Annotated in this window: 55 protein-coding genes and 1 tRNA gene (2 of these 56 running past the window's edge); 13 read left to right on the top strand and 43 right to left on the bottom strand. The window is 43.2% G+C overall.

Annotation, left to right across the window (positions count from 1 at the left end; all coding sequences use genetic code 11):
* Positions 1-646 carry the 3' portion of a redox-regulated ATPase YchF gene (gene ychF / locus ABIS22_03805; protein MEO7741014.1) on the top strand. 431 nt of this gene lie to the left of the window's left edge, so the window shows 646 of its 1077 coding nt (coding positions 432-1077); the start codon falls outside the window, past its left edge; its stop codon occupies positions 644-646.
* 118 nt (positions 647-764) lie between these two features.
* On the opposite strand, the gene ABIS22_03800 is transcribed toward ychF, so the two are convergent.
* The 10 genes from ABIS22_03800 to ABIS22_03755 form a co-directional block, all read right to left on the bottom strand.
* Positions 765-1748: a hypothetical protein gene (locus ABIS22_03800; protein MEO7741013.1), complete on the bottom strand. Its 984-nt coding sequence runs from the start codon at positions 1746-1748 to the stop codon at positions 765-767.
* A gap of 253 nt (positions 1749-2001) precedes the next feature.
* On the bottom strand, positions 2002-3987 hold the full coding sequence (locus ABIS22_03795) for a hypothetical protein (protein MEO7741012.1): 1986 nt from the start codon (positions 3985-3987) through the stop codon (positions 2002-2004).
* 216 nt (positions 3988-4203) lie between these two features.
* Entirely contained in the window at positions 4204-4923 is a 720-nt protein-coding gene (locus ABIS22_03790) for a TlyA family RNA methyltransferase (GenBank protein ID MEO7741011.1), read from the bottom strand.
* Entirely contained in the window at positions 4923-5483 is a 561-nt protein-coding gene (efp, locus tag ABIS22_03785) for an elongation factor P (GenBank protein MEO7741010.1), read from the bottom strand. The genes ABIS22_03790 and efp overlap by 1 nt, the downstream gene beginning before the upstream one ends.
* Positions 5484-5550: 67 nt before the next feature.
* A complete protein-coding gene (gene rpsR / locus ABIS22_03780) occupies positions 5551-5754 on the bottom strand; it encodes a 30S ribosomal protein S18 (GenBank protein MEO7741009.1) in 204 nt (67 codons plus the stop codon).
* Between the two features lie 12 nt (positions 5755-5766).
* Positions 5767-6207, bottom strand: coding sequence for a single-stranded DNA-binding protein (locus ABIS22_03775; GenBank protein ID MEO7741008.1), 441 nt, complete (start codon positions 6205-6207; stop codon positions 5767-5769).
* A gap of 5 nt (positions 6208-6212) precedes the next feature.
* Complete coding sequence (rpsF, locus tag ABIS22_03770; GenBank protein MEO7741007.1) at positions 6213-6572, bottom strand: 30S ribosomal protein S6; 360 nt, start codon at positions 6570-6572, stop codon at positions 6213-6215.
* Positions 6573-6737: 165 nt separating this feature from the next.
* Positions 6738-8975, bottom strand: a complete 2238-nt coding sequence (locus ABIS22_03765) for a DNA translocase FtsK 4TM domain-containing protein (protein MEO7741006.1) — start codon at positions 8973-8975, stop codon at positions 6738-6740.
* Between the two features lie 161 nt (positions 8976-9136).
* On the bottom strand, positions 9137-11335 hold the full coding sequence (locus ABIS22_03760) for a ribonuclease J (protein ID MEO7741005.1): 2199 nt from the start codon (positions 11333-11335) through the stop codon (positions 9137-9139).
* Positions 11336-11487: 152 nt separating this feature from the next.
* Positions 11488-12060 (bottom strand): uracil-DNA glycosylase, encoded by a 573-nt coding sequence (locus ABIS22_03755; GenBank protein ID MEO7741004.1) that lies wholly within the window; start codon positions 12058-12060, stop codon positions 11488-11490.
* 156 nt (positions 12061-12216) lie between these two features.
* Between ABIS22_03755 and ABIS22_03750 the strand changes: the two genes are divergently transcribed.
* The 3 genes from ABIS22_03750 (at position 12217) to ABIS22_03740 (ending at position 14259) form a co-directional block, all read left to right on the top strand.
* Complete coding sequence (locus ABIS22_03750; GenBank protein ID MEO7741003.1) at positions 12217-13062, top strand: hypothetical protein; 846 nt, start codon at positions 12217-12219, stop codon at positions 13060-13062.
* A 129-nt stretch (positions 13063-13191) separates the two neighbouring features.
* Positions 13192-13494: a hypothetical protein gene (locus ABIS22_03745; GenBank protein ID MEO7741002.1), complete on the top strand. Its 303-nt coding sequence runs from the start codon at positions 13192-13194 to the stop codon at positions 13492-13494.
* Between the two features lie 12 nt (positions 13495-13506).
* Positions 13507-14259 carry a hypothetical protein gene (locus tag ABIS22_03740; GenBank protein MEO7741001.1) on the top strand — a complete coding sequence of 251 codons (753 nt, stop codon included), beginning with the start codon at positions 13507-13509 and terminating at the stop codon, positions 14257-14259.
* Positions 14260-14261: 2 nt separating this feature from the next.
* On the opposite strand, the gene ABIS22_03735 is transcribed toward ABIS22_03740, so the two are convergent.
* From ABIS22_03735 to ABIS22_03700, 8 genes are all read right to left on the bottom strand, one after another.
* Positions 14262-15656: a ribonuclease J gene (locus ABIS22_03735; protein MEO7741000.1), complete on the bottom strand. Its 1395-nt coding sequence runs from the start codon at positions 15654-15656 to the stop codon at positions 14262-14264.
* A 130-nt stretch (positions 15657-15786) separates the two neighbouring features.
* Positions 15787-15987, bottom strand: coding sequence for a hypothetical protein (locus ABIS22_03730; protein ID MEO7740999.1), 201 nt, complete (start codon positions 15985-15987; stop codon positions 15787-15789).
* 91 nt (positions 15988-16078) lie between these two features.
* Entirely contained in the window at positions 16079-18202 is a 2124-nt protein-coding gene (pnp, locus tag ABIS22_03725; protein ID MEO7740998.1) for a polyribonucleotide nucleotidyltransferase, read from the bottom strand.
* Positions 18203-18359: 157 nt separating this feature from the next.
* Positions 18360-19082: a GGDEF domain-containing protein gene (locus ABIS22_03720; protein MEO7740997.1), complete on the bottom strand. Its 723-nt coding sequence runs from the start codon at positions 19080-19082 to the stop codon at positions 18360-18362.
* A gap of 39 nt (positions 19083-19121) precedes the next feature.
* A complete protein-coding gene (locus tag ABIS22_03715; GenBank protein ID MEO7740996.1) occupies positions 19122-19730 on the bottom strand; it encodes a hypothetical protein in 609 nt (202 codons plus the stop codon).
* 78 nt (positions 19731-19808) lie between these two features.
* Positions 19809-20075 (bottom strand): 30S ribosomal protein S15, encoded by a 267-nt coding sequence (rpsO, locus tag ABIS22_03710; GenBank protein ID MEO7740995.1) that lies wholly within the window; start codon positions 20073-20075, stop codon positions 19809-19811.
* A gap of 23 nt (positions 20076-20098) precedes the next feature.
* On the bottom strand, positions 20099-20782 hold the full coding sequence (gene truB, locus ABIS22_03705; protein MEO7740994.1) for a tRNA pseudouridine(55) synthase TruB: 684 nt from the start codon (positions 20780-20782) through the stop codon (positions 20099-20101).
* A gap of 202 nt (positions 20783-20984) precedes the next feature.
* Positions 20985-21212, bottom strand: coding sequence for a hypothetical protein (locus ABIS22_03700; GenBank protein ID MEO7740993.1), 228 nt, complete (start codon positions 21210-21212; stop codon positions 20985-20987).
* 205 nt (positions 21213-21417) lie between these two features.
* Here ABIS22_03700 and ABIS22_03695 point away from each other — a divergent pair, with 205 nt between their 5' ends.
* Entirely contained in the window at positions 21418-22101 is a 684-nt protein-coding gene (locus ABIS22_03695; GenBank protein ID MEO7740992.1) for a PIG-L deacetylase family protein, read from the top strand.
* Here the strand turns inward: ABIS22_03695 and ABIS22_03690 are convergent.
* Positions 22098-24041, bottom strand: a complete 1944-nt coding sequence (locus tag ABIS22_03690) for a hypothetical protein (protein ID MEO7740991.1) — start codon at positions 24039-24041, stop codon at positions 22098-22100. The genes ABIS22_03695 and ABIS22_03690 overlap by 4 nt on opposite strands.
* A gap of 157 nt (positions 24042-24198) precedes the next feature.
* Here ABIS22_03690 and rpsT point away from each other — a divergent pair, with 157 nt between their 5' ends.
* The gene (rpsT, locus tag ABIS22_03685) at positions 24199-24597 is read left to right on the top strand and encodes a 30S ribosomal protein S20 (GenBank protein MEO7740990.1); all 399 of its coding nucleotides are present in this window, start codon (positions 24199-24201) and stop codon (positions 24595-24597) included.
* Positions 24598-24668: 71 nt separating this feature from the next.
* On the opposite strand, the gene holA is transcribed toward rpsT, so the two are convergent.
* From holA to polA, 7 genes are all read right to left on the bottom strand, one after another.
* Positions 24669-25595: a DNA polymerase III subunit delta gene (holA, locus tag ABIS22_03680; GenBank protein ID MEO7740989.1), complete on the bottom strand. Its 927-nt coding sequence runs from the start codon at positions 25593-25595 to the stop codon at positions 24669-24671.
* Between the two features lie 21 nt (positions 25596-25616).
* Positions 25617-26756, bottom strand: a complete 1140-nt coding sequence (locus ABIS22_03675; protein MEO7740988.1) for a T3SS effector HopA1 family protein — start codon at positions 26754-26756, stop codon at positions 25617-25619.
* Between the two features lie 73 nt (positions 26757-26829).
* Positions 26830-27699 (bottom strand): bifunctional DNA-formamidopyrimidine glycosylase/DNA-(apurinic or apyrimidinic site) lyase, encoded by an 870-nt coding sequence (mutM, locus tag ABIS22_03670; protein MEO7740987.1) that lies wholly within the window; start codon positions 27697-27699, stop codon positions 26830-26832.
* 1 nt (position 27700) lies between these two features.
* Complete coding sequence (locus ABIS22_03665) at positions 27701-28270, bottom strand: HAD-IA family hydrolase (protein ID MEO7740986.1); 570 nt, start codon at positions 28268-28270, stop codon at positions 27701-27703.
* Positions 28271-28309: 39 nt separating this feature from the next.
* A complete protein-coding gene (locus ABIS22_03660; protein MEO7740985.1) occupies positions 28310-28906 on the bottom strand; it encodes a hypothetical protein in 597 nt (198 codons plus the stop codon).
* A 31-nt stretch (positions 28907-28937) separates the two neighbouring features.
* On the bottom strand, positions 28938-29564 hold the full coding sequence (locus ABIS22_03655; protein ID MEO7740984.1) for a hypothetical protein: 627 nt from the start codon (positions 29562-29564) through the stop codon (positions 28938-28940).
* 89 nt (positions 29565-29653) lie between these two features.
* Positions 29654-32206 carry a DNA polymerase I gene (gene polA, locus ABIS22_03650; protein MEO7740983.1) on the bottom strand — a complete coding sequence of 851 codons (2553 nt, stop codon included), beginning with the start codon at positions 32204-32206 and terminating at the stop codon, positions 29654-29656.
* Between the two features lie 86 nt (positions 32207-32292).
* Here polA and ABIS22_03645 point away from each other — a divergent pair, with 86 nt between their 5' ends.
* Entirely contained in the window at positions 32293-33012 is a 720-nt protein-coding gene (locus ABIS22_03645) for an undecaprenyl diphosphate synthase family protein (protein ID MEO7740982.1), read from the top strand.
* Between the two features lies 1 nt (position 33013).
* Here ABIS22_03645 and ABIS22_03640 read toward each other — a convergent pair whose 3' ends face one another.
* Complete coding sequence (locus ABIS22_03640) at positions 33014-34087, bottom strand: polyprenyl synthetase family protein (protein ID MEO7740981.1); 1074 nt, start codon at positions 34085-34087, stop codon at positions 33014-33016.
* 74 nt (positions 34088-34161) lie between these two features.
* On the opposite strand from ABIS22_03640, the gene ABIS22_03635 reads away from it, so the two are divergent.
* Positions 34162-34737, top strand: a complete 576-nt coding sequence (locus ABIS22_03635; protein MEO7740980.1) for a dephospho-CoA kinase — start codon at positions 34162-34164, stop codon at positions 34735-34737.
* 49 nt (positions 34738-34786) lie between these two features.
* On the opposite strand, the gene rpoD is transcribed toward ABIS22_03635, so the two are convergent.
* The gene (gene rpoD, locus ABIS22_03630) at positions 34787-35707 is read right to left on the bottom strand and encodes an RNA polymerase sigma factor RpoD (protein MEO7740979.1); all 921 of its coding nucleotides are present in this window, start codon (positions 35705-35707) and stop codon (positions 34787-34789) included.
* Positions 35708-35765: 58 nt separating this feature from the next.
* Complete coding sequence (gene dnaG, locus ABIS22_03625; GenBank protein MEO7740978.1) at positions 35766-37520, bottom strand: DNA primase; 1755 nt, start codon at positions 37518-37520, stop codon at positions 35766-35768.
* A 112-nt stretch (positions 37521-37632) separates the two neighbouring features.
* Between dnaG and ABIS22_03620 the strand changes: the two genes are divergently transcribed.
* Entirely contained in the window at positions 37633-38241 is a 609-nt protein-coding gene (locus ABIS22_03620) for a hypothetical protein (GenBank protein MEO7740977.1), read from the top strand.
* Here the strand turns inward: ABIS22_03620 and ABIS22_03615 are convergent.
* The 12 genes from ABIS22_03615 to ABIS22_03560 form a co-directional block, all read right to left on the bottom strand.
* The gene (locus ABIS22_03615; protein ID MEO7740976.1) at positions 38234-38572 is read right to left on the bottom strand and encodes an MmcQ/YjbR family DNA-binding protein; all 339 of its coding nucleotides are present in this window, start codon (positions 38570-38572) and stop codon (positions 38234-38236) included. The two genes, ABIS22_03620 and ABIS22_03615, sit on opposite strands and share 8 nt — an antisense overlap.
* Positions 38573-38581: 9 nt before the next feature.
* On the bottom strand, positions 38582-39811 hold the full coding sequence (locus tag ABIS22_03610) for a CapA family protein (GenBank protein MEO7740975.1): 1230 nt from the start codon (positions 39809-39811) through the stop codon (positions 38582-38584).
* An 18-nt stretch (positions 39812-39829) separates the two neighbouring features.
* Complete coding sequence (gene orn, locus ABIS22_03605; GenBank protein ID MEO7740974.1) at positions 39830-40369, bottom strand: oligoribonuclease; 540 nt, start codon at positions 40367-40369, stop codon at positions 39830-39832.
* A gap of 707 nt (positions 40370-41076) precedes the next feature.
* A complete protein-coding gene (gene msrB, locus ABIS22_03600) occupies positions 41077-41469 on the bottom strand; it encodes a peptide-methionine (R)-S-oxide reductase MsrB (GenBank protein ID MEO7740973.1) in 393 nt (130 codons plus the stop codon).
* A gap of 1161 nt (positions 41470-42630) precedes the next feature.
* Complete coding sequence (locus ABIS22_03595; protein ID MEO7740972.1) at positions 42631-43038, bottom strand: MscL family protein; 408 nt, start codon at positions 43036-43038, stop codon at positions 42631-42633.
* A gap of 55 nt (positions 43039-43093) precedes the next feature.
* Positions 43094-44782, bottom strand: coding sequence for an arginine--tRNA ligase (argS, locus tag ABIS22_03590; protein MEO7740971.1), 1689 nt, complete (start codon positions 44780-44782; stop codon positions 43094-43096).
* 47 nt (positions 44783-44829) lie between these two features.
* Positions 44830-45912, bottom strand: a complete 1083-nt coding sequence (locus ABIS22_03585; GenBank protein ID MEO7740970.1) for a hypothetical protein — start codon at positions 45910-45912, stop codon at positions 44830-44832.
* Between the two features lie 71 nt (positions 45913-45983).
* Positions 45984-47573, bottom strand: a complete 1590-nt coding sequence (locus tag ABIS22_03580) for a CTP synthase (GenBank protein MEO7740969.1) — start codon at positions 47571-47573, stop codon at positions 45984-45986.
* Between the two features lie 114 nt (positions 47574-47687).
* Positions 47688-48977, bottom strand: a complete 1290-nt coding sequence (locus tag ABIS22_03575; GenBank protein ID MEO7740968.1) for a hypothetical protein — start codon at positions 48975-48977, stop codon at positions 47688-47690.
* Positions 48978-49051: 74 nt separating this feature from the next.
* A complete protein-coding gene (locus ABIS22_03570) occupies positions 49052-50092 on the bottom strand; it encodes a ribonucleotide-diphosphate reductase subunit beta (GenBank protein MEO7740967.1) in 1041 nt (346 codons plus the stop codon).
* Between the two features lie 19 nt (positions 50093-50111).
* Positions 50112-50285: a hypothetical protein gene (locus ABIS22_03565; GenBank protein ID MEO7740966.1), complete on the bottom strand. Its 174-nt coding sequence runs from the start codon at positions 50283-50285 to the stop codon at positions 50112-50114.
* A 24-nt stretch (positions 50286-50309) separates the two neighbouring features.
* Positions 50310-52715, bottom strand: a complete 2406-nt coding sequence (locus ABIS22_03560; protein ID MEO7740965.1) for a ribonucleoside-diphosphate reductase subunit alpha — start codon at positions 52713-52715, stop codon at positions 50310-50312.
* A gap of 396 nt (positions 52716-53111) precedes the next feature.
* On the opposite strand from ABIS22_03560, the gene ABIS22_03555 reads away from it, so the two are divergent.
* Positions 53112-53774: a maleylpyruvate isomerase family mycothiol-dependent enzyme gene (locus ABIS22_03555; protein MEO7740964.1), complete on the top strand. Its 663-nt coding sequence runs from the start codon at positions 53112-53114 to the stop codon at positions 53772-53774.
* A 95-nt stretch (positions 53775-53869) separates the two neighbouring features.
* On the opposite strand, the gene ABIS22_03550 is transcribed toward ABIS22_03555, so the two are convergent.
* Positions 53870-53959, bottom strand: a tRNA-Ser gene (locus ABIS22_03550).
* Between the two features lie 83 nt (positions 53960-54042).
* Here ABIS22_03550 and ABIS22_03545 point away from each other — a divergent pair.
* The 3 genes from ABIS22_03545 to ABIS22_03535 are packed head-to-tail and all read left to right on the top strand — an operon-like array spanning position 54043 to position 56732.
* Complete coding sequence (locus ABIS22_03545) at positions 54043-54891, top strand: ABC transporter ATP-binding protein (GenBank protein ID MEO7740963.1); 849 nt, start codon at positions 54043-54045, stop codon at positions 54889-54891.
* Positions 54891-56123: an ABC transporter permease gene (locus ABIS22_03540; GenBank protein MEO7740962.1), complete on the top strand. Its 1233-nt coding sequence runs from the start codon at positions 54891-54893 to the stop codon at positions 56121-56123. The genes ABIS22_03545 and ABIS22_03540 overlap by 1 nt, the downstream gene beginning before the upstream one ends.
* 27 nt (positions 56124-56150) lie before the next feature.
* Entirely contained in the window at positions 56151-56732 is a 582-nt protein-coding gene (locus ABIS22_03535; GenBank protein ID MEO7740961.1) for a hypothetical protein, read from the top strand.
* A gap of 10 nt (positions 56733-56742) precedes the next feature.
* Here the strand turns inward: ABIS22_03535 and ABIS22_03530 are convergent, their stop codons facing one another.
* Positions 56743-57671: the 3' portion of a bifunctional phosphoglucose/phosphomannose isomerase gene (locus ABIS22_03530; GenBank protein MEO7740960.1), read on the bottom strand. The gene runs 112 nt beyond the window's last position; only the last 929 of its 1041 coding nucleotides appear in the window; its start codon lies off the right edge, out of view; it ends in the stop codon at positions 56743-56745.

The raw sequence follows: 57671 nt of genomic DNA, 5'->3' as shown, positions 1-57671 counted from the left end.
TCCAAAACTAATCAAGGAGTCAAAAGCCAAGCCTGCTATCAAGACCCAGGTTGAATACCTACAAAGCCTACTCGTGCATCTTCAAGCTGGTACGCCATTATCAGCACTCCCTTCTATTGATCTTGATACAGTAGCCGACCTCCATCTATTGACAGCTAAACCAGTTATTTATGCTTTCAATGTCGATGAGGAGACACTTCTCAATGGCTCCAAGAAAGAGTTGCTTTCAAAACTAGTTGCTCCTTCGCGAACAATTTTTGTATGCGCAAAGTTAGAAGAAGAATTAAAAGGACTCGAAATTGCCGAAGCTACTGAACTGCTCGAAAGCTATGGAGTTGAAGAAACTGGATTACTCCAGATGATCCACGCAGCGTATGACATTCTCGGATTACAAAGTTACTTAACCGCTGGTCCCAAGGAAGTTCGCGCATGGACAATAAAAAAAGGCGCGACTGCGCCCCAAGCCGCTGGAGTTATTCATAGTGATTTTGAGCGTGGATTTATCGCAGCCCAAATTATCGACTTTGATGATCTCGTAGCAGCTGGCTCGGAAGCTGCGGCGAAGCAACAAGGCAAAGTTCGAACTGAAGGCAAAACATATATCATGCAACCCGGTGATATTGTAGATTTTCGCTTCAACGTTTAGCAATTAAAAATACCTCCTTATGGAGGCAGAATCTTCTATGTGTGCTGAGCCCCGCAGGGAGGTGATCAAGTGACATGCTGTTGCACATCTCCGACCACGCTCACCTGCGCGGGGGTTCTCAGTGTGGCACTGCAGTCTTCAATTCCGCGAACAAAATGACAGCGTAGTTGGTATCGACACCCCTCGACAGATCAATGCCGCAGGTGTCGATAATGAGCTGGCAACCAGTTCCCTGGCGAAACTCGTCAGTCCTACCAACGTCAGACTTGAGCACGATATACGCTTTTGAAATAGCGTATGTCAGCGTCCCCTTCCCAGTTGTGACGACGATAGGAGAGCCAAGCAAGCTTGACACTGACCATGTCTCCACATCTGGTAAAGGCTTACCGTTTGGATCAGTTGAGCCCATCGGAGTGATCTTCAGGACAACCGCGCCATTGACAGTCTGACTGTCGTAATGCTTCATCGCGTAATCAGACAATTCGTCGAACACGCGAGGATCCTGCGTCCACGAATGACCCATGATATAGGTCGAGTCGTTTGCACCTGGATTCTCCGAACATGATGAACTCGGAGCAACACCAAGCCGATTCTGGATCCAGTATGCTTTTTGAGGGCACTCTGGATCCGGGCTTGTCGAACAGCTCGGCGCTGCCAGATCATCCCTGTAGTCCATACCATCCACTATTGCGTTGACCTTAAATCCCGGTTTAGCCGAAATGGTCATGTGAGTTGGCGGTGCTGCGAGGACTGACTGGATGGGTGATGGTGATGGTGCTTTTGGCGTCGTGCTTGGCGGTTTTGATACCGTCGATACTGGTGCCGCTGTCGACCGAGTCGTCATGGTCGTCTTCGAACTTTCAACTGGCGATGTAACCGCCTTAGTCGATGGGTACGAGGAAGAACCGACACTCGAGCTAGGATCGATCGCCTGACTGGCTGATGCACTCGGACTCGCCTGAGTCGTTGTGGCCAGTGGAGGCAATTCCGCTTCGACAGTTGCCTGCTTGGCGTTCCGATTTGCATTGCTGATTGCGACCACAACAAGTGTGATACAAACGACAGCCATGCGTATAGCTACTACCACGCGTGAGCGCTTCATACTCCCACCCCCTTCCAAGAGGTTCAAAGAATTGGATTATTGTGCCACATTGGTAAAGAACCCTTGCTGGGCTAATTATTATAATACCACAAAAGTATATTTATTACAAGTATATCTTCTCTGTTAAAGCTTTCGTAAAAACCTCTCACAAAAGACATAGTTTGATGCTCGCCGTGAAGGCGAGGCTTTCTCTGTCACCACGAATGGCAACGAGTCAGCCTCGCCCTCACGGACGGAGTACTACTTCACAGCATCAGTGCTGCTTCGCCGCCTGACGACGACGAAGGAACCAGACGGCTCCGATCATCGCGATCAGTGCTGCGATTCCCAGTGGGAGTCCGACAGGAAGCCTTTCTCCCGGACCGCCGTTGTGGCTGTCCGTCGGGTAAGGCCCCTTGATGGTGGTCGTGGTGACCACCTTGGTCGGAGGAACCACCACGACGACCGAGGTCGTCGTGACCGGCGGCTTCACGACCGTGGTGGTGACCACGGGGGTCGTCACCGGCGGCTTGGTCACCGGAGGCGTCACGACCGGAGTCGTGACCGGCGGTGTGACCACGGGGGTCGTCACCGGGGGCGTCACGACAGGAGTCGTGACGGGCGGAGTGGTAACCGGAGGAGTGGTGACCGGGGGCGTGACACACGTCGCCGGCTTCTCCCAGACGGGGTACTGGACGTAGAACTGTCCACTTTCCCCGACCTTGATCAGGAGCCCGAAGACTCCCGACGGCAACGCGAACGTCACCGTTTCGTCCTTCAACACCCTTGCGCCAGGAGCCGAGTACAGCAACTTGCTGTCATCGGACTGGTATGGTCCGTCATAGCCGTAGATGGCGAAGGGATCCTCCGCCGTCCCCACCACCGTCAACGAGACGGAGGTGTAGCCGTTGCAGCCCGACACTTCGGACGAGCTGTAGATCGGCTTGACCGGGCACAACTTCCCACTGTCCACGGCGGTGCCGTAGTCGTGGGTCGTGGTGCCGTCCTGGAACTGGGTGTTCTTGGCCGTGATGTCGACCACCAAGTGCCCGTTCTCGCCGAGTGTCCAGTTGAGGACGTCGGTGTCAGCGGGCACGACCCAGGTGGCGTTGTTGAGGCCACAGGGATCGGTGACGGCCGGGGTTGCCGGGACGTCGATCTTGGTGATGGTCGGGGGACAGGAGATACCCGAGTCCGGCGCGGTGCCGTAATCGTGGATCTTGGTCCCGTCCTTGAAGGTGGTGTTGATCGCGACGATCGTCGCGATCGCATTGCCACCCTGCGGGGAAAGCGACCAGTGGACCTCGTCGGTGTCAGCCGGCAAGACCCAGGTGGCGTTGTTCGGTCCACAGGGATCGGTGATGTCCGGCGCTGCCGGCACATCGATCTTCTTGATCACCGGGGGACACTCCTGCCCGCTGTCCACGGCGACGCCGTAGTCATGGGTGGTGGTGCCATCGGTGAACTCGGTGTTCTCGGCCGTGATGGTCGCGATGAGGTGTCCCTCGTCGTTGACCATCCAGCTGATCGTGTCGGTGTCAGCCGGCACGACCCAGGTCGCGTTGTCTGGACCACATGGGTCCTTGACGCTGGCCTGCGAGGGGATCTCGATCTTCTTGATCACCGGCGGACACGCCTCGTTCGAATCCGGCGCGATGCCGTAGTTCTCGGAGGTGAGACCGTCGGAGAAGACCGTGTTCGCGGCCGTGATGGTCGCGATCGCGTTCCCCTTGCTGTCGATGGACCAGTGGACCTTGTCGGTGTCGGCCGGCAGGATCCAGGTTGCGTTGTGCTCACCACACGGATCGGTGACGTCCGGCTGAGCCGGAACATCGATCTTCGTGGTCTTGACACACGGGCCAACTGTCCCGGAGCGGTGAACCTCTCCGACGTTGTCCCACGAGGTGACGTCCACGGCCCAGGTGTGGGTCGAGGTGTCCTGTGGGATTGACACGGTCTTGGAGTAGCTCGTCCCGAAGTTCGGGTTGCTCTCGACGACCGCACCGTCAACGCTGATGCTGACCGTGTTCTTGTGGCTCCTCGTGTTGTCCTGGACGTAGTCCGTGAGATTCACGACCACGCCGTCGCAGGACGCCGAGACATTCGGAGTGTGCGCCGAGGCGCTTCCGGTGAACCAGCCCGTGAGCATCAGACCGGCGATCAGTGCGATCACCGACATCAAACTCAGGCCGATCTTGGTCTTACGCTTACGCGCTCGACCGTTGCCCCCGGTGGGAGGCAGGTCTTCGTGCAGAGCCATGGTGGCTCCTCTCCGTTCAGTTGCCTGAACGTCGTAGGGATATCCCGCTACCCTCCAGGGTAGGGGGCACTGCAAAGATGCATTGTAATGTAGTACTCAAATTGTTAAAGGCGCCTCCAGAGGCGTCTCTCAATATTTGAGCAACACCACGAAGCAGCTTTACCACACCCCACACTCTGGTGAGCGGGGATATTGGGGCTATTGTAGCACTTTAGTCTATTTTTGTAAAGACCTTAAGAGATAGAACCGCTCGTGGTTCCCTTTCGCACCCGCAATGTCGCTATCACGCTTGTCACTAATAACAAATAAGTTTTTTGCCCAGACCTCAAAGTCACGGAGAATCTCCCGTCGGACAGCATCATTCTTAATGACACCTTTATTAATTTGATGACGACCCGCTTCAAACTGTGGTTTTACCATTGCAACGATCTGTGTTTCTTTGCCGCTCACTGATGCAATGTGCGGGAGAATCTCACGTAGACTAATAAAACTAACATCCATGACAATAATATCGGGAGTATCACTTGGGACGAAATCACGAATATCTGTCTTTTCGTGCAGTGATATTTTTGGATGACCGTGAAGACTTGGGTGTAATTGATCCGTTCCAACATCAACCGCGAAAACTTTTTTTGCACCATGCTGTAGTGCATAATCCGTAAAACCACCAGTACTACTACCGACATCGAGTACTACTTTTTCGCGGAAATCGAGATGTAATAATGTTGCGACACTCGCGAGCTTGAGACCAGCTCTACTAACAAATTGCTCGGATGTCTCAAGGCTAATTATTGATTGATCTGAAACGAAGTGACCTGGTTTTTTAATAACCTTACCGTCAACAATAACTTTCCCTAGCTTAATCCAGCTTTCTGCTTGAGAACGACTTGCCGTTACGCCCCTCTTTGCTAGTTCAATATCGAGGCGTTGTTTCATTATTTCTTGCGTTCGCGGTATTCACCGGTAGTTGTATCGACGGAGATAACATCACCTTGTTTAATAAATGAGGGTACCTTTACGACAAGACCTGTTTCAACAGTAGCGTCTTTTAGAACGTTACTCGTCGTATCGCCCTTAACGACGTCTTCAGTGTATGTCACTTCAAGATATAAGTTTTTTGGCAACTCAACATTGATAATAGCTTCACCAAAAGACTGAAGCGTCAGACTATCGCCTTCTTTTAAATAGCTACTGGCGCTATCAACAACATCAGCCGGTAGTTGAAACTGCTCAAAAGTTTCTGGATCCATAAAATAAAAATCTTGAGCGTCCTTATAGAGATACTGAACATTACGATTAATAACCTCAGCAGATTCAATTTTTTCCTGTCCTTTAAAAGTTTTTGGTATGACACTACCGTCAATTAAATTTTTTAGCTTCACATTTACGATGCTGCCGCCCCGACCCATAACCTTTTGGTTATACTCGGTAACTCTGAAGGGTTTGCCATCTAGCTGGACAACAACACCTTTTTTTAATTCTGTAGGGTTATACATATAAATCTCCGGTTAGAAATGCTAGGCAGCGCACATGATTCATCTGCGCTGCAGAGTTTTCTAATTATTAGTTAGAAGTAACAAATGGAAGCATCGCTAAGTGGCGTGCTCGCTTAATTGCCGTCGCAAGCTGTCGTTGCTGCTTAGCAGATAGACCAGTTTTTGCAATTGGCTCAATTTGACCATAAATGTTAATGAAGTACTGCAATGATTTGACGTCTTTGTAGTCAAAAAACGCTGGAACATCTTTTTTGAATCGTTTAAGTGCCATAATTTATTCTCCTTAAAATGGAATTTCGCTTAGATCAATTGGTTTGTCATCGATGTCTTGAATAACAACATCGTTGGATTTCTTATTAGCAGATTGTGATGACGGAGCAGATGAAGAGCTTGGTGCATCTCCATTTGGCCCATCGAGGAATGTAACATCTGTGGCAACAACTTCTACTTTCGTACGTTTCTTACCAGTTTCTTTATCATCCCAGCTATCTTGTCGTAGTCGTCCCTGTACAAGGACACGACGTCCTTTACCTAGATACTGAATAACCAGCTCACCTAGCTTTTCCCAGGCTGTAACCTCGAAAAAATCAGCTTGGTCATCTTGGCCGCCGCGATCAACTGCGATAGAGAAATTTGCAATCGTTTTACCACTAGTGGTAGTCCGCTGTTCAGGATCACGCGTTAAACGTCCCATTAAAATCACCTGGTTGATGCTTTTGGCCATATCCCCTACTCCTCTTCTTTATCGTCGCGTGATGCGGACGCTGCTGATCGTACTTTTGCTTCTTCTAGCGCTCGGCGACCTTTTTCATCAACAGTTACAAGTAAGTAACGTAGTACTTCGTCTGTAATGTTTAATGTATTACTGATTTTAAGTAATGCATCAGCAGGTAGCTTTACTTCGAAGTAAACGTATACCGCAAAGTCTTCACTTTTGATACGGTACGCAAGTTTCTTTTTACCCCAATTATCTTCGCTTACAATTTCACCACCATGAGTTTTCACGAGGTCACGCACTTTTGTAAGTGGCGCCTCAATGTCTACCTCTAGGTCAGGATGAATGAGAACTGTTAGTTCATATTCTTTCATAGATTTCCTCCTTCGGAATCCATTGGTTAATCCATTTGGATGCTTATATCAGGTATAAGCTGAGTTGATAACTAGTTAATTATAACCTAAATGAATGATAATTACTAGGGTTAAAGACGCTACTCAGCTCATCTTTGTTTCACATAAAAACAAAAGATTAAAGGATTAAACTTCAGCACCGGCAACATCATCGAGACTACTGATAAGTACCTCTCGGGGACGAGCTCCGTCGGCAGCGCCGATGACACCTTGTTCTTCCATTTGCTCAATGATACGAGCAGCGCGTGCATAACCTATGCGAAGGCGTCTCTGAAGTAGTGAAGTTGAGGCCTTACCGCTATCCACAACGACACGTAGAGCGTCACGGTACATATCATCGTCACCACCACCATCAAAGTCCATAACTACGCCACCCTTACCGTTTAGCTGTACTGGCTGTGAAACAATTTCATCATTGTACTGTGGTGCTGACTGCATGCGAAGATGATCAGTAATTTTCATCACCTCATCATCCATTACCCATGCGCCTTGTATACGTTTTGGCTTATTCATACTCGGAGTAAGCATTAACATATCACCCTGTCCGAGTAGTTTTTCTGCACCTACCTGGTCAAGAATAGTTCGACTGTCAACTTGTGAGGCTACTGTAAAAGCGATACGTGCCGGTACGTTAGCCTTAATAAGTCCGGTAATGACATCAACTGATGGACGCTGCGTCGCAAGTACCAAATGAATACCAACGGCACGGGCTTTTTGAGCCAATCGAACCACAAGTGCTTCAACATCGCGCGCGGCAACCATCATCAGATCGGCGAGCTCATCTATGACAATTACGATATATGGCATCGCACCATCATCATGTTGATGCACTACGCCTTCGTCGTCGGCAACGGAAATCTTTTTGCCTCCGGATTGTATTTTTTGGTTATAGGTCTTAATATCTTTAATTTTTTCCTCAGCAAGTAATCTGTAGCGACGCTCCATCTCGTTAACAGCCCATTTAAGTGCGCTGATTGTCTTTTCAGGTTCCGTAATGACAGGTGTCAAAAGATGCGGAATATCTTCATATGCAGCCATTTCCACATGCTTCGGATCTACAAGAATCAGTTTCATTTCCGAAGGACTATTACGATATAGCAGGCTCGTAAGAAGTGCGTTGATCATAACGGATTTACCACTACCAGTTTGACCAGCAATCAAAAGATGGGGCATCTTATTTAACTCACCAACCACTGCTTCCCCTGAAATATCTTTACCGATAGCGAATGATAGTGGCTCCACTGAAGACTTCCACTGCTTAGAGCTAAGAACACCGTATAAACGAACATCTGCAGCACGTCGGTTAGGCACTTCAATACCGACAGCGCGCTGACCAGGGATAGGTGCTTCAATACGCAAGGACTGAGCTGCAAGATTTAGTGCAATATTTGTTTCAAGGGCAGTAATTCTTGTTAACTTGACACCGCTCGGAGGACGAAGTGTATACTGCGTTACTTTTGGTCCAATATTAGCACCTTCCATCTCAACATCGATACTAAATTCATGAAGTGTATCTTTGATAATTTGCGCATTTTGCTGAACATCACCCGCATCAGCTGGTGCCTGCTTTTTCTCAAGTAAATCAATGCTTGGCGCTTCCCAGTTAGGGTCGGTCACTGAGACAAGAGCAGACTGATCCTCCGCAGCCTTGTCTCTTACGACGCTACCCCTGAGTGTCGACATACGTGATTGTTTTTTATCTTCGGGAAAATCATTGGCGTTAACCATTGGTACCCCTGCGTTGAGTTTTAGTTCGCCAATAGCTGTTGATGTAGTTGCATCGGTAGCTGCGGCTTTTTTCATAATTTTAACGTTTTCATCTTGCTCGGGCGAATTAGTACGAACCAACTCCCAGAATTTTTTGATGATAGTAACCGGTGACACCCTAAGCACAAACAGCACTGTAATCAGGATGAGGAGGACATAGATAAATGCTGCGACTGCGTCATTAACAAGGCTAGACATAGCACTGTTGACCGTTGTTCCGACGAAACCACCATTCGTTTTGCCGGCATCATCCTTCATAAGTCCAAAAAGCCCGGCAAACCAGACAATAAGAAATGCCGTGGCAAGCTTCATAACAAATGGAAGACGATTATTTTCGGCGCGAAATATCTCAACGGCGACATAAATAAATAGGAGCGGAATAACGTATACAGCATATCCAATTGTGCTCAAAGCCGAGGCATGCATCCATTCGAGGACAGGACCGCCCGCACCAAACCAAGCCACAACAAGAAGTACCGATATCGCAATTAAGAAGACTGCACCAACTTGCGTCCAAAATCCGCTCGGCAAGCTGTGCTTAGGCCCCAGCTGTCCCTTGTTGGTTTTTTTATGTGTTGATTTTCGTCTCTTAGCCATAACTGTTTTAGTATACGCTTATCTGTTAGATGATAAAAGCGATTCCATAGGTATATTGTAGCAGATTTTACAGCAAATTGCAATATCCTTATGGTTTATCAGTAGATGAAAAGAGCCTCGCATTGGCAGGCTCTTTTCATTTTACAAACTAGAACTATGTCTTAGTAACCACGTGTATCAATTGAGCTTTTTGGCTCAATAGCTTCAGTGTCAGGAACCTGTCTCTCTGGAAAATTACGAGATGTAGGCTGAGATGTAGATTGATCTTCATTTGCTGGATGTTCAACTCGGAAGCTGTTACCACCAACTGGTGCAGGGCGTCGATTATCGCCTTGCGGACGACCATCTTGGCCCTGTTGAGGGCGATTTTGACCATTACCGCCACCACTTCCGCCAATCTCATTAATGACAGGAATAACGATTGGCGTACGACGGGTTTGATCGTAAAGGATATGAGTGATCTCATCTTTGAGTTCTTTCTTGAGAACATCCATATCAAAGCGCTTTCCGCCAATGCGTGAAACTTTCTGTTTTAGATACTGACGAATCATTCCCATTAGCTCTTCACTATCACGTAAGTAAATGAAACCTCTTGAAATGATATCGGGGCTTGTCATGAGACGTCCGCTGCCCCGTGCTAATGTGAGAACAACAACGAACATACCTTCACCAGCCATGTGTATACGGTCTTTTAGAACAACTTCAGAAACAATAGCACCGCTGTCATCATACATGAGACCACCTACTGGGATACGGCCGTTTTTCTTAGCGCCCTCAGTAGTGATTTCAATTACATCACCGCTGTCACACACGAAAATGTTATCTCTTGGAATACCACACTCTTTCTCGGCAAGAACTGCGTTGTGATGAAGCATATGAAACTCACCATGAATTGGAAGGTAGTACTTTGGATTAAGTGCAGTGATTAGTTTGACGTGATCGTCATAATAGCCATGTCCTGAAAGGTGAAGTGGTCCGATGCCAGTTAAGTGAGTCTTACCGTTTTGGATAACATCACTACCCTCTCGCATTAACCCATCAACAGTACGCACAACATACTTTTCGTTACCAGGAATTGCATTTGAGCTAAACACAATAACGTCGGAGTTTTTAATCTTGATAAATTTATGTGATCCACTTGCCATGCGGTTTAGTACAGCATTAAATTCACCCTGTGAACCAGTACAGATAATTGTTACTTTGCCGTCAGGTAATTTCACAACATCTTCCATTTTAACAACTGTGTCTTTTGGAACCTTGATAACGCCGGCACGAAGGGCAACTTCGAGGTTTTGAATCATCGAGTAGCCAGCAAAAGCTACTTTACGGTCATGTTTTTTAGCTTCTTCTAGGATACCCTGCATACGGTGAATCTGTGAGGAGAAACAACTCATAATCAGACGACTATTAGCATATTTATCCATAACTTGACCCATTGATACCTGGACTTCAGGCTCCCCATGTTCATGAGTACCTTCAGATTCACAGTTTGTTGACTCATTCATGAGCATAAGAATGCCTTCAGTCGTGGCGATTTCAGTCATACGCTCAATATCAAACTTTTTACCATCAACTGGTGCTGTTTCAAATCGCCAGTCACCAGTATCAATTAGGACACCTAGCGGTGTACGGATAACAACTGCTGTCGCATCAGGAATTGAGTGATTGACGCGTACTAGTTCAATATTAAAACTGTCACCTAGCTGTACGCGTTCATGTGTTTCGGGATCGAGTTCGTTATATTCGGGTTCATAGTCAGTTGTCGCCTCTTCCATTGTCCGCTTCACCATACCAAGTGTGAACTTGCTACCGAAAACAGGTGCTGGAATTTTATCTATAATGTGGCGGAAAGCACCGATGTGATCGAGGTGTCCGTGCGTAAATACAATTCCTCGAATTTTATGTTTATTCTCTTCAAGGTAGCTGACGTCAGGAATAATGTAGTTGATTCCAGGATAGTCCGCCCCTGGGAATAAGAAGCCCATATCAATCACGATAATATCGTTATCATACTCAATTGCCATACAGTTTTTACCGATGCCCATTTCGCCAAGGCCACCGATTGGCATAATCCTTAGCTTTGGCGCACCATTATCACGTGGCTTACCTTTTTGGTCAGCCAAGCTAAATTGACGACCGCCATAGCCGTTATATACCGACTTGTTAACAGGAATATTTATCATGTGCTGGCTTGCACGTAGATTAACACTCTCACTTGTACGACGTTGAGCACGAAAAACTTCGCCCTTACGTGTCGTTGTGCTGTTTAAGATAGTATTATTTGATTTTGGTCGTTGTTGACCTTGTGGTCGTTTCGATTGATCGTCTCCTTGGACGCTTCCAGTTCTTCGTTGTCCCATGTGTATTGTTTTAAAACCTTTCTTGCGGTGCTAGTAATACGTTAGTTTCGATTGAATATAAGTGATGAGATGGAACGTGAAAGCATATATCGTGAGCATTCCCTCTCCTCGAGTCTTATCTATTATACCAAAAGGTGCACTCTGGGGCAATATTACAGAGCTTTTATGATCTCAGGAACACTAAGGAAGTCTTCGATCAAAGTCTGTCGAAGGCTGCCATTATATAACGCTGCGGCCGGATGATATAGCGGTACGATAACAAGTTTGCTATCACCAAATTGTATACGTTTTGTCTGACCATGAATTTGACTAATTTTCATCTCGGGTAAAAAATACTCCATACTGTGACGGCCGAGTGTAATGACAACTTTTGGTTGAATAATCTGAAGTTGTTTTAATAAGTACGGCCAAAAGGCCTTTTTTTCGTCTGGTGAAGGATCACGATTATTTGGTGGCCGATACTTTACGATATTAGTGATATAGACATCGGATCGCACCATACCAGCTTGGGATAACATGTCATTTAAAAACTTACCTGATGCTCCCACGAATGGTAAGCCTTGCTCGTCTTCGTTCTTTCCTGGTGCTTCACCAATAAAAACAATCTCGGCATCAAGACTGCCATCACCAATTACAAGATTCGTTGCCTGAGCGGCAAGTTCTGAACAAATATTTTTTTCTAAAATATCTGCTTTTAGCTGATCAATCTGAGCTTGTTTATCCATGGTGAACTTTCAGTTACTGACTAGTGCTTGACTGAGTAACTTATATTACATACTACCCTAGATAGTATACCAAAGCCATTGGGACAGTTCACTTATGCTTGCAATTTATAACTCTAAAGAATAGACTTTCTACATCAACTAATAGTCTACACAGTTATGCCCGCCCCAGAAGATCTAGAAGTATTTCAAAAACATCAAGCAGCTCGTTTAATTCGTGATTTAAAAGATTACGCATTTTCTCTTTCACCCGGGTTTCAACGTAATCACATGAGCCGTGTCGACACGAGTAAATCCTTCTATATGCAGGATCCAAACTCAAGTACGTCTGAAGTCAAACTAAAACTCGTCTTCTACGCATTTCGATCTCTTGGAATTCGAAAAAAGCCAAGTTACGATTTTACCGTTCGAGCATCTACCGTAACAGACATTGGCGATGTTCCATACCGCTATATTGCGCATCTTGAAGAGGACACTTTAGAAGAGATATCTGATGTGCCTGATGAAAGCGGTTTAACTGAAACTCAAACAAGTACCTATCAAGTATCTCAGAGTGGTTTGAAGTTTATTACGGTAGCAAATGATTATGAATTAAAACTGTATGGTGACACAATCTGTCAAATATCAACTGATGATATGCACCTCTCTCAGCAAGGCGAAGGTATTAGAATACCCGCGGATGAATCATTTGATGGTGATTCACACATTATCGCTCCACTAAAGGTAGAGCATACGGATGAGAGCGTGGTTGATTCACCAGATAAATTTACAGATGCTGTAGAGAAACTCGAACGAGAGCTTGCCTTACAGGCAATCCTTTCCTATAACAATTTAGATGTTAGAAGAGGCTTCTACGACTTTGATGATTCAATAAATAAGATTCGACTACTTATTTATACTCTTCAAACTGGAAAGCTTGATGCATATAAAAGTATTACTAATTTAGGGGATGATATATCACAGCCTTTTTCAACTAGGCATACAAATCCTCGAAAAGAACTTTAGCTGCTATAGAAGAACCTTTTAGAAATTCTTTTGAACAAATGTGCGCTCAGTCTATTGTATAAACGCAGGCCTGGTCTACAATAGAAGTACATAATAAATAAACATAAAAACAAGAAAGTGAGTTGCCCTATGCAACGAACTATGCAAACGTTATTATCAAAAAAAATCATACTCATTGCAGGTGCGCTTGTACTGGTATCTTTTAGTGCCACTGGTACTATCGTAACGTTGAAATCTACACAGCAAAGACCACTAGCGAGCACTGCAACCCCAACAGAAGCACCTCCAGTAGCGACAACACCTATAGCACCAACATACACTGACCTAACGAGTGACCTTAACAAAATTGACGCCTCAATGCAGCAGGATACAAACAATATGATATCGGCTGATACAAGCCTTAACGATCAAGCATCGACAATTAGCGAATAGGAATTAATAGCCATGAAAAAACTTTCTCTCAAAATCATCACTCTAATCATAACTCTCGCGACAGTACTTACACCAGCAGTTCACGCAGTTAGCGTATCTGAATCATGTCCAAAGACTACGGATTCAACGGCATGTAAAACAAGCCAAACTCAAACCACTACGAATGATCAAACGCGACTCACAAACTTAGAGACGCGGGGGTCTGCAGAAATTAATCGCCGATTAGTTTCCTTAAATACCCTGACAAGTGTGATATCAGGTACATCGAAGTTATCTACTGAAGATAAAACATCACTGACGGCTGAAGTAGCATCGACAGTGTCTGGTCTGACTGACCTAAATACTAAACTTTCTAACGACTCAACTCTTTCTGATGCCCGGACTGATGTGCAATCAATCATAACTGGCTATAGAGTGTACGCGCTGATTGGACCAAAAGTACGTCTCATTGCGAGTAACGATAACCAGCAAGTTATTGCTGAAAAACAGCTGGCAATCATAGCAAAGATCCAGACAGCTCTTGATGCCAAGAAAGCTAATACCGATCTTGAAGCACGTCTCATATCAGTCAAAGCAATAGCCAAAAATTCTACGAATGTATCAGAAAGCCTAAAGACAAAACTACTAGCACTTCAACCGAGTGACTACAACAGCGATCACAGTGTGATGTCTACGTATCGTGATCAGCTAAAGACAAACCACACTTCACTTGAAAACTCTGCGGCTAACCTAAAAAAGATCGTTGCAGACCTAAAAAGTCTTTAGATCTAACGGCAGATTTTTCCGTTACCATCAACAAGGCTTGCCCCACTATTTACGGTACCCTCGTGCGCGTATTCTCCTTTATTATCAAATACGATAATGTCACCGTTATGCGCCATGATAATCTGATCATTCTTCAAGCCGGTCTGTATACCTATGTCTCGGTGATATTCACGGCTAAGCGCACCGCCGTAGATTGGCATGAGAAAACGGGGGCGAACAAGTTCGATCATTTCCCGGTGTTCGTCACGGTTCGCGTGTCCTGAAACATGAAGAGGCCCGCACCCGTCAACGTCGTGTGTTGGGTGACGATAGACTTTAGCACCCATGCGAGTTACATCATCACCAAGCCGTTGATAGCTCACTTCATTACCTGGAATCGGTGAGCTACTAATCACGACGTTATCACCTTTTTTGAGCGATAATACTTTGTGCTCACCTCTACTCAGTCGAGTCATAGCTGCACCAGGCTCACCTTGACCACCCGTGCACATTATGAGTAGCTCGTCGTCAGGAACCTTACTTGCATCCTTGAGTAGAATGAGCGTTCCCTTTGGAATTTTGAGATTCCCTAGTCGTACAGCAAGTTCTGCTGTCGCCATCATACTTCGACCATCGAGAGCAACTTTACGTCCATATTTTACTGCCGCATTGATTGTCATCTGTACACGGTTCATATTAGAAGAGAACACTGCGACAAATATTCGACCGCTCGTACGACCGATAAGATCGTAAAAACTATCTTGAAGTGTATGCTCAGTTGGCGTACGGCCAGGTTTGTTTGTGTACGTACTTTCACTCATCAACAGTAGCACTCCCTCATCCCCTAGTCGTTTTAGACGCTCGATGTCTGATGGCATAGAGTCGAGTGGTTCAGGGTCGAGCCGAAAATCACCAGTATTAATAATGCGTCCCGCTGGCGTCTCGAGCACAATTGCAGATGACTCCGGTACGGAGTGAGTCACGCGAATCAGCTCAATAATAAAATCACCCATGTGATGCTGTTCGTGACTATCCATCTGTAATACATGAAATGTAGGTGTGAAATTGCCCCTAGTCTTATCAAATTGTGCTCGAACCATACCAATGGTAAATTGGCTACCGAATATAGGCGCAGGACATGTCGGTACAATGTGCGGTAAGCCACCGATATGGTCAAGATGGCCATGGCTGATAACGTATCCACGTAACTTATGCCGTATACTTCGCAGATACTCAACATTTGGAACAGCGTAATTGATACCTGGAATGTTTAAGCCTAACTCCATACCACAATCAAGCACAATGGCATCTCGTTCCGTCTCGACAATAATCATGTTTTTTTCACCAATGCCATTTTGTCCACCAAGTGGTGTAATTTTTAATATATTTTTTTTCATTTTTTCCTTATCTGACATCATGAGATATCAATATACCTCTACTTAAAAGAGGAGAAGTTTAATTATAGATTAGCTCAAGATTATCTTGGCCAAATTCGAGCAGACATATGCCAGGCACATCCCTGCTCTGATTTGTTCAAGTTACATTGATTTATTTTTTCTTGTTTTTATTACTGACTGCAAGTCCCATACCTACGAGAATAGCTCCAGCGATCATCATGATAACACCTATGATCCAACCGCCTGAACCTTCACCTACGCTGATCATTACGGCTCCAAGAGCAATAACTGCCGATCCTGTTCCTAGTGCAATTTGTGCATTTTTATCTTGAGAATTTACTGATTGTAACATCTGTGTGACCTCCTGATTAATTAAATTATTCAATGGAGAACTTAGAATGTGTTTATCACTCTCGACCTATTATACCAAACTAGTACAGACCTTAAGACTGTTCGATGTCTCGAATGGAGAGGCTCAAGCGTCCACGATCATCAATTCCTGTCAATTTAACATTAAGGATTTGACCCTCTTGAAGAACGTCTTCAACACGCTCAACTCGTTCATTTGATAATTCACTAATATGCAACATACCGTCAATGCCTGGCAAAATGTTCACAAATGCACCAAAATCTTTAATAGTTACAACTTTACCTTCGTAAATACGCCCGACTTCTGGCTCCTCAGTGAGGGCTTTAATCCAGTTAAGTGCTTTCTCGATACTCGCAGTATCAACAGCTGCAACAGTAATAAGTCCGTCGTCTTTAATATCGATCTGAGCACCAGTTTCAGCGGTAATCTTATTGATAACCTCTCCACCTTTACCAATGACTGCACCGATCTTGTCTGGGTTAATTTTTATCTTTTCAATACGTGGTGCGTACTGAGAAAGTGCTCCGCGAGGGGCAGCAAGTGTTTCAAGCATGTGCTTCAAAATATGTGCACGGCCTGGTTTTGAAGCCTGGAGTGCTTTTTCAAGGATTTCAACAGGTAGACCGTGAACTTTCATATCCATTTGGATTGCGGTAATACCTTCAGATGTACCCGTAACCTTAAAGTCCATATCACCTGCAAAATCTTCAGCGTCAGCAATATCCGACAAAACATATGGCGTATGACCGTCCATCATAAGCCCCATTGCAATACCGGATACGGGTCGCTTAAGAGGGACACCAGCATCCATAAGGGCTAGTACTGAGCTACATGTAGCGGCCATGGAAGTTGATCCATTTTGGCTCATAATCTCAGTGACGCTTCGGATGGCATATGGGAAATCTTCTTCAGACGGAAGCATCGGCAAAACAGCTCTTTCTGCGAGATAACCATGACCGATTTCACGACGACCGGCTGATCCAAGTCGACGAACTTCACCAACTGTGTAGCCTGGCGCATTGTAATGGTGCATGTAACGACGTTCAAAATCGTTTTGTTCCATACTATCAACCATCTGCGCGTAGCTTAGTGGGGCGAGCGTAACGATATTCATGCCCTGAGTAACTCCACGCGTAAATAGTGATGAACCATGCGCACGAGGTAGCAAGCCCACTTCTGAACTTAGTTGACGTATCTCCTCGAGTTTACGACCATCTGGACGAAGGTTGTGCTCAACAATTCCTCGGCGCACATCTTTGTGTAGTGCCATCGTAAATGCTTCGTCATATTCACTATGAAGGATCTTATAGTCATCCGCACCAAACTTCTCAACCATGGCGGCATGGAATTCATTGCGTAAAACTGATACAAGTTCATTACGTTCAGGATATGGCTTTCTAAGGTCTTCACCTAGCTTTCCCTCAACCCACTCATCTACGATAGTTTGGAAACTATCTTCAGGAAGCACTAGTTCGTAAGGTAGCGGCTCAACACCAACTTTTTTAGCTAGTTCGAGCTGCAAGTCGATTGCCGGCTGCAGTTGCTCATGCGCCCAGGCAAGTGCCTGAGCTACCGTCTCTTCAGATACTTCGTCAGCACCAGCTTCAACCATAGTAATACCACTTTTAATACCTGCTACAACTATATCCAGATCGCTTTTAGCACGTTCTTCATTGCTTGCAAATGCTTTAAACTCACCATTAACACGAGCAACCCTTAGCCCAGCAACAGGACCATCGAACGGTGCGCCTGTTAACATAAGTGCGCTACTGGCGGCAATCATAGCTACCATATCAGGGCGGAATGTTGGATCCATAGATAAAACAGTCGCTACGTTTTGAACTTCCTGGCGATAGCCTTTTGGAAACAAAGGACGAATAGGACGATCAATCAAGCGACCAATAAGTATCGCTTCGTCGCTAGGCCGACCCTCTCGCTTAATAAAACGGCTACCACTAATTTTACCGCTTGCATAAAATTTTTCCTCATAATCGATTGAAAGTGGGAAATAATCCATACCGCTCAGTGGTTTCTTCCCTACCATTGCAGTACCTAAAACGACGGTTTCGCCGTATCTAACGAGCACAGATGCGCTTGTGCGGAATCCCACACGATTAACTTCTAACGTGAGCGTACGTCCTGCTAGCTCGGTGCTAACGCTAATAATATACTTGCCACTAGGGTTGATTGTTGTCATAGTTGTTCTCCTTTATTCACTCGATTTCTGATTGAGCGATAAGTAGCGGGTGTAGAATTTCCGATAATCGGAAAGCCCATATCCAGTACTTACATCGCTTACCCAAGTGTTATACCTATTATAGCAGGGTGTCAGAATAACCTAGTAAGTCATCACTTCAGCGTGACAATGTACCCTGTTTATTTTTTGCTTTTGCTTCGTACATCGCTCTATCCGCGCGGTCCTTAACCTGAGCGGGAGATTCCGGATGACTTGGGCTGTATATTATCGCGCCAGCAGAAATTCCAAATCCAAGCTCTCGTAATCGCCCACTATTAACTCTAGAATTTATAAAATCATCAGACAATGCATTAAAGTACTGTAATTCCTTATCCATCTGATCTGATGCCGTCTCTCCTTCTCGTCTGCGATCAAGTGGCAAGTCAGTTGTTATTCCAAACTCGTCTCCACCATATCGTGCAATCAATGTCGGCTCTTCATCAGTACTTACTTTTCCAAGTCTATCGGTATTTCGACGAAAATGCTTCTCAAGCATTTGTCCAAAACTTTCAATCAACATGTCACCTTCGCCATGTCCTAAAGTATTATTCACCAAGTTGAATGAATCAAAGTCGATAAAGATCACACCAAACTCAGTCCCTTCGCTAATTCTTTTCTCTATATCTTTATTCCACTCTTTTGCATTAAGAAAGCTTGGGAATTTAGCGTCATGACGGGCATCTTCTCTTTCTTTTTCTATCTTAAGTCTAAGTGCGCTTAAGGCAATACGACTCTCGCCGAAAAAAGCTGGAGCTGGGTAATGTTCACCCACGACAAATTCATCTGGAATTTGGTCGATACCTGGGCGAAATAAGTTTTTTTCTTTTTGTGTTTGAGACATTTGTCATAATATTAACATAAACACTAACATAAGTCAATGTTATCTGCTCTGTAGTGCATCAAGAGCTACAGACATCGCTGCAAGAACACGCCAATCCTCAGCAATGTATGCAGCATCAGTCATGGAGAGCGCATAATGATCTCTGAAGAGTGTGGTCTTTTGGTACTTTCCAACCTCTACCCCACTATCGGTTTGTGTAAATACAAAGTGATAGCGGAAAAAAAGTGTGATGAGATCAATAATGTCCCCAACAATCGGTATGTAACCTCCATAGCGTCGAAAGACAGCGAGCGCCTTATTACTCTCAGAAATAGTAAACTTTATGTTATCCGAAGTATCAAGAATATGCCATGTACTGCTAACAAACGACTTTCCAAAATCTTTTTTAAAACTTCCAACTAAAGCTCCGCTGTTATCTTCTACAAAATAACGCCCATGTATATCAAATACCTTTTCGGCACGAAAACTAAATATAGGAGTATCCTTTGATTCATCACTGTAAAACAAAACCTTTTCTTTGAAGTTTAGACGTTTCTGCTGTGCAAATGCAATAAGCTGAGATTTATTACCATCCGGGCTAGTAGCATAAATGGCATACCTATTAACGAATGCTGTAATTTTTTGTTCTACTATAAGCTTTGGATTCATACTTGTATGATATCGCATCTCGCACAAAGCGACTAATCAAATACGGTTAGATAGAATTTACTGTTAGAAACTCCGCAATTACTTGCGGAGTCCTAGGGCGGCAACTGTTGCTTTATAACCATCAAAGTCATTTGCTTCGAGGTATTTTAGCAGTCTTTTACGACGACCAACCATCTGGATCAAACCGCGACGAGCCATGTGGTCGTGCTTGTTTGTCTGAAGATGCTCGGTAATCTCTTTGATACGAGACGTCAAAACAGATGATTGCGCTTGAGCGGAACCAACGTCTTTTTTATGAGTCTGTGTCAAAGCAAGTGCCTTGGCTTTATTTTCTGCAGTAATCATCAAAAAGTATTGTATCAGAGTTTCTAGGACTTTTCAACAGGTTTATCATCGGTGACGCCAAATTCCTGTAATGTCTGAGCTTGGGCAAGTGTCCATGAACTAATTGAAGTCCGCCGAAGCTCGGTGCAGTAAGCGCCGGTTTTGAGAACGCCACCAATATCCTCAGCTAGGGTTCTAATATATGTACCGCTGCTAACGTGCGTATTAATCCTTACATACGGATAGTTGTATTCAACAAGCTCAATAGAATAAACAGTCACTGTGCGAACTGGCATTTCAACTACCTCACCTGCTCTTGCAAGTTTATATGCCCTCTGCCCATTAATCTTAATTGCAGAAAAGGTAGGCGGAGTCTGTTGAATCTCACCTTCAAAGCCTCTCAAAGCCTCTATAACATGCTTTTCAGTCGGAATGATGTCAGATACTTCTGTCAGATTACCTTCTGGGTCACCAGTCGAACTAGAGATGCCTAGGCGAATCGTAGCCTCATAAGTCTTGTCGAGCTTAGAGTAGCTACCAGCATTTTTACACTCCTTACCAATTACAAGAATCATAAGTCCTGTTGCAAAAGGATCAAGAGTTCCTGTGTGCCCCACTTTTATTTTTTTACCAGCATTCTGCGTGAGAACACGTCGAACACGTGCAACAACACCAAAACTGGTCATATGTGATGGTTTATCAATGAGTACCGTACCGTCTGTCATCATACTAGTATAGCCGTTTTCGTCCTTTTGGACTCATCAGCATAGATATACATCTATGAAACGGATGCAACGAAAGGGGTAAATATCCCTGAGTCGCTCCACCCGTTCACTACATGTAGCATAACCTGCGTTACTGCAGACGGTTAGCCATAGACAGCTGGCCGTTTTTAAATTAACTACATAAATGAACGAATGTACTACAACTTCAGGTGAGGCTCACAACCAGGTGATCATCCTTCTCTTTCACTCGGAATCCAAGCGTACGTAGCACTCCAAGCAGCGCGGTCCGCAGTTTTGGTTCAGCGGTCTGAACCTTCACCGTCAGACTCGGCTGCGTGATGATATCCATCACCCAACCACCTGATGCCAGGTGGAACTCAGTCTCGCCACATGCTGCCTGATAGGCAACCTCAGAGAAATTCTGAAGCGCCATCGCGACAACTGTGGTGGTACCGATCCGTGCCGACTGGTCGTATGCCAATCTCCGATGGTCCAGTATCCTTTCGGACATTGGATTCACCTTCCTTTCGTTGATTCTCTACCGACCCCGATAGCCAATAGATAGTACGATTATACTACAGTTGTCTGTTTTCGCAACATATTCTCATCTTTTTGCCAGGCAGAGTATACTTGGAACTATGAAAAAGATTATTTTTGGTATTTTTGCCCATCCAGATGATGAAGCCTTTGGCCCATCTGGCACACTACTTCTAGAGACAAAAGCAGGCACTGAGCTTCATCTCATTTCACTGACGGCTGGGCAAAATGGCACAAACCCAAATAATCTTAACAACCTTAAAGAGGTCCGACTTCAGGAATGGGAAGAAGCAGCACGATTAATTGGTGCGACAAAAACATATCACCTAGGATTTATTGACGGTCATCTTGATAATATAGCTATGATTGAAGCAAGCAAGCAAATCGAGGACATCATTCATGCTACCGTCACGGACAATGACCAGGTAGAAGTAGAGTTTATGACAATTGACCCGAATGGTATATCTGGTCATATTGATCACATAGTTGCCAGTAGAGCTGCAAGTTTTGTATTCTTTCGTCAAAAAGTAGCCGATACTAGGTTCACAAGAATTCGATATGCGTGTATATCAGAAATACAGAATCCAACAATACGGACTGACTGGTTATATATGGACGCTGGACGGACGCAAGCTGAGATCACCGAAACAGTCGACGCACGCTCACTGAAGGAAGAAATCACTGCTATTATGCGATGTCATGTTACGCAAACTTCTGACTGTGAAGCCGCACTCTCAAGGATGGGTGCTAACCTAGGTATTAATCACTTTATAACGAAAAGTTAGCTCTGACCAGGAATCTTAAACTGACCTGGATTATTCACAACTGGCTCTGAAGGAGAGACCGGTGGTGTAGCACCAAAGATATCACCAAGTTTATCAGATGACGGAGGGGTTGAAGGCATACCGAAATCTGGGACAGGTGGCAATGGCGGTAGAGTTGAAAAATCGGGTAATGGCGGCAAAGACATTGCACTTGGCAGTGACTCAGATGTTACTACTGCCTCGGATGGCGCCGGTATCGCAAACGGCTCACTTTGAGGAGATTCACCGAAGGCAGCCGCAACTGCGTCACGTGCTTCTTCATGCGGGCTTCTGTTCTGTTGATCAATATCAGCTAGTGTGGGTGCTGATGTTTGCTCAGGGCTAGCGACAGGTGTTGCAAATAAATCGATAGGCGCTGGCGGAGCGGCCATGGATACAGGTGGCTGGATAGGTGGTGAATAACTCGTAGCGCCGCTGAGTGGAGTGTCATTATCATGGAATGGGTCTACTGAAACTGGTTCCTCTGCTGGTGCCGATGCTGCATTAAGCGGTGACTGGTACGTTGGTGCGTTAGCTCCAACATAATCACCATTTGAATGGCTTAAGATGGTACGGTTTCGGTCATCATTAATCTCGCGACGTTTTGTCTCCGCGGCATCCTCGGCTGTAGCATTTAATGTCCCGCCAAATGATGGTTCAGTTTCTTGATCAGGGATCTGGGCTGTTGATGGATTTTGTGACGCGGCATGATCAACTTGAGCACTTGCCTGTGCTAAATCTTTTTGCAGATCTGCCACTGAAAGTGTCGCTGCTGCAGGGACTGCAACCTGAGCAGTCGCATTAAGTTGTTTTGCTAACATATCTTCAGCTTGTTTCGCAGCTTCTGTTTGCTGTTTTTCAGCGACTTCCTTACGATCTTCCTCTAGCTTCTCTTCGACTACATCAAGAGCATCAGCTTGATTTTCTTCGGCTGTTTCAGAAGCAACAGAATCAATATCACCTTCCTTCTCGTGCGAAATTGAAAGGGAGCCATCATTCTTTTTGACAGGGGTCTGATTATCAACAATTTTTTTATTCTTGTTACGATCATTTTTATTAAGCTTCGTTGGCTCGCCTTCAGATAGATCAGTTGTGCCATCAGAGTTTGAAGTACCACTACCGCTGCCAGTATCCTTGTTGTTGTCGGCGTTTTGACCAATATCGTGTGCTTCTTCAAGTTTTGAAGCAATTAACTGTTGGTTTGCACCCGCAGCCATGAGCTGCGCAGCGACAGTCATTACCTTAGACGAAGTTCGTGGATTAGAAAACCTATCAGTTGCAGAAACAATACCTGTTAAAAAAGCTGTTGCCGTCTGTTCATCGAGAAGCGACTTATCTTTTTTAAGTGAATCTGTTAGCCCTACTACCATTTCGCTCAAGCTACTCGCATTACTCTCATGCCAGTCAATAGTACCAAGACTACTTGTATTATCGCCTGCACTCATAGTTACAACTGTTGCATCGTGAAGAATTCTTCCATGTGCAGATAGTGCTTCATCGAGGTTATCTTTATCTTTGACACCGAGAGCTAGTACTAATTCAACATTGTAGTCACCCTGACTAAAGTCAAGATCATCACCTGTAATTGTAGTCCTGTAAGGAGTAATGAAGATCTTTACGACATCACCTTCAACTTTGTAGCGTAGGTGGTCTGCTTTTTCTTTATCAAGAGCAATAATAAAGTCACGGAGTGAATCAACGGTACTCTCAAAAGTTTTTTCAGGATCAAGAAATGTAATCGCGGGTGGAATTGAGCCACTAAACACTGCTGTTGCATGCTTGCTCATATTATTTAAAAGTATCGTAAGTCCAAGCGCAGCAGAGAGTTCATCTACTGATGGATTAGCACTGACCGTTACCAATATGTTACTGGAACTTTTGATCTTTTCAACAATTTGTTGTTTTTGTGTGCCATCATTCATGGACTGATTCCTATTTTTTTATTTTGTCAGATTTTGAGTTAACTATACCATAAGTAATTTGGATACGTCAACAAATCCACCCCACTTTACAAGTAGCCCCCTTTCCCCTATAATAACGCCTTGATTGTATATATAAATTTTAGGTAAAGGAACAGCAATGCCAATCATCAAATCAGCCATTAAACGAATGAAGCAAACGATCAAGCGCAATGAGCGTAATGTCGGCATCAAACGTGACATTAAGTCTGCAGTTAAGACATTCTTAGCTAAGCCTACAAGTGAAGGTTTAAGTGCTGCTCATAGTGAGCTTGACACTGCAGTTAAGAAAAACCTTCTTAAGAAAAACACTGTAGCCCGCCGAAAAGCACAACTTGCCAAAGTTGCAAAAGACGCTGGCGTGAAACTTGCGCCTAGTAAGAAAGCAACAACCAAAGCACCTGTAACTAAAAAAGCTCCGGCAAAACCAGCCGCAAAAGCAACTGTTGCTAAAAAGGCTGTATCAGTAAAGAAACCTGCAGCTGTTAAAAAAACAGCCGCAAAGAAAACAACAAAGTAATTTATCCGATTACGAAAAACAGCCTCAGTTGAGGCTGTTTTTCTATCAATAATATTACCGACTTCTAAAGACTACTTCGCTATGGTCTGGTATTGGTCTGAGATTTTTATAAGTGCACGTTCAATAAGTAGCCAAGGATCCGCTACGGATGTTTTCATACCTTCATCTGCTTCGGCAAATGCAATAATGGCAAGCTTAGCCCCTTTTGGTCCAAGTTTCTTAGCAGTAGTTGCTATTTTTGTAAGACCGTACGGATTTACACCTAAATCCTTGGCAACATCGTTTGTTGATTTATCCGTTATGGTAAGCGTCGCTAAATAAAATACCTGTCCAGAAAGAAGACCAAATAATCGATAAGGATCTTCGTGGAGCATAATAACACGCATCATACTTATGACACCGCTGGTATCACCCCGAAGTGCAGTCTCGAAAAGATTAAATACGTTCTCGGTTGTGTTTGCCTCAATAACATCGTGAATAATATCCGGGGTCACAACATCCAGGACTATCAATTTATCTAATGCTAAAGAAAGTTGCCACTGATCAACACCTACGCGTCCGACCAATGCCTGAGCACTTTTTTTATCTAGTGCTAATCCAAGATGACTAGCTTCGTTTATGATCCAGTCCTCCGCTTTACGATTATCATACTCTCTCCAAAGAGGAAATTCACGTATAGCTGCAGACCTTGTAAGTGACTTATACGTTTTAGTGCGCTTATCTAATTTTTGCTCGATAAGAATTACGGAAATCTCCTCAGGTATTCGCTCGATCCATTGTTCAAAACTCTCCCAGACTAATTTATTCTCAGAAGCATTTTTGATAATTATGAGCCTCGTATCGGCAAAAAGTGTCCCACCTATAAGAAGATCTGGTAACTGCCGAGCATTCAATTCACTACCATCGACCTTTTCCGAAACACCATCAAAAGAAGACTCGAGTTTTTTAATCTCACGCTCAATTTCAAAACTATTTTCACCTGTAAATACTGTGATCATTATATCTATTATAGACTAGGATTATCGCTGTGCATTGAATGCAAGATTATCTGGATTAATGTTATTACTTAAAGCGGCAGCTCTCCACAATCCAGTAAATATTCTTTGACGATCAAGTTTAGGACTTTTTCTAGTATTTTCAACCGCGTATGCAGCAACTTCACTGAGGATATTGCTACGATGGGTTGTGAGTGATTCATCTTTCTCAGTTGGCTCATCGCCAATCGCAAGACCATCTGCCAAGCGAAATGGTAGTCTATTCGTACGACGACCAGAAAAACTATCGAGATTCTCTTCGTAGATTTTTTCGACAATACCCAAGACGCGATCTGCATCTTGATCATTTAAAGCATAGAGAACAATCCCATCACCACGCATTGTAATAGCTGACTGATGATCAGCCCTCTTCTTCTTTTGTCCACTGAGTACGCTACTCTCAACAGAGCGATCGAATATCTTACCTTTTATCTTTAGCCCAGCTGCATCTGCAGCAGCTGTGACTTGTGAGAATATTCTCACTGAATCCATGATTTTCGGATTAAGGTAAATACGACGAGTAATCTGCTGAGCCTCACCAGATAGCGAACTCTCTAGGTATGCTTGAGAAGTCCACTGAACAAAATTTGCAAGACCCTGGCGCTGAATAGTGATGGGAACAGCCATCCCACTAATGCGACCACCTGCAAGAAAATCAACTTTATTGCCTTTTTTAGTAGGAAAAGTACCGGCATTAAATTCAAACTCAGGTCGAGGTAATACTTTGTTATTACTTGGATCTATAGATCGATTCCTAAGATATTTACTAAATGTTTGTTCACCTGCCTCAAGTGTTTTTACCATTTTAGCTTCTGCGTTTTGTATATATGCTTTCGTAGAACTAGGCTGGTCGCTCAGTGAATATACATGGAGATTATCTATTATGAAGCCAGTCAATTGATGACGAAATTCAACAGCTTGATCGACGTCGCGAACAAACTCTTTATCAGAGTCATCGGCAGGCACTTGGTCAAGGAATGATTTCATGAAGTATGCCTCCTTACCGGGTGCAGATCTAAGAGTGCCATCAATTGCACCATCGATAAAGCCTGGAGCTAAGATCTTCTTTGCAGCAACAGAACGCTCAAAGGTATATTTTTGTTTTGGTACTGTATCTTTTTGCATAATTTTTATTTAAAAGTATTACGTATAAAATATAATAGCATAAGAAGAATAAAATGTCAATTACTCGATGGATCTACTCTTCCTTTTGGCAGAATGGGCAAATATGTGTACCGCGTCCTGCGGCTTTAAATTTGATTATTATCGTGCCACAACGTGGACACGGATGACCCTCTCTACGAAAAACTCTTGCAAAATCCATGTAGCTGCCCCGCTTACCTTCAGCATTAACATAATTTTTATCAGTAGATCCGCCTTTATCAATTGCGAGATTCATAACTGCACGAAGTTCGGTGTAGAGGGCATGGAACTCCGCAGTCGTAATAGATCCAACTAGACGTTTTGGATGAATCTTAGCTCCCCACAGTGACTCATCAGCATAAATATTACCTACACCCGCAACAACCGTTTGATCAAGTAATGCAGCCTTGATACTTGTCTTAGCGCGACGAGTAAAACGTGCGGAAAACTCATTAACCGTAAAATCTGGTTCAAGTGGCTCTGGTCCAACTTTTTTCATGAAATCGATATTTGACACTTCTACTGTTGGGAGCAACCTCATCCAACCAAACTTACGCTGATCATTGAAGTAGAGATGTGAAGAGTCTGTGAATTCAATCGTTACACGAGTTGATCGATCTGGTAGTTCCCCAACAAGACTGTCGTTTGGATGTCCTGCACCAAATACTGTCTCACCACGAAAAACTAACTGTCCTGTCATCTTTAAATGGATAACAAGAGTGTAGCCGGTTGAAAGATCAATCATTAAAACTTTTGCACGTCGACGAATATCAATTACTGCGGCATCAATTAAAAATTCAGTTACATCAGTTTGTGTATTTGGAAAACTTTTAGGCGTATCGCTGTTTACACCTTTTATAATACGATTAATAATGAGCCTGTTTAGACCACGACGAACCGTCTCTACTTCAGGTAGCTCAGGCATCTTATTCCCCTGAGAGCAGTGCCCTGAGATCCGTAGCCGTCTGCTCTGATGAAACACATACAATTCCTTGCATTCCTGCTCGAATTGCACCAGTTATGTTCGTCTCAAGATCATCTATCATTACACACTCTTCCGGAAGAAGACCCATACGCTGAGCCATTAATTCAAAGATTGCTGGATCGGGTTTCATAATATGAACGTCACTCGATAAAACCACTTCATCAAAGAGTTGTGAGAGCTCATCGCTTGTAAATAAACCATCCATGACATGTTGTCCAACATTACTAAGCAATGCGACCTTATACTCTGGGTGTAAAGAACGGACAAGTTCGAACATCGCTTCATTTCGTATATGGTAAGTAGAGAGAATAGTTGCAACTTCTGAGGGTTCTTTATGAGTAAAACCAGCAACCGCCGTTATATAATCATCTTTTGTGACATATCCAAGATCAGAAGTACGGCTGAGATTCATAAGATCATCTCTATGTTCAGGTGATGTGATGTCATACAAATGACCCAAACTTCCACGGTACAAAACGCCAAAACAGTCAAAAATAATACCGCGTATCATATTAATAGTATACGCGGTATTAGCCGTGAGTGATAGGGGCTACAATTTGATATTACTAAGAAGTGCTTTGCTAGTTGGAATTTGCTGAAGGAACAGGCTTTCAAGCTGTGAAACACTTGCCTTTAAAGAACCCGGAGACCCTTTGCACGTTGATGTCCATAAACGTTTTTCAACCTGCGTACCTGATAAGATTTCAAATTCATACACTTTACCCGTCGCACAGATACCGCGCGTATCATCACTGTCACCTGTTAATATACTCCCCTGCATCATATTGGCACGGTTTAAAGCAAAAACAAATTCTTCATATGCTTTGATGTTGTTTGCAAGTTGACCACTTGAAATTGGCTGATCAAGATAACCAGAGTAGGTGGTAAGCGTGCGGTCACTTGGAGATATCGTCTCTTGATAAGATCGGAAATTCTCATCTGCAACGATAGAACCTCGAACTGTCATACGAACACTTCGATCTGGTGCAGTGCTAATGAGAGATGTCTGACTAGAATCATTTACAGTCTGAGTACTTCCTCCACTAAAAAGAGCTCGTCCAACCGAAACAAGTGCAGCAACGGCAATCGCTATAACAATTAAAATAAGTGCAATCGGAATGATGCGAGATATTCTATTTCTATTCATTTTAATATTTTATCACTTTGATAGACAAAAGTCAATGTATGTTCGTTATCAGCGTAAAAGCACGCTGGCCGAGTTGTCTTCCCATATCTTGAGTTACTTTCTCGTAAAGTGACTCAATTGGGTGCAGAAGTGAACTGGCTCGGTCAGGCCCAGGGATATAAGTAAATCTCTGCGTGTGCTGGCAAAGATGAATCCTAGGAGAGTATTCAATAGGCAAACTTTCTACATTTGCGGTGTCGAGATATATGATAGTTTGCGGACCCGCCTGAGGGTCATGAAACTGATCAACATCAAGAATAGCTGGTTCATACAACTCGCCCGTTCCAATGTCAGCCATAGCAATAAAATAACCCTCAGGAACATCATTAAGCTGAGGATTCACTCTTATATGCACAAGCTCACCAAGCCCACTGTAGCCAGTGAACATTTCCGGATCATTATTCAGGCTTGCCCCACGATAATCTACAGGTATAGGTGGTCGCTCATGCCCACGTCTACGCGCGTTTACGTCTGGATGTCCGACATATATCCACATAAAATCGGCAAAGGTTTTTTGCGCTCGACTGTCACTAATTATACGTTCGGCTGGTGAAATATATTTATCTGGCGGGACTACGGGAGTTTCGACGTGCTGTGATGGTACATCTAAAGGCGACATAGTGTACACTTCCTACATATCTGACAAGCACGTATATTCATAAGACCTTGTTATAGTAATACGCTTATTGTTATCCGTTTGCAAGGATGTTAAAGTTCACCCCAATTTGTACCTGTACTTACATCAACTTTTAGGCTAATTGCGAGTTCAGGGGCGATATTTTCCATACAAGTTTTTAATAAGTCAGCAACTTTTTCAGCATTCCCCGCTGGGCATTCTATTAGGATTGAATCGTGAATTTGCAGAATCTGCTCACCTAAATCACCTATCTTTTCATCGACAAGTAGCATGGCCTTTTTCATAAGATCCGCTTCTGTTCCTTGAATTGGCATGTTAGCAGCAGCGCGTTTTGCTGCCTCACGAACAATAAAATTACTACTGTTGACATCTGGAGTTGGGCGACGACGTCCATAATATGTCTCGACATAGCCTTCTGTCTTTGCTTGCTCGAGAGTACTATCGATAAACACCCGAATAGGCGCACGAACAGTAAAATAATGATCAATAAATGTCTTTGCCTGAGTAAAATTCATACCTGTTGCAGCTGCAAGCCCATGTGGACTCATACCATATAGAACACCAAAATTAATCACCTTCGCGTCGCGACGCTGAGATTTTGTGACATCGTCAACGGGTATACCATATACCTCACTAGCTGTTTTAGTATGGATATCAATTGAACCATTAAAATCATTGATGAGCTTCTCGTCGTGTGCCAAAATTGCCGCTAAGCGTAGTTCAAACTGTGAATAATCTGCGCTGACTAGTACATTTCCCTCTTCAGGTATAAATGCTTCACGGATACGACGGCCCAGGTCACTCCTGACGGGAATATTTTGTAAATTTGGATTAGTACTACTCAGCCGACCCGTTGCAGCAACGTCTTGGTTGAAGGTTGTATGAATGCGATCATTATCGTCAGCCTGCACTGGCAATGTATCAATATATGTATTCTTAAGCTTAGCAAGTTCACGAGTTCGTTCTATGAGTTCAATAATAGGATGCTGCCCACGAAGCTTATCAAGTTCTTTTTGACCAGTTGAGTAACCTGTTTTACCTTTTTTGATGCCCTGCGTAGATAAGCCAAGATTTGTAAAAAGCACTTCAGATAATTGAGCAGGGCTGGCAATATTAAACTCGTGACCAACCATTGTATGCATTTTTTGTTCAAGCTCGCCCAACTCATCACCAAGTTCACGACTCATGGCAGAAAGAAACTGCTTATTGACCTTAATGCCCTTACTTTCCATACGGTACAGCATGTAAGTCAGCGGGAAATCGAGCGTTGTCGCAATCGATGCAATTTTAGGTTCACGGGCAAAGCTTTCTAATTGTTGATCATAAATATGCCATAAGGAAGCCATTGTTTTACCTGCATCATCAGGTTGAATGTCGTCGTTGATTAAACCGGCAATTGATCTATCGCGCGTCAGAGGGTCGATCAGAAATGCAGACTGACGAACATCATGAACATTGTCAAAACGAACTTCCACTGCCTGGCTATGCGCAGCATGATACAGAGCCTTAGCATCATAGGTAACAACCTTCGTCATTTCAAGTGCACGCCAAATACTGCTATCGATATGGGTCAGTGGAGCTCTAGCGACTGTCTTTCGATCAAGTGAAAGCCAAGCTTCATCACCCGCATCATTTAATTGTAGTAATACCTCAGCGCCAGCACTTAAGCTCAGAGTTACTGGCCACGGCGCTTCAACTAGTGGTTGAATATTCGAGACAATAGGCTCGCTAAATAAATCTGTTTGGGTAGATTTCTGCATACCTTTTGGCAATTTCCTAAGAAGCGAAGTGAACTCTAGTTTTCTTAATAGGTCTTCGAGTTTTTCCGTATCAAGGTCATTAACATCAGTTGCGTCGAGATCAAGTGTGACAGGCGCATCACACCAAATCTCACCAACTAGCTTGCTGGTATACGCACTCTCTTTACCTGCTTCTAATTTTGTCCTCGTTGTCGGCTTAATATCACCAAGATGTGCATATACACCATCAAGTGTTTTGTATTCCTGAAGTAGTTGGATACCAGTCTTTTCACCAATTCCTGGAACTCCAGGAATATTATCGGATGAATCCCCTTTTAGTGATTTAAGATCTAAAAATTGATGCACTGATAGTCCATACTTCTCTTCGAAGTGGGTGACATCAAATTGTTCAAGATTACTAAGCCCACTCTTCATTGCGTAAACATGCGTTAAAGGACCAACAAGTTGTAGCATATCTAGATCACTTGTAATAAGACACGTTTCGATTCCCTGTTCACTAGCTTGCTTAGACAGTGCACCCATAATATCATCTGCCTCGTAGTCATCGAGTTCATAAAGTGGCCATGAAAATGCCTCAAGCAGTTCGTGTAACATAGGGATCTGCGCAAAAAAATCTTCTGGCGGACGTTTGCGACCAGCCTTGTATGTAGGTAGAATCTCTAGGCGTTTTCGTATACTTGTTCCCTTTTTATCCCAAGCAACTGCAACGTAGTCAGGCTGAAGCTTTTTAATAAGTTCGAGTGCTAGTGTAGTAAAACCATACACACCGCCCGTTGGTGTGCCGTCTTTCAAAGAAAGCCCAGGCATTGCATAGTAACCACGATAAAAAACCGATTTTCCGTCAATAATAGCCAGTCGCTTCATATGTCCAGTATAGCGCAGATTCAGCTTAGCTGCGTGAGCGTCTCTAGGATTTGACTACTATTACCGTAGTCGTCTATTATGAAGAGATGGAAAAACCTACATTTCATGTTGCAATCATACCTGACGGCAATCGTCGTTGGGCCAAGCAGCATGGAATTGGTGCATATTCTAGAATGTATAAAAAAGGTGTCGACCGAACGCTTGAGATATCGGAAGCCGCCTTTGCTGCCGGGGTAACTCACCTTTCCCTATGGGGCAGTTCATATGCCAACATTGCAGATCGAACGGGCGATTTTTCATCAAGCATTGATAAGCTTTATCGAACTAGCGTCCATAAATTTGCAGACCATCCACTCATAAGTAAGTATGATGTTAGAATTCAGGCAATCGGCGAATGGCGTGATACGCTTACCAAGCCGACAATCGATGCAATCAACAAGGTAGTCGATCAGACTAATATGCGTGGAACAAACATACTTACGCTTCTTTTTAGCTACAGTGGATCTCGTGAACGAGCGGCAGCAATTCAATCTCTACTAAAATCGGATGTTATTACCCCCCATGGCGTAGAGGCTTCTAACATGTTACTACGCGAGCATTCATGGACTAGTTCACTACCTCAAGTAGATCTTATTGTTCGTACGGGCGCATGGCATGACCCTCATAACAGTGCTGGATTTTTAAGTTTACTCGCTGATGAAACGCAGCTCGTTTTTCCCGAAGTTCTTTGGCCAGATTTCACATCTGAACATATGACGAAGATCATAGATGAGTTTAGGGCTCGTGAGCGTCGTTTCGGAAAATAAATTACGATTGCCGCTTCGTTATATAATCAGTTAACTGATGTAAAAAAACTATAAAAGTATGGTCGATATCCTCGGCCCGATCAAGCGCAGTAAATGCTTCATCCTTATGCCATGAAGAGCGTGTCTCTGCATAATCTTTTGCCCCGGTTGCAATAAGTACGTCGCGTACTTTATCGCAATCAGCATCACTCGCATCACAATTCCCAAGAGTAGCCTCAAGCACACTTTTCTGTACATTGTCTCCTTTTTTTAATGCATACTGCACCAACAGAGTCATTTTTCCTTCGTGAATATCGTCATTAGTACCTTTACCTGTTTGATCTTTATTACCAAATGAACCGATAGTGTCATCAGTAATTTGAAAGGCGCAACCGGTGTGTATAGAATAATCATGAAGGGGTTCACTAAGACCATCTTTCCCGGCGAGGCATGCACCAAGCTCAAGTGGACTAAGGATCGTATAGTAAGCAGATTTTCGAGTAAGAACTCGCTCGATCGCATCTTCAGTCGGGATATCTCGACTTACTTCGTTATATATATCGTTCATTTGACCATCAATCGTTACTGCTAGGTTATGGTGCAACGAGAGCAGCGCACGACGAACAATACCTGAGTCTATATCTAAATCAAGAATTTCTGCTGTTGCTTTATGCATACCGGCAACAGCTGCATTCATCGCTTGGGTTGCCCCGTAATGTTCATGATCATTTTTAAGATCTGCGTTTACTGCATATGTTTCAAGTAGCTTATGGGCAGACAGTCCGCCCCGCCGCATATCTGATCTGTCGGCTATATCATCGAGAATTAATAAATAGGTCTGGACGAATTCAAACACTCTAGCTGCCACTATTGCAACATGCTCATCCCGCCCACCATGCGCATAATAGCTCTGCATAGCAAGCATTCCCCGAAGACGCTTTCCTCCACGTAACAATATATTACAAAAAGCAGCAACTGGCTCCCTGCTTCCGCCTTCAAACTCAGCTTGCCAAACTGTCGCACACTCAGCTAGGTCCTGGTCGATAGCTGTACGCAGTTGGGCATCTGACACGCTAAAATATCCGTCATAAGTCATTTCATCATTATACGCTACTCAGACGGGGCTAGTTGATTGCTATAGCAACTCAGTCTACGGTATACTAGAAATTAATGGCACATCATGAAAATGTAAAAATAATCGCATTCGTCGGAATGACTGGAAGTGGAAAAAGTTCTGCAGTTGATTTTCTAACTGAAAAAGGATATCCGAAGGTATACTTTGGAGGTGTGATTTATGACGCGATGCGTGAAGCGGGTATTGAGATTACACCAGAAAGCCAAACTACTTTCAGGGAAGATATTCGTAAAAAAGAGGGTGATGATTTCGTGGTAAAGCGTATCATTCAACAGATAAATGGGCTTATTGGCGCCGGTCAGCACCGTATTATCGCAGATGGTATCTATAGCTGGACTGAATATAAGATCATGAAGCATGAATTTCCTGGTGAACTGCATGTTATAGCCGTCGTAGCACCGCGACGCCTTCGACACCACCGCTTATCAATACGCCCAGAGCGACCATTCACTGATGTTGAAGCAACCAATAGGGACTGGACGGAAATTGAGAATTTAGAAAAGGGTGGTCCAATCGCAATGGCAGATAGTTATATCATTAACGACGGTGACATGGAGCATTTCCACGAGCAACTCGATGTTATTCTAAAACACACCGACTTCTACTCTTAAATTAAAAACTCCGAGATATCTCGGAGTTTTTAATTACATGTAAGTTTATTTAACTCAGGTACTCATGAAGTTTTTTGGCATCCTTATGTTTACGAAGCTTTGCAAGCGCCTTAGCTTCAATCTGACGAATACGCTCACGAGTGACGGCAAACTCTTGTCCGACCTCTTCAAGTGTATGAGATTTACCATTTTCTAGGCCAAAACGCATCTTGATGATCTTTTGTTCTCGTTCAGAAAGTGTGGAAAGAACTGATTGAACCTGCTCTTTTAAAAGTTGCGATGCAGCAGATTCTTCTGGTGTCGTCCCATCTTCGTCTTCAATAAAGTCACCGAGAACTGAATCTTCATCTTCACCATCACGCCCAACACCAGCATCAAGTGATGTAATGTCTTGTTTAATTTTAATAACGTATTCAACTTTTTCTGGCTCCATCTCAAGCTCTTTTGCAAGCTCCTCGATAGTTGGCTCACGGTTTAGCTCCTGAGTCATGCGACGCTGTGTACGCAGTAACTTGTTAATGGTCTCCACCATATGCACAGGAATACGAATTGTACGTGCTTGATCGGCAATCGCACGCGTAATAGCCTGGCGGATCCACCATGTTGCATAAGTACTAAACTTAAATCCTTTATCTGGATCAAATTTTTCAACAGCACGAAGAAGCCCTGTGTTGCCCTCTTGAATCAAATCAAGGAAATCAAGCCCACGACCAGAATAACGTTTTGCAATTGAGACAACGAGACGCATGTTTGCTTCGGCCATTTTATCCTTAGCCTTCTTCTCACCTGCAACAACACGCTGCGCAAGAGCAAGCTCTTCTTCACCATTCAATAGCGGGATTTTACCAATCTCACGAAGGTACAACCTGACACTGTCATCTGAAACATCATCAAAATATTGATTACTGTTCAGCGTATCTTCATCGTCTTCTTCTTCGTCCTGTAGCTCATCAATCGCTGGTTCTTCAATATCACCAAGTGCTGAAACTGTCGTACTGTCTAATACTGCACTATCGTCTGTTTGATCATCATCTTTGCCCACTAGTCATCTCCTTTATTAAAGTATTAAGTTTGCCACGAATTTCAAGGGCTTTTGACTCGTCGTCGCTAGCCTCGGCCTCACGTAGTTCACTCGTTAATAGATCTTTTTGTTGTTTCTTGTGTTCGTGTGCTACTTGGCGGAGCAATCGTGCCGTTTCGAAGTAACGATCTTGATCGTTCCAATCGGCATATCGAGCGTCGGCCTTTAATAATAGTATTTTGACATACTGATCAATTTTTTGCAACTGCTCAGGGGTATCCGTCACAATCTTACCGGAATGTGTAGCGAGGAAAGATGCGACTAATTGACGATCTTCGCCTGCAAACATTGTTGTATCAATATGTGCAAATAGTTCTTGGGCTGATGCATCAATTAGTGCGGCAGCAAGAAGATTATCTTGATATAAATACACATCCTGACTACGCTCATCCGTGGTATGAACTCGTTTTAAGCGAGTTGGTGCGGGAGTCTCATCAGTTCCTTTAGCTTGTTTAGCTTTAATCGATTCGAGGGATGATTGAACCATGTCGGCGATTTTGGCCTGATAGTGCTCTTGCTCTACTATATCCTGCAATGTCCTGACGACTTTAAGCCCTGCTGTAGTAAAAGCACGCTTTCCTGAGGCAGAGGTAAGATCTTCCCTATTAGAGTATTGGTTCAGTATCCAGTCTACTGCAGGCTGTGCGGATTCGATTGCCGCAAGCCAAAGTTTTGAGTCTTGCTGGATTAATTCATCAGGGTCCTTCGCATCACCTGGCAGTGTAATGATTGTAAGTTCAACACCAACTGACTGCGCGATCGGGATTGCACGTTCTGTCGCAGCTATACCTGCTCTATCTCCATCAAATGCGAGTCTCACATTACCTGTTAGGCGTCGGAGAGCTCTTAAGTGGCTTTCGGTCATAGCAGTGCCAGCCGTAGCGACTACCTGTGATATACCTACTTGGTGGCTACTCACGACATCAAGGTTACCTTCGACAATTACAGCATAGTCGACGGTACGAATTGCCTCTTTTGCCTGTGATAACCCAAAAACATGTCTACTTTTGTCATAAAGAAGAGTCTGTGGCGTGTTTAGATATTTGGGAGCATCTTTAATATCAATAAGAATACGGGCCGTAAAACCTATAACCTGCCCACTGCCATCCATGAGTGGTACCATCATACGTCCCCGAAATAAGTCGCCACCATAGCGGTTCGCAAGACCAGCTTCATCAACCTCTCTATCAGAAAAACCTTTCCGATTTAAAAACTGAACAAGGGCATTTCCATTGTCTGGTGCATACCCAATGCGAAATGATTCGACAATTTTTTTATCAAGTCCACGTTTCTTAAAAACATACTCAAGCGCATGCCCGTTACTAATAAGACTGTGCTGGTAATATGAAGCGGCAAGATCAAGTGCCGCGTAAAGACGCTTTTTTTTCTGTGCAATCTCCTGACTTCCCTTTGATTCGTAGAGTGACAAATCAACCCCAGCTTTTCTAGCTAGGTGTTCGAGCGCTTGACGAAAATCCATACCTTCCACTTCCATCACAAAACTGAATACATCACCACCCTTATTTGACGAAAAGTCATGCCAAATATGCTTATCTGGACTAACGAAAAAGCTTGCCGTTTTTTCACTACTAAATGGACTCAGTCCTTTAAAGTTACGCCCAGCTCGTTTGAGCTGTACATACTCACCTACAACATCCTCGATGTTAATGCGTGAACGAACTTCTTCTTTTGCATCCTGCATAGTTTTATTGTAACACTTTTACCTCTGTTAGAAATTAGCGTATAGGCACTACACGCTGATAAAACGTGAGCATTATTGTCGATTGACCTCTATATGTGATTAAATACATGTAATGAATCCAAATCAAGAAGAATATTCAATTGACTACTTAAATCAGATTGCGGCTCCAGCTAAAAAACCTGGACTTGATAAAAAGTTTCTTCTCCTTATCGGTGGTGGCCTTCTATTTGCTATAATTCTCGTTGTTGTACTCGTGAGCCTGGGTAATGGTGGTAATGCAAGCCCCTCTAAATTACAAACACTCGAGGCCCGAATTAACACTCTTAGTACTATCTCTACAAGCGCTAAACAAAATATCAAAAGTAATTCACTGAGAACTACAAACGCCAACCTAATCATTTTCTTAACAAATGCTGATCGTGACGGCACAGCACCGTTACTCGCGGCAGGAGTAGCAAAAGATAAAATCGACAAAGCCATTACGGCTGCCGAATCTGGTGATACACTCAAAAAAACATTAGAAGATGCCAGATTAAATGCCACTTATGATCGTACTTATGCAAGAGAAATGGATTATCAACTGGAAACCTTATCCGCACTGATGAAAGGTATCTATGAATCAACAAGTAGTAAGTCAATGAAAGATTTCCTTGATACAACGGATACGAACCTTGCGACTATAAGGAAGCAATTATCCGATTTTAGCGATACAACTAGCTAGCGTCGACTAGGTTATAGCTTAGTCGTACTAAATCGAACAGTTCGTCTTCAGGCACCTGTCCAGTGCACAAAATAGTGTTCCAATGTTTTTTATTCAAATGATATCCCGGTAGCACGGTTTCATATTTATCGCGAAGAACAAGAGCGAGACTTGGGTCGCACTTTAAACTCACCTTGAGTGGCTTACTGTCATTTGCAATGATTGCGAATAGCTTACCCTCACCTGTTTCTTTATAGCCTATTTTATATACTGATGTGGATTCGCCAAAAGGAAAATCAAGCCATGTGTTAGGAAAGCTAAGGAGATAATCTTCGAGTTCTTTGTGAGTCATATACTCAGTCTACAGGCTACTATAGGGGGCTTGCAACTGGGTCATCGTTTTTTGCCAGTTTAGACGCTGCAGTATTGCCTCTTGCTGGTCGGGTGTTGCGGGTTTTACGATCTTACCCGAATCATTACTGCCAACGACCCCAAACCCATATGTTACTTGTAATTTCTTAAGCCCCTGACTAGCAATTTGAGCCATACAATCATCCTGGAACGCTACACATCTGCTACCGATTCTGAGCCAAGCATCAAGTTGGCTAGTGTCGGCGTTGGCTGCTAGTTTCATATTAACGTTAATAGCAGCTGAGCGTACAACTTCGGGCGTGTCCTGCTGGTCGAATATAAAGTTACCCATGGAATAAACAATGAGGTGTCCCTTATAGCTTTCACTGTTCTGTATCCAGTGTGCATGATCTCCTATGACCATATCCGCACCGTTATCTATCATGGATCTATATAGATCAGTTTTAATTTGGTCAGGCCCTGTCTTGTATTCCTGGCCTGAATGAGGAAACGCGATCACAGGCATCACTTTTGCGTATGCTTGCATAACAGCAAGACTAGCGGCAGACGGAATCTTAAATACTCCATGATAGCCACACATCGCTACTGGAAGACTACCTTTTTTTGTGGTTTTATCATCGAGTGAAATAGTCACTGGCATTGCTGTCACTTCACATACATCTTTTAGAACCTCAGGGTCAAAGTTACCAAAATATTGAATTTTATTCTGCTCGAGATGCTGACGAGTTTCAATGAGCCCAGCCATCCCACCTTGATTATCACTATGGTTATTTGCGTTACCAAAAATAGTGAACCATTTAGCCGCTTCCGGAAGATAGTCAGGCGAACAATTAAATGTCAGCGTTGCGTCTTCCTGTGCGCTGGTCATGTTGACGCCATTAACCGACGGACATTCTAAGTCAGCAATCCAAGCATCGTATTTCATACGGTTAAATTCACTGAGTCTTGAAAATGGATAGCTAGTTTTTAGTGAGCTCGCTTGTGACCAATCATTTATATATCTGCCCCAAAAAACATCTCCCATGAAAAGCATATTAGACGATATGGCTACAGGTTTTGATACTACTTCTGATTTTGATGTAACAGTTTTTTGTTCAGGCGTGTGAACACTTTGATTGAAGAATATAACAACAAACGCGGTTGCTATCAAAATCATTAGTACGGCTACTACAAACCATAGAAGTCTTTTATGATTTCGACGCGCCCTTATTGGTAGCATAGTACTGCTATTGTAGCATTATTTCAGCTTGGTCAAATAATACTTAAGTTCCATGATACTACCTCTTATATCTTCAAGGGCACGGTGTTCTTCGGGTTTCGTAAATCGTTTTCCAAATTTACCATCAAATACCACTTTCCATGCTGTAACATCTAACATACGGTAGTGTAGACGAACATCGAGTCTATGCCACTCATTCACGATAAACCGTCTATCCTGATGAATAGAATTACCCCCAAGTAGTACAGGTTTTTCAGAATCGAAATGTTCGTTTATGAAATCAAGTAATTCATTTTCTACCGTACGGCCAGATAGTCCATTTTTGTTTTGATCAACTAATCCATCGCGCGCTTCCGGATTTGCATCCCAAAATGCAGCTCCTACTTTCATGCGCTTAGCCATAAGTCGCGGTCCAACCTTAACGACTGCCGTATATGTCGCGATTTCATTAAAATCCCAATCGGTAGCAATAACTGCTACTTCTAAGATACGATCCTTGACTGGATCTAAGCCTGTCATTTCTAGGTCCATCCATAAAATTTTTGCTTTTTTAGTCATGATATCTATTGTAACAACAATACTGTATGGAAATGGAAAACCCCTCTTAATCAGAGGGGTAGTATCCGCGAGGCAGGGAGAAGGAGCATATGCTTCTACTTCTTCCCCGCCTCTAGCGGGATTCTTGCTATGGGCGTATGATACCCATTTTCGGTCGAAAGAATTTTGACCGGATTGTTTTATGTCGCAATCTCGACGATATAGCAGTCTTGTTAAAGACAAGCAGTGATCAGTGTCACGGGCTGCTCAGACCAGAATCTTCATGCCGCAGAGTTCTACCCCTCGGTACTTTAACTCAATGATCTGGAGCTGGAGCAGCCTCTCAACTGCTACACGGAACTGCACCGGACCCACGTCCGTCATGCGAAGGCCGACCCTCGCTCCGTACCATCCCCCGATGTCATCTGCCATGGCCGTGGACATGCAGTTCAATGCTTTGAAGACTCGCTGCTCCGTTGCACTGACTTGATGACCACAGACCTCGTAGGTTTCTACCTGCGGAGTTTTGTTTTCTTTGACCGTCTGTCGTGACAATGTACGTCCCTTCGGTTGGGTCCGGAAAAGTCATATACTTTCCCTTTAAAGGCGTTATCAATCCGATAACGACTTGAGAAGGAAAACATATACTTCAAGGTAACTAAGCTATAATAGCACTTATTTGTGTTTTTACAAGTGCTATATTTTTATAACCATGAGAAGTCTTCTACCTATAGAGTAGTAGGGTCAAATTTAAGACTGAGTGAATTGATACAGAATCTTTTATCAGTTGGTGTATCAAGACCCTCACCTTCAAAGATATGACCGAGATGTCCTCCGCAGTTTGCGCACGTTACTTCAGTTCGAGCCATACCAAGAGTATCGTCGGTATGGAAATCTACTGCACCTGGTTTTGCATCGTAAAAGCTTGGCCATCCACAATGTGCATCAAATTTTGTTCCACTTTCAAACAACAACTGACCGCATGCCGCACAGGCATACACGCCGTCAGCAAAAAGACCATCATACTCACCACTAAACGGTGCTTCTGTCGCTTTATCACGGAGAACTGCAAACTGCTCCGGTGTAAGAATTTCTTTCCACTCTTGATCGGTTTTATTCATATACCTATTTTACTACTATTTCCTATAGATGACATACCATGAAAAATTAATTCATCATACGATTAACGTATAGTGTCAAAGACTTCATGGTTTTTGGGAACTTTTTAACGGAGCTCCCTAAAACCGTCCTTATTTTTATGTCACAAGGATGACAGGATGCGTTCTGGCCGATGTCGACTCATGCCTGACGCATGAGGCTTCTCCTATACCAGGCCGGCGCTTGATCCGATTCGGCCGCGACCAAACTCGCGGAGTAGACGTATGCGTGCTGACTCCAGAAAGTCCTACATGCATCCAGTCCACCAACTGCGTCCTTGGCAGAGATCTGCCAAGGAAGTGGTGGCGCGAATGATCCAGGGTATGCACGCACGATCCAGGGCTGAACGTTGTTCCCTGCCAGCTCCAACGTCACGCTGTAAGTAAGCGGAACGCTGCTCATGCGCACGAATGGTGACAACTGTACCGTTCGTGCATGGTGGCCCTTGTGGATTCCCCAGATAACACGCCCACCCCCGACAGGGACAACCATTGGGCGCATTTTCGACAGACCACTCGAACTATCGATCAGGTGGGTCGGCGTGCTACCGTCGATCCAAAGATCAACACTGTTGATTGCCGCCTGGACATGATCGCTGAACCGAGCGCCGTATCGATACAACAGCGGGATATCCGCAGTCGCACTGACACGGACCGGTACGTCACGATATAGCCATGTTTTTTTGGCCATACGTTATCGCCTCCAAAACTATCACAGTGCCAAGGTTGGCGCTGATGCATATATCATAATACTTAAGTGAACAGGTGTCAACTTTAGATAATCAATCGTTAATAATAAAACCCCGTAACAATACTACTACTGGGTTATTATGCAAAAATTGGTCGGGACAGAGCGGCGCCTACGGCGCCAGCTCTGTCCCTTGAAGAGATCAGTCGTCCGGGTTCAAACTTCCCGGCCTGAGGTCGCGTCGTGGTCCCTCTTCAGGGAAGAGTGACACGCACACGCGATCAGTTCTCCGACCCTCATTCGGATCGAGCAACTGAACAGCTGGTTCTTCGTTGGACATCACTGTCCTCCGTTCCGAGCATAAGCTCTCCAAGTTGCACACAGTCGTGCAACCTTATTATTATATAACATTAACTATATAATAACAATGGGGCATATTACTCTTTTTTCTTATCAAATTTCTTGTCCAGGCCAAGTACTCGGACAACAAAATAAATAACAAGAGCAATGATCAGAAAATTAATTAAATCATTAAGGAAAGAACCGTAGTGAAGAACAATATCAACTACCTTACCGTCTTTGCGACTTTCACCAAGTTTCCATGCGAGACCTTTTAGTCCATCACTGGAGCCAAGTAATAAACCGATTGGAGGCATAATAACGTTATCGAGAAGCGACTTAATAAGTACTGTTGCCGCACCACCAACTGCAAGACCAATTGCAAGACCAACAATACCCTGTTCACGAACAAAATCTGAAAAACCGCTTAGATGATGTGTGCTTTTACCTCTTAAGGCTATAGCTTTTTCTTTTGCCTTATCAGCCGCTTTTTTTGAAACTGTCATAAGTAAATACTCCTTTTACATCAATTATAATCATACTTTTGATGTAATTATATCATTACATCTGTGACGGAACTTCTATCCCTAGTAGATCAAGCCCATGTGTAAAAACATGACTCACTTTACCGAGGAGATTGAGGCGAGCTGCTTTTTGATCACCCGTAACATCGCCTGTCGCGACCGGTGTTTGTTCATAATATCTGTTTAGCTCGCGGGCTAACTCATAAAGATACGTTGCTATTTTATGAGGCTCAATATCACGAGCTGCCAAGCGAACAATATTTGGGTAATCTAATATTTTAGCAACAACTGCTTTTTCAGGCTCATAGTCGTAGCTACCGGCTTTTTCAGAATAATCGTCTACGTTGTCTCGTAATATCTTGTTCACACGTACAGCTGCATATTGAATATATGGTCCAGAAAAACCTGTCAGGGCAAAGATACTATTCCAATCAAATAAGATATTTGTTCGCCTGTCCGCTGCAAAGTCAGTAAACTTTACGGCGCCAAGTGCAATCTTTGTTATATCACTATCAGAAATTTCTCGACCAGATACTACTTCGCGGGCTTTTTCTTCAGCTGTATCGAGTAATTCTTCCATTAATACTACCCCTTTTCGACTGCTCATTTTTTCGCGGGTGCCATCATCATTAATTTGATCTATAATACCAAACCATAAGTGTATAAGTTCAGTGTGAATACTTAATTTTTTTGCTACAGCAAAAAGCTGAGCAAAATGGAACTGCTGTTCAGAACCAACCACATAGATAACTCTATCCGGATGCCAGGTGTCCTCGCGGTACAAAATTGTCGCAAGATCAGTCGTTGCATATAGGGCTGCTCCGTTAGACTTTTGAACTAACATAGGTACATCAAATCCGTATTCATCAAGTGGGACAATTATTGAACCGTCCTGATTTTGCGTTGCAATACCTTCTGTCAGAAGCTTTTGAACTGCTTCTTTACCTTTTGGAGCAAAGAAGGCCTCACCAAGCTCATGATCAGTCGAGATCTTAAGACGTTTCATAATAGTATGAATATGATCAAGGCTAATAGAATTAAACCTAGAACTGTACTCAACAGCTTCCATATCGTTGGCTTCTAATTTTAAGAGCCAGTTTTGCACCTCATCGCGCAGCGTAGACTCACCTTTTTCGTCTTCTTCTTTAAGCAGCTTCTTCATTGAGATATAAACACGGCCTAGTTCATATACGCCATCTTTCTCCAGTGCTGCTTCGCTACTCAACTTCAAAAAGCCAACTACCCAAATACCAAAAGGTGCCCCATAGTCTCCAAGATGGTTATCTGTAATAACGTTCCACCCAGTCGCCTCCATCAGCTTCTTCGCAGCCCAACCCTGATTGCCTGGCCGCAGGTGGCCAATACTATATGGCTTGGCCATGTTCTGACTAGGATATTCAACAACAACAGTTTTGCCTACTCCATCGTTATTCTCGCCAAAAGTCGAGCTCCAGTTTTTCTCTAGCACGTCCACAAGACTTCGAGACGTAACGCGCAAATTAATAAATCCTGGACCAGCGACACTAACATCAGTGAATGTACCGGTTTCACGAAGCTTTACTGCAAGCTCTTCAGCTACTTCACGTGGATTCTTGTTAAGCGGTTTTGCGAGCTGTAACGCAACGTTTGTTGCATAATCCCCAAACTGGATATCGGGTCGTGTTAAAACAACGTTCGTTTCAACGTTAAATAATTCTGATACTATACGTGCAATCTGGAGTTCCATCAGATTTATTATACCAGAGGTAAAGATGAGCAGCTAACCGGTTAGTGTTAAGCAGCCAGACTCTCTTGTAGAGTGCGAATTTTCTTAGCATATGAAGGTTGAATAGTTTCAAGCAAACGAGCAACCGTATTTAACTGCATCATTATATCCGTAAGGTCATCAGTACGGACATCTGCTCGCAGTGCATCAAGACGATTGATAATTCCTCTCGTAGAAGCATTCTCGGAACTAGTTTGAATATCACGTCGTAAATTCATTGCACCCAAACGTAGCTTATCCCGCAAATCATCTTGAATTTCAGTAGTATTAACCGTTCGTCCATCAACAACAGCTGCAGACTCAGATGCCAATTGAGATGAATTTAGCTCAGCGAGACTTACCCGTAGGACAGCACCTACAATTCCGTCAATTTTCCACCCAAATTTTCGCATAAGGTCGTCATTCGGCATTCGAGAGTATCCAGCTTGTACAATTTCGCGTACTTGTCTATTTAAGAACTTAACTTCATCAATCGCTTCATCGACATGTCGCTCTGTTTTTTTCTCGGCTGAATTTACTTTTTCGATAAAATCCTCGAGTTGATTCTTGAGTTGAATCGTGAGCTCAGTCTCTTGTGATTTTGGTGTGCGTGAAACTTCTTTAGTTATTTTACCTTGAATATCCTCAACAGACTGAGAGATAGGGACAGGTATACTCTCGTAAGTTTCAGAATCCCCTTCAGGTTCATGTTCAGAAATAGTATCACTTACGAGAACTTCGCTTTGCTTCCCTTCCGGGTTTGTATCAGGAACTTTATTGCCATTTTGACGAGTAAACTTTTCCTGTAGCGCTCTTAGGTCATTACTCCGAATATGCTCATCGAGCGTATTATCCGAGAAGGAGGGTACATCAGGTGCTTCATGACCAATCTCATCAGACGGAATAGTTGTATCGGTAAAAATTGCTTCAATTTCGTTACGAACACTATTAACCTCATCCTGTCTAGCGGCCATTTCTACCTGGTTCTGACGTTTAAAATGCTCGTGAAGTGCATTAAGATCGTTGCGACTAACACGTTCAACAATAGTCTCAATGGACTCTGATGAGGTGTCTAGCGATTCATGGTGGGGTTTTGAAATTTTTTCTGACATTTTTTTGTTTTATAATTTTATGTTACTTATAACATATTTAAGCATAAGTTTAACAAAAAAGCAAGAGTTTACTATCGTATAGCTTTTTTTGCAGCTCGAAGTAAACCTACGAAAAGTGGATGTGCTTTAGTTGGACGTGAACGAAACTCTGGGTGAGCCTGCGTTGCTGTAAAATAACCCTTACCAGCTGTTTCAACGAATTCAACTAATTTACTGTCTGGTGATGTACCGCTTATAACAAGTCCACCGTCTTCAATTGATTCTTTAAAGGCTTGGTTCACTTCGTAGCGATGACGATGTCGTTCAGTAATTGATGTCTCGCCGTAAATTTTTGCTACTTTTGAGTCTTTTTTTAGCTTTGCTGGATAATCACCTAGGCGCATCGTGCCTCCAGTAGACTCCATACCTTCTTGGCCATTCATCAAATAAACAACGTTTTGTTTAGTCAATGGATCAAACTCAGTGCTATTAGCTCTTTTAAGACCACTCCTACGTGCAGCCGCAATAACTGCAACTTGAAGACCTAAGCAGAGTCCTAGATAAGGTGAGCCCGTCTCTAAAGCATACGTTGCTGCTGCTACCTTACCCTCGATCCCTCTGCTGCCAAAACCACCAGGAACCACGATACCGTCAACGGCAGCAAACTCTTCATTCGTGGCCGTCTCAGCATTGATCCAAACAAGATTCAGCCCGACACTCTCCTGCCAAGCGGCGGCCTTAAGTGCTTCAATAACAGATATATACGTATCTTCATTGTCGAGATACTTTGCAACCATTCCAATTCTGACAATTTGATCGTGTTTCTTATTCTGTGCTTCGATCATTCTTTCCCATTTTTTAAGATTTGGTTTTTTTGTAAAACCAGTAAAATTATCAAGAACTTGCTGGAGACCAGACTCAGCTATGATCATTGGAATCCGAAAAACTGTATCAACATTTGGCATCAAAATAACTGCCTCGTCCGCAACTCCGCCAAACATTGCAATCTTAGCTGCAATACTTTTTGGCGCAACAGCGTCGGTACGAACAACAACGACATCAGGTACAATGCCAAACCCACGAAGATCATTAAGTGCGTTTTGAGCAGGTTTTGTTTTAAATTCTTTACTTGAACCAATAAAAGGCACGTAAACTACATGAATAAATAAACAGTTGCTCCGTCCTACTTTTCGACTAAACTCACGAATTGCTTCAATAAAACTAAGCGCTTCATAATCACCAACTGTTCCTCCGATTTCGACAAAATGAACATCGCTACCTTTTGCAGCCTTTTCAATATCTCTTTGAATAGCAGCTGTCAGATGGGGAACTAACTGGACAGTCTTACCACCGAACTTGCCCGCTCGCTCGTCGGCGATAAGATCGCGGAGCAGACGTCCTGAAAGAGTTGCAGATTTTTGAGTTAGTTCAATATCAAGAAATCGTTCATAATGTCCAAGATCAAGATCGGTCTCCGCTCCGTCTTTTGTGACAAAGCATTCACCGTGCTCTGCAGGATTCAAAAGGCCCGCATCTACGTTAAGATACGGGTCACATTTTTGAACCGAAACATCGGCACCTTGAGATTGTAGTACTGCCCCGATACTAGCTGCTGTGATTCCCTTTCCTACCCCAGAAAGGACACCCCCAGTTACAAATATATATTTCTGTTTTTTATCCATGTGATGCAATGTCTCCATGGAACTTCATTGTAGCATCATATAGGCCTAAAACGCTATATATGGAGTGTTGTAGTATTTTCACTATCCTACATATAGCAATATGCGGAACTTCGCTTACTTGTTAAACTTCCCGTTTCCGAGATACTCTGCACCATTCTTATATACAATCATATGGTCATCCATCATCCAGGCTTGTTGAACAGGCTCGAGAATTTCCCAACTTCGAATAACTTCACCACTACTTGTGAAAAGACTCTTTCGTGAATTAATCGCATCAACTAACACCTGTTCATAAGCATCGGGAAGCTTGACGTCTGCAGCGTAGTCAAAGCTCAGATTACGCGTTTCAAATTGTCGATCATAACCTGGCTTTTTCGTAAACAACTCAATGTCTATGCCTTCATTAGGTTGGATGCGAAAAATAATACAGTTGCTTTGAGCATCGTGCATCTTCTTGAGATGAATCCGAACTTCAGTTGTCTTTTCAGAAAGTGCTTTACCAGTTGTGAGAGTTATTGGGACATCAAGCCATCGTGGTTGAGTGGACGTCAGTTGGACAGAAACAAACGTCTCAGTAGTACTACCTGGATTCTCAACTTCTTTTTGATAAGTTTCGTATTGAGCACGAGTAGCCTTGGCTGGATCAGCAAGTTGTAGCTGTGACAATGCCGCAAGCCGATGCTCGGGTACACTATCCCATTTAAATTCTTTAGTTATATCCATAAGTGTCAGCGCAAGAAGTTGCATCAGATGGCCTTGTAAAACATCCCGCAGTGCACCGGTTTGTTCGTAAAACTGGGTCCGCCCTTCAATGCCAATTTTTTCGCTGGCTATAATTTCAATTGACTCTATGAAATTATTATTCCAAATATGGCTAAAGAGTGCGTTACCACCTCGAAATGCAATTATATTTTGGGCCATTTCTTTTGCAAGATAGTGATCAATACGGTAAAGCTGATCTTCTTTATAGAAACGCTCGGTTCGTGCAATAACATCTTTTGCAGAGCTAAGGTCAACGCCAAAGGGTTTTTCGAAAAGAATCTTCACATTAGGGGTATTCATCCCAGCTTCACCCATAAAATCCACTATCGCTGTTGCTGCCGAAGGCGGAACTGACAGATACGTTATGAGTTGTTCATCATCACCAAGATTAACAAATTCATTTAAACGTAAGTAATCAGACTTCTTAGCAAGATCCATCGAAAAAATAGAGATTTTATCTACAAGATCGGTTTTGCCAAGTGAGCCCTGGAGTAGTTCTGGAATATTTACTTCCCTACGTGAAACACCTATGACAGATAGGTCATCAAAATCACCTGTACTGATAATTTGCTCAAGGGCTGGAAGTAGCTTACGGGTACTGAGATCACCTGTAATTCCAAAAATGAGAAGTTTTGTTTTCATATACTAAGTATACACCTTAATTACTATAGTATGTATAGTAATCTTTGAAATGCATAGCTCTTCTTGAAAGTATTCTAGAATTTTTCTTCTTCGTGATGTCCGGCTGGAGTAAGACTTGGCGCCTTTGAACTTGAGCCACCACCTGAATTAACTTCGTAGCTCGTGTTAGTGCTTTCAAAAAAGTTAACAAGCTCGAGTGTGTCATTTGCTGCTGCCATCCACTTAGCTGGATTGGAAACTTTATAGTGCGCTTCAAAGCCAAGCTCTTCTAGGCGACGATCGGCTAAATACCTTACGTACTGGTTAATGTAGTCACTGTTAAGTCCAAGGATGCCGTTTGGTAGAAGATCACGATTGTATGCTTCTTCCATTTCGACGCCATCAAGAATCATCTGTTTGATCTCATTTGCAAATTCTTCTGTTTGAAGATCTTCGTTCTCTTCAAGAACAGTGAGAATCAAATTGATACCAAACTTAAGGTGAAGTGATTCATCACGTACAACCCAGTCGATGAGACTTCCGAAGTTACGCAGTAAGTTACGCTGGCGGAATGATAAAGCCACCATGAATCCACTGTAGAACCAAATACCCTCAAGGATAATATTGTATGCGACCAGGTTACGGACAAAGTCTTTCTTACCTTCGGTTGTCGCGATATCGAGTGTATCTTCCGTCATACGTCGGATGAACTTCGTCTCAAACTCTTCTTTTCTCGCCATTGAAGGGGTCTCTACGTGTGCAGCGTAAGCCATTTCACGATCAATTGGGAATGTCTCAAGTACATACTCAAATGACATACAGTGGTTTGCTTCTTCCCACATTTGCTTTGCGAGGTAAAGGTGACACTCTGCAGCATTAACATATGGATAGACACCAAAAGCTAACGCCTTATTAACTAGTAGTTCATTTGGATTAAAGTAACTCATAAGAAACGTTAGTGCATGTCGCTCTTCATCACTCATCTTCTTCCAGTCAGCAAGATCCTGTCCTAACTGAATTTCGTTTGGAAACCACGTGTTTGCTACTGCTTGATCATAGAGATCCATTGCCCACTGGTAATGGATTGGTTTAAGTAAAAGTCCGTCTTGGATACCTGTTCCTAAAATTCCTGGCATAATGTTCTCCTTATTAAAATTACTGGCAACCTTCACACATTGTTAAATCTGCTGGATCGAGTGGTGCGGCGAATGTACCACGAGATGCGGCTTCTTCGTTGGCTTGCTCCTGAGCATTTGCCATAGCCTGATCAATTGCAGCTAATTTTTCTTCAAGTGTCATATCTTCTGTGATGATTTGTGATGCGTTCATTGTGTTATCCCCCTATTTTGATTGCTATACGTTAGTTGTTTGTTTCTTTGCAAATCCGAATCCTGCTCTGCGCGCTCCCCCGCTACTCGTCTCGGCTTTATTCACCTTGACTGTACTTTGTTCGGCTTGATGCCGAGGCTTTACGTGCAGATAGTATGTCGTCTTCAACCCTTTTTTCCATGCGGTCGTATAAACCTCTACCATGTCGTCAATGTTTCGGGTTTCAAGGTACATATTGCGTGAAATCGCTTGGTCAACCCATTTTTGTGCCCGAGCTGCGACTTCGATAAATGCGTATGGGCTGAGCTGAAAACTAGTTTTATAGACATCTTTTACGTGCTGCGGAATGACGGCGATCTCTGTTAGATCTCCCTGAAGTCGCAGAACATCTTCTTTGACTTCATCCCAGAGTCCAAGTTCACGAAGATCCCGAACTAAGTTTGTATTCACTTCAAGAAATTTTCCGTTTAGTGTCGATCTGCTGAAGATCTGTGCAAACTGAGGATCAATACCTGGTGTTGTTCCAGCAATGTGAGCAATGTTTGCTGTTGGTGCGATAGCCATAAGTGTTGCATTTCGCATGCCTTTTTTAACTTTTGCGCGCAGTTTTTCCCAATCGAGTCGAGTCTTACGAGTAACATCGACTTTTACTTTACGGTCAGCTGCGAGTTCATCGACAGTATCGATAGGGAGAATACCCTTGCTCCACCCACTTCCCTTGAAGCGTGGGTAACTTCCTAATTCTTTTGCCATATCTGCTGACTCATCGATCGCATTGAAACTAATGAACTCAGTTAATTGATCCATAAGATCGTATGATTCTTCTGATTCGTAACTATGACCGAGCTTTTCGATAACATCCGTAAAGCCCATTATACCTAGCCCAAGCGCACGGTTTTGTTGGTTCGAAAACATAGCTTCAGGGATTGGTGTATTTGTAATATCACATAGGTTATCGAGCTGACGAATCGCACTACGAGTACTTGATGATAAACGATCCCAGTCCCACGTTTTATCTGCTTTTAAGTGTGCTGATAAGTTAATACTGACAAGGTTGCAAACGGCGGTGTTGTCAGCATCTTGTGGAAGTGTAATTTCAGTACAAAGATTACTAAGATGAATTGTTGATGTGTTATTGTTTAGCGCACGAACATTAATTGTGTCTTTCCATGTTAACCATGGGTGTGATGTTGCTTGAAGAACTGTCAAAATCTGGCGGAACTGTTCACGTGCACTGATTTTATTAAATTCACGCATCTCACCTGCTTCAGCTTTTTTAATGTATTCAGCAAAACGTTTACTAAACTCCATACCGTATAGTTCAGGAAGATCAGACACTTCAGCTGGATCAAACATATACCAATCTTGATCTTTTTGAACTCGTTTCATAAATTCGTCGCTGAGGAATACAGCCGTATTAGCTAAGCGAGTACGAAGATATGGATCGCCAGAGTTTTGCTTAAGATCAAGAAACTGTGGGAAGTTAAGGTGCCAGTTTTCCATGTAAAGCGCAGCAGCACCAGCTTTTTTACCTTTGCGACTAACTGCAAAAAGTGCAGTATCTATCATTTTCATGAATGGAATTGGACCAGTTGATTCAGTATTTGTTGTTTTAACTGGGCTACCAGCGGCGCGAAGTTTATTAAGGCTAATACCGATACCACCAGTTCCCTTTGCAATCCACATAACATCACGAACACCTTTTGCAATAGACTCCATATCATCCTGGACTTCAAGAAGAAAGCAATTAGAGAGCTGCGGAAAAGATCCTCCAGCATTAACTCGAGTTGAACCACCAGGAACGTAATCGAGGTTTGACATATGACGGTAAAAATCGATCGCCGCAGCAGTAGGATCTTTTTCATTGAAGCTCAAACCCATTGCAATACGCATGTGAGTGAACTGTGGAACTTCGATAGGCCCACCACTTTGCTTACGGAGTGCATAGCGGTTCTTATTGGTAATAACACCAAGATACTTACTAAGGTTATCCCGTGATGGATCAAGGGCAGCAGCAAGTTTTTTGAGATCATATAGTTTGCTTCCCATACGAATATCAAGAAGGCCATCTTTTACGCCTTTTTTGATATACTCAGCGAATTTTTGCTCATGTAATTTTTTAAGTTCTGCTTCGGTCTCATAATTACCAAGAATATTTTTATAAATATTCTTAAGAAGAAGACGCGCAGCGATTGTGTCAAAATCTGGATCGTCTTTAACATTTTGAAGAGCGGTGTGAATAACAGCTTCATCGAGTTGCTCACTTGTAATACCATCGAATAGTGTAAGCTGCAGCTCAGTTGCCACTTGAACAACTTTGCTAATCTGGTCCGGAAGACCTTCACTTGCCTTAACGAGTGCCAAGTTAATCTTGTTGGCGTCGAATGGTTCGCGGGTGCCGTCGCGTTTTACCACTTGTATTTGACTCATCCTGATTCCCCTATGCTACTTTTTAATGAAGTTATTTATGTATCACAACCACCTCCCAAAGTGGTGCAAGAAAAATATCAGCATAGCTGACTGGATACCCTCCTTGCTAAATGTGTGTTTTTGTTGAACTACTACGTATGTAGTGTCTGTATAGAATAATAAACCCTATATGTGTGGTTTTCAAGCATTTTACTCATGTTTTTTTAACTACAAGCATAATTGCTATCATGTAACACTTTAGACAACCATGATAGTGTCGTGTTTCTTATTTACAACGCTACATGTGGTGTTATTTTGTATAAAATACACTATTTATCATTAGTATTCGTTTCAAGGAGTTATTAATAAGTAATGCTACAGTGCTTCATTACGTATTGTCATTTCCTATATACTTATATGATGTTTACTACATCAAAAGATGCAATTGTTTGGAATCACGTCAAGCAGTCTAGAATTCAACTACTTGCCTATTTAGAGACTCTAACCAACGAACAATGGAATCAAGAATCTTTATGTGTAGGTTGGAAAGTCAGAGATGTGCTTGCTCATCTTATACTCGAGTACCATTATACCGCTCGCACTTCATGGAAAGACTTTGTACGGAGTGGTTTCAGGGTTAATGAATTTATGAAACGGACAGCATTAAGCCTGGGCAGAAGTTCAACAGAGAGTCTACTGGACCAGTTCCGGCTAATGATCGATGAACGAATTAAGCCCTCTTCTGTGCCTACTATGAATGTTTTAGTCGACCTACTTGTTCATGAACAAGATATCCGCATAGCGCTCGGCCAAACTAAAGCGATGAATCCCAACTCACTTCAATTAGTTTTCTCACACTGGGAGCCGAGTGAGTATAATTTTGGTGAAAAAATAACAGGGCTTGCCGCAAGACTAAGTGGGTTAAAGTTCGTATTAACGGATTTGAATATGTCTAAGGGTGCTGGAAAGGAGGTTATTGGTACAGCCGAAGACATATTACTTGCCGCAGTTGGAAGAATGGCTAGAATAAACAATCTTCAAGGAGAAGGTTCAAAAGTACTAAAAAGTAGATTGAAATAATAAGAGTTATATCCGGTTTTACTGCACTGAAGTAGTACATTATAAAAACCGAAGTATCATATAACATAAGACTGTTTGGAAGTATAAATTCAAATTGGCGGAGAGAACAGGATTCGAACCTGCGATAACATTGCTGCCATACACGCTTTCCAAGCGTGCGCCTTCAACCACTCGGCCATCTCTCCAGTACGATCTATTATACCAGTTGTATATAACACTCCAGCTTAGAGGTTGCGGGAATGCATACAAGGTCATTATAATAGATGAAATGCCAACTACGCCTACCACACCAGTTATAGAACTGCGTGCGCTCACAAAGCGCTTTGGTGTAGGTGATGCGGAGAATGTTGTACTTGAATCAATTGATCTTACGATCGAAAAGGGTGAATTTATTGCTGTAATGGGTCCTAGCGGATGCGGCAAAACAACACTGCTTAATATCCTCGGATTACTCGATCGTTCTAATGAAGGCGACTACTTACTAGATGGAACATCGATTGAAAACCTTAGTACAAACCGCCATGCCCGTATTCGTAGTCAGCAAATAGGCATTGTTTTTCAAAGCTTCAACCTTGTCTCAAGGCTTAATGTTATAGAAAATGTTGCCCTTCCACTGACATATAAAGGTATTCACCGTACAAAACGACTTAAAATGGCAAGTGATATATTAAAAACGTTTCATTTAGGTGAGCGTGAATACTACATGCCATGGCAACTATCTGGAGGACAAACCCAGCGTGTGGCTATTGCCCGCGCGCTTGTAAATAATCCTTCGATTATTTTGGCTGATGAGCCAACCGGTAACCTTGACTCCAGGTCGAGTCACGTTATCATGGAAGAGCTGTCGGAGCTACATAAACGTGGTAATACGATTATTATGGTGACGCACAACCCCGCCCTTACGACATATGCAAGTCGAGTAATCAAAATGCTCGACGGTAAAATAGACAGTGACACGAAAATAACTGTTCGATTTGAGTCAAAAACTGAGAAGATTCCTCTCGGAGCCCATCAACATCAAGCACCTGTCGAACTAACTCAAGTTGTTGCACCCGTAAAAGTAACGAAGCCGAAGAAAAAAGCAGCAAAAAAACGCAAACAGAGGACAAAAAAATAATGCGTTTTCTTCTTATTGATCATATACGTAATGCGAAACAATCACTCCGCGCAACTAGAATGCGTACAATCCTTACTATACTCGGCATTAGCATTGGTATTGCAAGCATGACGCTCATACTGTCACTCAGTGATGGTATAACAAAAGTTGTGACAAACCAGGTTGATGCTCTTGGTGGCAATGTCGCAGTTGTTCGTCCAGGCACGCCTAATAAGGATGTGAGTGATCTCACTAATCCGAGTCCCTACCAGGGTTTTGCAACCAGTACAATTACTGAGCGTGACGTCCAGGATATGAGCGAACTGCCACATGTTGCAGCTGCCTCCCCTATCATGATTATTAATGGCACAGTCAAAGCTGACAAGACGGCACCCACCAATACGCCAATCATAGCCTCAAATCCTCAGCTTATTTCAATAGCGAATATTTCTATGCGAGATGGTCAATTTATAGATAGTGTGACAAATCGTGATACTGCAGTTATTGGCAATCAACTTTCAATTGATCTATTTGGTACTGATAACTCTATTGGGCGTAGTTTTACTATTCGAGATCAAACATTCACTGTTATTGGCATTCTAAAGCGTGCAAATGATCCAATCAATTTCAATAATATTGATTTTGACCATGCTGCTATCATCAGTCTTGAAAGTGGCAAGTCTTTAAATCGTGGCACTGCTCAGATACAGCAGATCAACATTCGTGCTAAGACCGTCGGAGACCTACCAGCTGCACTTCATGAAATAAATCAATCACTTGCTAAGAATCATGCTGGTCAAAACGATTACACAATTCTATCTGGCAAAGAAATTGCCGAGCCGACAAGCCAGCTATTTTTTATGATAAGTAGTGTCACGACCGCAATTGCTAGCATCTCACTCGTTGTAGGTGGTATTGGAATTATGAATATAATGTTAGTAAATGTCGCCGAAAGAACCCGTGAAATCGGACTACGTAAAGCAGTCGGAGCAAGTAATAGTAATATTATCGGCCAATTTATGATTGAAGCACTCATCATGAGCCTTCTTGGCGGAGTGATTGGATATATTTTTGGATATATTTTAGCATTCGTCATAAGTAGCAGTCTTTTGACCTTTGATCCTGCATTTACATGGCAGATAGCTGCTATAGCACTTGGTATATCGGTTATTATTGGTGGAATCTTTGGTCTATACCCAGCTATTCGGGCTGCTCGTAAAGATCCGATTGAATCTCTTAGGCAGTATCACTAATAGCTGTGCTTCTGGTATTCTATAGCTATGCCCGTTCAGCGTGAAAAACATATCCTCGTTAGCATTACTGGTGCGCTATTTTATATTGCTATCATGATTCAGTGGCTATGGTCATCACTTCCCTACCTACCTGGAATTGTTCAATTTGCTGGGACACTCCAGACCACTCCTCAAAATACTCAACCAATTCAGCACGTGCCCGCAACCGGACCACCTTCAGTTATTCTCATAGCTATTGTGATTGGCGTGACAATCTTTATTATCGCTGCAACAGTTTATTTACTTTTAAAGCTACCGGCGACAGTTGGGAGTGTAGGTGAAAAAATGACGAAAAGCGCGACTGAATATATAGTTCCCGTTATTAGCCATCACGTAAAGCTCACACCTAAAAAACGGCAGTGGCTGACAGCTCGCATTATGCTCGATGTGAAGATAGCACTGTCTATTATCCCAATAGTCATTGCAGCTCTTTGCTTTCTTGTTGGACCAGGCCTGCCTTATGATATCGTGATGCTCATTGCTGCAAGTCTTGGTATTTTTTCGTTCACACTGCTACTCATACAAATAGGACTGACAAAATGGCTCAAAGTCAGCCCTAAAAGTTTTTAACGAAACTGACTTAAGCTAGTTCGGCTTTAAGTTTCTCAATAATCACTACCGGAGCAGGATCAACAGCATTTAAGATGGCGACATAAATACTAACAAAGTCCGCGAGGATACTTGCCCATAGTAGTTGTGCAATAAGCGTATCTCCCTTGAGTGATACGGTATTTGCTTTTGGACGTAGCCCACTAAGTAGCTTATCACTGATTGCAAAACGTTTTAAGATCTGACTATCTTCTAGGTGGGAAATAAGGTCAAAAATAACAAATGGCTTTTCGATGGGATGAGACGTCCACCCTATGAATTCGTTGTGATTAAACTCTGGATACTCATTCCAAAATGCAAGATTCTTTGCATTCTCATTCCAACTAATTTTCCATTTATACGCGACCGGCGCAGTTAATGCACCACCATAAAATACAGGTGTTTTGCCAACAGAAAGTAATGCTAATTGTTTTGCGTAATTCTTATCAGTGCTAATCTCACTTCCCCACTGACTAGATTCGTCGTGCAACCAATCAGCAAGATCAGCTATTTCGCCAAAATGATCATATCTCACAACATTAAATCGAGCCAATACAGCAACAAGAGCTCGTAACCCGTATATAACAGCCATTCGAGGCTGCAGATGGCCCGGCGTTAATACGGCAGCGATTGAGTGTTCTTCTGAAAGTTCCTGAAGTTTACCACCAGATGTAATAATCGCAACTTGAGCATTTCGACCGCGGGCATCGTTAAGTGCTCGCAATGTTTCTTCAGTATTGCCTGAGTAGCTGCTTGCGATGACAAGTGTATTGTAATCAACATAGTCTGGTAAGTCATAGGTTCTTACGATTTCAAAAGGGACTTGAAGCTCATTTTTAAGCCAAGTCTTAAGGAGTAGGGCTGCCAAAGCTGATCCGCCCATACCAGCAACCACGACTCGAGTAATATCCCTTCCATCGT

The sequence above is a fragment of the Candidatus Saccharimonadales bacterium genome, assembly GCA_039928925.1.
Taxonomy (GTDB): domain Bacteria; phylum Patescibacteriota; class Saccharimonadia; order Saccharimonadales; family Saccharimonadaceae; genus UBA6022.
The sequence above is the reverse complement of the archived record's forward strand: the minus strand, read 5'-3'. Positions and strand labels throughout refer to the sequence as shown.

Excerpts from the sequence above, each read along its gene's own strand:
- ABIS22_03730 (MEO7740999.1), bottom strand. The coding sequence starts at position 15,987 with ATGTTACAATCAGTAAATTCTCAAGATAAAAATGCACAAATTGCACTA.
- ABIS22_03795 (MEO7741012.1), bottom strand. The coding sequence starts at position 3,987 with ATGGCTCTGCACGAAGACCTGCCTCCCACCGGGGGCAACGGTCGAGCG.
- ABIS22_03570 (MEO7740967.1), bottom strand. The coding sequence starts at position 50,092 with ATGCCAGGAATTTTAGGAACAGGTATCCAAGACGGACTTTTACTTAAA.
- rpsF (MEO7741007.1), bottom strand. The coding sequence starts at position 6,572 with ATGAAAGAATATGAACTAACAGTTCTCATTCATCCTGACCTAGAGGTA.
- ABIS22_03565 (MEO7740966.1), bottom strand. The coding sequence starts at position 50,285 with ATGAACGCATCACAAATCATCACAGAAGATATGACACTTGAAGAAAAA.
- ABIS22_03595 (MEO7740972.1), bottom strand. The coding sequence starts at position 43,038 with ATGACAGTTTCAAAAAAAGCGGCTGATAAGGCAAAAGAAAAAGCTATA.
- ABIS22_03675 (MEO7740988.1), bottom strand. The coding sequence starts at position 26,756 with ATGCAAAAAGATACAGTACCAAAACAAAAATATACCTTTGAGCGTTCT.
- argS (MEO7740971.1), bottom strand. The coding sequence starts at position 44,782 with ATGGAACTCCAGATTGCACGTATAGTATCAGAATTATTTAACGTTGAA.
- ABIS22_03545 (MEO7740963.1), top strand. The coding sequence starts at position 54,043 with ATGCCAACTACGCCTACCACACCAGTTATAGAACTGCGTGCGCTCACA.
- ABIS22_03660 (MEO7740985.1), bottom strand. The coding sequence starts at position 28,906 with ATGAATAGAAATAGAATATCTCGCATCATTCCGATTGCACTTATTTTA.
- efp (MEO7741010.1), bottom strand. The coding sequence starts at position 5,483 with ATGTATAACCCTACAGAATTAAAAAAAGGTGTTGTTGTCCAGCTAGAT.
- ABIS22_03635 (MEO7740980.1), top strand. The coding sequence starts at position 34,162 with ATGGCACATCATGAAAATGTAAAAATAATCGCATTCGTCGGAATGACT.
- ABIS22_03645 (MEO7740982.1), top strand. The coding sequence starts at position 32,293 with ATGGAAAAACCTACATTTCATGTTGCAATCATACCTGACGGCAATCGT.
- ABIS22_03580 (MEO7740969.1), bottom strand. The coding sequence starts at position 47,573 with ATGGATAAAAAACAGAAATATATATTTGTAACTGGGGGTGTCCTTTCT.
- ABIS22_03775 (MEO7741008.1), bottom strand. The coding sequence starts at position 6,207 with ATGGCCAAAAGCATCAACCAGGTGATTTTAATGGGACGTTTAACGCGT.
- rpsT (MEO7740990.1), top strand. The coding sequence starts at position 24,199 with ATGCCAATCATCAAATCAGCCATTAAACGAATGAAGCAAACGATCAAG.
- ABIS22_03800 (MEO7741013.1), bottom strand. The coding sequence starts at position 1,748 with ATGAAGCGCTCACGCGTGGTAGTAGCTATACGCATGGCTGTCGTTTGT.
- rpsR (MEO7741009.1), bottom strand. The coding sequence starts at position 5,754 with ATGGCACTTAAACGATTCAAAAAAGATGTTCCAGCGTTTTTTGACTAC.
- ABIS22_03535 (MEO7740961.1), top strand. The coding sequence starts at position 56,151 with ATGCCCGTTCAGCGTGAAAAACATATCCTCGTTAGCATTACTGGTGCG.
- pnp (MEO7740998.1), bottom strand. The coding sequence starts at position 18,202 with ATGACAACAATCAACCCTAGTGGCAAGTATATTATTAGCGTTAGCACC.
- ABIS22_03765 (MEO7741006.1), bottom strand. The coding sequence starts at position 8,975 with ATGGCTAAGAGACGAAAATCAACACATAAAAAAACCAACAAGGGACAG.
- ABIS22_03755 (MEO7741004.1), bottom strand. The coding sequence starts at position 12,060 with ATGGATAAACAAGCTCAGATTGATCAGCTAAAAGCAGATATTTTAGAA.
- ABIS22_03690 (MEO7740991.1), bottom strand. The coding sequence starts at position 24,041 with ATGAATGATGGCACACAAAAACAACAAATTGTTGAAAAGATCAAAAGT.
- ABIS22_03655 (MEO7740984.1), bottom strand. The coding sequence starts at position 29,564 with ATGTCGCCTTTAGATGTACCATCACAGCACGTCGAAACTCCCGTAGTC.
- ABIS22_03610 (MEO7740975.1), bottom strand. The coding sequence starts at position 39,811 with ATGCTACCAATAAGGGCGCGTCGAAATCATAAAAGACTTCTATGGTTT.
- ABIS22_03735 (MEO7741000.1), bottom strand. The coding sequence starts at position 15,656 with ATGATGTCAGATAAGGAAAAAATGAAAAAAAATATATTAAAAATTACA.
- ABIS22_03695 (MEO7740992.1), top strand. The coding sequence starts at position 21,418 with ATGAAAAAGATTATTTTTGGTATTTTTGCCCATCCAGATGATGAAGCC.
- ABIS22_03750 (MEO7741003.1), top strand. The coding sequence starts at position 12,217 with ATGCCCGCCCCAGAAGATCTAGAAGTATTTCAAAAACATCAAGCAGCT.
- ABIS22_03540 (MEO7740962.1), top strand. The coding sequence starts at position 54,891 with ATGCGTTTTCTTCTTATTGATCATATACGTAATGCGAAACAATCACTC.
- dnaG (MEO7740978.1), bottom strand. The coding sequence starts at position 37,520 with ATGCAGGATGCAAAAGAAGAAGTTCGTTCACGCATTAACATCGAGGAT.
- ABIS22_03720 (MEO7740997.1), bottom strand. The coding sequence starts at position 19,082 with ATGTCTCAAACACAAAAAGAAAAAAACTTATTTCGCCCAGGTATCGAC.
- ABIS22_03585 (MEO7740970.1), bottom strand. The coding sequence starts at position 45,912 with ATGTCAGAAAAAATTTCAAAACCCCACCATGAATCGCTAGACACCTCA.
- ABIS22_03760 (MEO7741005.1), bottom strand. The coding sequence starts at position 11,335 with ATGGGACAACGAAGAACTGGAAGCGTCCAAGGAGACGATCAATCGAAA.
- ABIS22_03620 (MEO7740977.1), top strand. The coding sequence starts at position 37,633 with ATGAATCCAAATCAAGAAGAATATTCAATTGACTACTTAAATCAGATT.
- ABIS22_03665 (MEO7740986.1), bottom strand. The coding sequence starts at position 28,270 with ATGATACGCGGTATTATTTTTGACTGTTTTGGCGTTTTGTACCGTGGA.
- ABIS22_03700 (MEO7740993.1), bottom strand. The coding sequence starts at position 21,212 with ATGGCGCTTCAGAATTTCTCTGAGGTTGCCTATCAGGCAGCATGTGGC.
- holA (MEO7740989.1), bottom strand. The coding sequence starts at position 25,595 with ATGATCACAGTATTTACAGGTGAAAATAGTTTTGAAATTGAGCGTGAG.
- orn (MEO7740974.1), bottom strand. The coding sequence starts at position 40,369 with ATGACTAAAAAAGCAAAAATTTTATGGATGGACCTAGAAATGACAGGC.
- truB (MEO7740994.1), bottom strand. The coding sequence starts at position 20,782 with ATGATGACAGACGGTACGGTACTCATTGATAAACCATCACATATGACC.
- ABIS22_03555 (MEO7740964.1), top strand. The coding sequence starts at position 53,112 with ATGATGTTTACTACATCAAAAGATGCAATTGTTTGGAATCACGTCAAG.
- msrB (MEO7740973.1), bottom strand. The coding sequence starts at position 41,469 with ATGAATAAAACCGATCAAGAGTGGAAAGAAATTCTTACACCGGAGCAG.
- rpsO (MEO7740995.1), bottom strand. The coding sequence starts at position 20,075 with ATGATTACTGCAGAAAATAAAGCCAAGGCACTTGCTTTGACACAGACT.
- ABIS22_03575 (MEO7740968.1), bottom strand. The coding sequence starts at position 48,977 with ATGAAAACAAAACTTCTCATTTTTGGAATTACAGGTGATCTCAGTACC.
- ABIS22_03790 (MEO7741011.1), bottom strand. The coding sequence starts at position 4,923 with ATGAAACAACGCCTCGATATTGAACTAGCAAAGAGGGGCGTAACGGCA.
- ABIS22_03640 (MEO7740981.1), bottom strand. The coding sequence starts at position 34,087 with ATGACTTATGACGGATATTTTAGCGTGTCAGATGCCCAACTGCGTACA.
- ABIS22_03715 (MEO7740996.1), bottom strand. The coding sequence starts at position 19,730 with ATGAATCCAAAGCTTATAGTAGAACAAAAAATTACAGCATTCGTTAAT.
- mutM (MEO7740987.1), bottom strand. The coding sequence starts at position 27,699 with ATGCCTGAGCTACCTGAAGTAGAGACGGTTCGTCGTGGTCTAAACAGG.
- polA (MEO7740983.1), bottom strand. The coding sequence starts at position 32,206 with ATGAAGCGACTGGCTATTATTGACGGAAAATCGGTTTTTTATCGTGGT.
- ABIS22_03740 (MEO7741001.1), top strand. The coding sequence starts at position 13,507 with ATGAAAAAACTTTCTCTCAAAATCATCACTCTAATCATAACTCTCGCG.
- ABIS22_03615 (MEO7740976.1), bottom strand. The coding sequence starts at position 38,572 with ATGACTCACAAAGAACTCGAAGATTATCTCCTTAGCTTTCCTAACACA.
- ABIS22_03560 (MEO7740965.1), bottom strand. The coding sequence starts at position 52,715 with ATGAGTCAAATACAAGTGGTAAAACGCGACGGCACCCGCGAACCATTC.
- ABIS22_03745 (MEO7741002.1), top strand. The coding sequence starts at position 13,192 with ATGCAACGAACTATGCAAACGTTATTATCAAAAAAAATCATACTCATT.